Source organism: Paracoccus sp. S-4012 (assembly GCF_009674885.1).
In the GTDB taxonomy this organism is placed as follows: Bacteria; Pseudomonadota; Alphaproteobacteria; order Rhodobacterales; family Rhodobacteraceae; genus Paracoccus.
The window spans coordinates 112202-168211 of sequence record NZ_WKKA01000008.1; the positions used below are offsets into that span (position 1 = coordinate 112202).

Below are 56010 nucleotides of genomic sequence, written 5' to 3' on the forward strand. Positions count from 1 at the left end.
CGCGTCGCCCGCAGCCGAAGACCACGAGGACGTGGCCGAGCAGACCGACGACCACCTCGAGGCCCTCGACGCGCCGGAGCTGGAATCCGTGACCGAGGCCCCCGGCCAGTCGCTTGCCGATGTCCGCTGGAACCCCAACGATGACGAGCAGCCCGACTACCGCCACCTGCCGAAGCTGCCGCAGGGGACCGAGTTCGACCTGACCGCCGAGGATCTCGAGGCGTTGATCCGGGCCAATGCCTTCCAGGTGCTGCCCGGCCGGGTGCTCTTCGCGCTGCGCGGCGCGCGGCTTTCGGGGGCCGAGAAGCGCGAGGACGTGGCCGCGATCACCCTCGTGGACCAGCGGCCCGACCACCACGACTTCCGCTGCGTGATCGGCGTCCTGGACCGTGGCAGCGGCCGCCTCTGGGCGTTCCGCGCCTCGACCGTGCCGGAGGCGAAGGCGCTCGTGAACGGCGTCGCCAAGGCGCGGAGCGGCCAGTTCGAGGGCAACGTGCTGCCGACGGGGTGCTACACCTACACGGTGGGCACCCACCGCGCCGGGACCTCGGGGGAGATCCGCGGCGTGCTGCGGCTCTCGAAGTCCCGCGACGGGGCGTCGCGCGTGATCGCGCTGAGGACGCTGGACGACGTGGTCTATGACCGGCGCGACTTCTGGCACGACTGCGCGCCCGCCGACAATATCCATCCCGGCCGGCGGCGGCAGGGGTTTTCGTCCCTCGGCTGCATGACGCTGCCGGGCGACTACGACCGCGGGCGGCGGCTGCATACCGGCCTCTGGGCCGACCTGCGCGAGGCCCTCGGCATGGGGCGGACCTTTGCCGCCTCGGACGATGGCCAGCAGTTCAGCGCCATGCTGCTGACCGGTCTCGATGCGGCGCTTGCCTCGCGGCAGCGGACCTCGGGCGAGGCCGCGTCGCTGCAACGGCTGCGCTTCGGCTCGCAGGGGGACGCCGTGGACCGGCTGCAGCGGCAACTTGGCCTCGCCCCGGACGCCAGCCAGCTTGTCGGGCCGGTCACACGCGCGGCGCTCATCCAGCATCAGCAACGCAAGCTCGGCTGGGCCGACGGCATCCTCTCGCCCGAGGCCGAGGCCGAGCTGGGACTGACAGTGTTCAACTGACGGGGACCATCATGCAGAAGATCGACCGCGCGACGCTTGAATCGATGCTGATGGACCCGGAGGTGCCCGACAGCGCCATCCGCCCCTTCCTGCGCCTCGACCCGCTCGACAGCCAGTCCTTCCGCCCGAGCGTCATCGCCAACCCGGCGCTCGTGGCGTTCGACGAGACCGAGTCGGCGATGGCCCTCGCCTCGCTGAACGGCGTCGCCCGCTGGCGGCGGCAGCGGCGCTATGCGGCCAAGATCCGCGGCTGGACGGGCCTGAAGGTCGTGGCCGAGGGCGACTCGTGGTTCCAGTATCCGTTCCTGATCGACGACGTGATCGACCACCTGTTCGACGCATGGGCGATCTACTGCGTCGGCGCCGCCGGCGACCTCTTGCAGGACATGGTCCGGCAGGACGAGGTGACGGCCGCGGTGCTGTCCGAGAAGCCCGACCTGCTGCTGCTCAGCGGCGGCGGCAACGACCTGCTGGGCGGCGGCCAGCTCGCGCGCTACCTCAAGCCGCCGCGCCCCGGCATGGCGCCCGAGGATCACATCTCGGACGAGTTCGACCAACTCCTCGCCCGCATCCTCGCGATCTACGCCGATCTGGTCGAAAGGGCGCTGACGGCGGGGGCGAAGCGCGTGGTCTGCCACGGCTACGACTACGCCATCCCGAACGGCGGCCCGTGGCTCGGCCGGCCGATGCTGAAGCTCGGCATCAGCGACCGCCGGCTGCAGCGCGACATCATCCGGGTGCTGATCGACAGGCTGCATGACGGGCTAGAGTCGATGGCCGGCAACTTCGGCGGCCGGGTCGCAGCCGCCGACTGCCGCGGCCGCACGCCCGACGACGCGTGGTATGACGAGCTGCACCCGACCAGCAGCGGCTTCGTCCCGGCGGCGCGGATGATCCGCGAAACGGCCGAGGGCGGCAGCCTCGAGGCGATTGCCATGGAAATGCCCGCGCCGCCCGAGTCGCGCCCGCTGCCGGTCGCCGACGAGGAGGCCGTCCTTGGTGTGATGGCGATGGACGAGGAGACGCTGCTCGCCGAGATGGGCCGTCGTCAGGCGCTTCTGGAACTGACCCCGGACATCGCGGAGAGCATGACCCTCGCCATGCCGCCCGAAGGGACGGAGTCGGTGCAGGGCGCCTTCCTCGACCTCGGCCGCCGCGTGGCCGAGCGGCTCAACCGCGAACTCTACCATCTCCTCTGCGGCGACGATGACACGGCGAAAGTCGAGCGCGAGAAGCTGAGGCAGACCCTGAAGCTCTCCGACGCCGCCCTGATCGGCGGCATCGCGACGACCCTCATGGCGATCGGCACGCCGCCCTTCCTCGCGCCGCTGGCCGCGACGGTGATCGTCCGCTCGGGGATCAAGCCGGCATGGGAGGAGACCTGCCGCTTCTGGGGCGAACGCTTCGGCCCCCTGGACCCCGCGCCACTGCCGGCAACGCCGCCCGGCGGAACGGCACAGCCCGGGGCCTGAGTTCAGGGCGCGACAAGTGCTGCTGACGAAAAGCGAACCCGCTCGAACGCGGAGATGAGAGCGATCACATCGATCTGCCACTCGCCGGGCAGCGAGATGTCGGAGGTCCGCAGCACAAAGGCGTCGCCTTCCGGCTGCATCCTGCGCTTGATCGCCTCAAGCCCGAGCGCCGGCGACGAAACTGCAAGCTCGACCTCCTGCGGAGCGATCGGACTGCCGGCGGCGTTTGCGAACCGCGCCGCAATGTCGTGGCCGCCGGCGGCTCGTGCCGTCATCTGAGCTTGGAGATGGTATCCCTGCGCTTCGGCCTCCCACTTCATGGCGACGCTGCTCTGCTGATGGCCGCCGTGAAGCGCGTGCGGGCTGGTGTCGTGCTGGGCGGCAAGCGCGCGCGGCGGCGGCAGATGGCCCAGCACGGCAACGCTCGCGACCACGAACAGCGCCGCGACGATTTCCAGCCCGATGCTGATCCGCAGGCGGCGCACCGCTGCAAACCCGCCCAGGCTCAGGCGGGGCGTGAGGCGGCTGCGGTTCCAGTTTGCGAGAACCAGCATCAGGACGACGCCCGCCATCTTCAAGGCGAGCACCGTTCCGTAAGGGGTAGCGAAGCCTGCAAGTCCTCTGACCTGAATGAGCGTGAGCACGCCTCCGGCGAGCAACAGCGGGGCGACGGCCGGAACCGCCATTCGGGAAAAGGCCCGCAGCATTGATGCCGCCTCGGGCGCGGGCAAGCGGGCCACACAACTGCGCAGGGGCAGGAGCGCGCCCGCCCACAGGCCGGCCAGCAAGGCGTGGACGCTGAGGACTGGGGCCGCGAGCCACTGCGGGTCGGCCGTTGCCGCATGTCCAGAGAAGCCAAGCGTTGCCGTCGCGCCAGCGGCAGCGAGCGCGGCCATCCCCGGTGCGCGGGTGAGCAGGATTGCGGCGGCGCCGAGCAGGAGGGCGCTCGCCAGGCCACCTTTTGCGATCGGGCTGCCGCTGCCGGCCGCGAGCAGATCGCCAATTGGCGCCGCCCCGAGGGGCATTCCGAGGAGCAAAGCCCCCTGCATCGGAACCAGGCTCAACGCGAGCAGCGCCGCGCCCAGGAGGAGCAGTCTGTTCCTGCGCACCATGCCTGTCGCCCTCTGGCGAAAGGCGGCGAGGAACGCGGCGCCCCCGGCTCCCAGAAGCAGAAGCGATAGGTAGATGCCCCGGTGAATGGCTGAAACCACGGTCCAGTCGGAACGCGGGGGGTCCGGGGCGGCGACGGCGGCCGGGGTGTCGCCGACGGCGAACCTGAACGCGCCTCCAATCGGGTGCGAGTCGGTCGAGACCACGCGCCAGGACAGCAGGTAATTTCCGTCCGGCAGCGGCGGGAGCGCGAGGACCACCGACGCATCCCGCGCAACCGGGTCCGCGACCACCGTGGCCCCAGCGGCGTCGAGCAGGCGGACCGCAACCGGCGACACCGGCTCGCTGAACCGCAGGAGCACCTCTGCGGGTGTTTCGTCCAGTACGGCGTCGGCCGCGGGCGTGGTGTCGAGGAGCATCGCGTGGGCGGTGGCAGCCTGCGCGGCTGCGAGCCACACCACAATGACAAGGAGGAGTCGGGACATCGCGCACCGGGGCGCGCTGAAAGCGCGCCCCGCTCCCGGGATCAGTTGGTCAGCATGACGGCGGGGGCGGGCTCGGACAATTCGTCCGCGTTCTGCCCCTCCGCGGGGATCTCGATCCAGCGATGCACCTTTTCCTCACATTCCTGCACGACGGGGAAGTAGAGCGTGGCGCCGGGCGTGTCGGGCAGGCGCGTCCGAAAGACGAACTCGTCATAGTACTCCTCCGGCAGCTTCCCTCCCAACCAGTGGATCTCGCTGATCCGCTCGGTAATCTCGCGGTCGCCATCGACGAGGGGCGGGTCGAGCGGCGCATGCACGATCTCGATCTCCCACCCATGCTTCGGCATCGGCTGGGCGGCCGTGATGCCGTCGGGGATCTGCACCCGAATCGTCGTCGTCGGCGATCCGCTGCAACCATGGCCGACCCGCAGGACCGCCTTGTAGCGTTCGCCGGGTGCGGCTTCGCTGTCCTCGAGAGTGATGTGCGCCGCGGCGGGCGCAACGAAAGCGGCCAGAGTGACGGCCGAAAGAAGGGCTCGGAAAATCATCTGCATACCTCTGCTGTCACGGGCCAGTCATCCGGCGCCTGCGAAGGACGATCATGGGAGTGGTGTTCTCAGCCGAGACGCGGAGGGGCGCGGGCCTGCTGCGGCAGTCGCGCAGGGGTCACTCCCGGCGGCGGCGGCGGCCGAACCTCGGCCTCCAGGGAGCGCCTGACGGGCAGGGGCAGTGCGGCCGCGGGCGGGAGCAGAAAGAGCTTGCTGAGGGTGCAGAGCGGGCAGTGCGGATGGACCTCGTGCTGCCGTGACTGCTGCGGTTCCGAAACGACTTGATGCCCGGCGACATGGGAGTGCTCAGAACTCATCGCCGCTTGGCTGCGATGATCCAGAGGCATGGGAGTGAGAGCCAGCAGCAGGAGCGCGCCGGCAGTCAGCACGCCAAAGACGTGGCGCCACGATGCCTCGCATGTTCTCCGGCCCCTCATCAGAAAAGACCGTAGCGCGGCTGGAGATCACGGTCGAGCCGGGGCCGTGGTGGCGCGGGCCGCCACGGCACTGCCCTACATGCCCTCGGCGCCCTCCGGCGCATCGCTGCCGTCTTCCGGGGTGACGTCGAGAACGGAGGCGTGCTTCGTGATCTCGACGGCGTCCTTGCAGTTCTCCATGCAAGGCTCCCCGGCGAATATCGGGTACTCGGTCTCTGCCCGGTCGTCCTCCACGAACCCGCCGGCATTGGGCAGTTCCACCTCGCCGAAGTTCGTGTGGGACAGGGTGAAGTCGTCCTCGACGAGATAGTTGGAATAGAGAATGTAGGCGGTGATCGCGTAGGTTTCGTCGGCGGTCAGCGACTGAGCGTTCCCGAACGGCATCGAGCGATGGACGTAGTCCCAGACGGTCGAGAGATAGGGCCAGTAGCTGCCGATCGTCTTCTCGGGATCGTCGTGATCGAGCGTGCCTTCGCCGCCGGCCAGGGCGGGCCAGTTGTCGAGGCCCTCGGCGAAATCTCCGTGGCAGGAGGCGCAGTAGTCGGTGAACAGCGCCTCGCCGGAAGCCACGTCGCCGGAGCCTTCGGGCAGGCCGAGGCCGTCGGGGCTGATGTCCTTGTCCCAGGCCGCGATCTCCTCGGGGAGTGCGGTCCGGCCGATGCCCAGCGGCGCGGAGGCCTTTGCTTCGGCCGAAGGAGCGGCCGGGACCGGGCTGCCGTCCGACTGTGCCGCGGCGGGCGAGGCCGCCAGAAGGACCAGCAGCGAAACGGCGTTACGAAACTTCGACATTTTCACCGCTGCCATCCTTCTTGATCCACCAGGTCTGGATTCCGTTGTTGTGATAGACCGAGTTTTCGCCGCGAATCTCGCGCAGCGCGTCCTTGGTAGGCTGGACGTAGCCGGTCTCATCCATCGCGCGGGACTGCAGCAGCATCTCCTCGCCATCCCATGCGTGGTCGAGATAGAAGCGCGTCATCGCCATCGGCGTGCCCGGCTGGGCGAGCCGCGCGGGGCGCCAGTTCTTGCCGCCGTCGAGCGACACGTCAACGCGGGTGATCGCGCCGCGGCCCGACCAGGCGAGGCCGGTGATGACCAGCGGGCCGGGGCCGTGCTTGATCGTCACCTGCGGGCTCGGCGCGGTGATGACCGACTTGGCGTCCATCACCCAGGTCCATTTGCGCGAGGTGCCGTCGGCCAGCGTGTCGGTGTATTTGGAGGTCTCCTCGCGGCTCTCGACCGGGCCGGCGGTGACCTCGATGCGGCGGAGCCACTTGATCCAGAGGTTGCCTTCCCAGCCTGGCACCACCAGGCGGGCAGGATAGCCGTGTTCCTTCCGCAGCGCCTCGCCATTGGCCTTGAACGCGACCATGACGTCGTCCAGCGCCTTCTCGATCGGGATCGAGCGCCCGTTGGACGACGCGTCGGCGCCCTCGACGAAGATCCACTTGCCCTCCGGCCTGACCCCGGCTTCGGCCAGCAGCGTCTTCAGCGGCACGCCGACATATTCCATGTTGTGGATCATGCCATGGGTGAACTGCGACCCGTTCAGTTGCGCGCCCGCCCACTCCATCCCGCTGTTCGCCGCGCATTCGCAGAAATAGACCGCCTGCGTCCTCGGAAAGCGCTCGAGATCCTCGTAGGTGAAGATCAGTTCGCGATCCACGAGTCCGTGGAGCATCAGCCGATAGTCGGGCTTTGCGATCTCGATCGCGCCCGAATGGTGACGCTCGAAGGCGCAGCCGGCGGGCGTGATCGTGCCGTCGAGCTGGTGGATCGGCGTGAAGTTGATCGAGCTGATGGTGTCGGCGGTCAGCCAGGGCACGTTGCGCCGGATGACGTCGCTTTCGAAGTGGATGGGCAGGCCATAGGGGGTCTCGTCGACGCCGTCGCCCAGAAAGCGCGCCCAGTCCTGCACCTCGGTGATCAGCGGATCGGGTGCCGGCTGAGCGCGCGCCATGGCGGCGGCGGCGGGCAGCGCGACCCCGGCGGCGAGCCCCGCCTGCATGAAGGCGCGGCGGCTGGGGCGCCGTGGTTGTCCGGTCATGTGCTCGACCTCCTTCAAAGTCCCTTGATGGTGATGGGAGACGCTTCCGCGCGCGCCGTGACGGTGCCGGCGTTGCGAATGTGGTTCTCGACCACGTCCCAGATCTGCGGTCCCTCGGTGCCCTCGTTGACCAAGGCCCAGCCGCCGACGACATAGGTGCGCGAGGGGTCGATCGGGCTGCCGTCGCCGATCAGCCGCAACTCGCTGATCCGGCTGCCCATCGCCGCGGTCGGTTCGATCGTGTAGGCGAGGCCGCCGACGCGGACCATGTCGCCCCCCTGCTGGTAATAGGGATCGGCGTTGAAGATGTTGTCGGCCACGTCCTCCATGACCGTCTTCAGCGTCTCGCCGGTCATCTCAGTGCGGTAGCACTGGCCATAGGTCATCGAAGTGACCGAGTGGATGTCCTCGCGGGTGATCGGCCCCGGCAGGACCGAGGCGCCCCAGCGGACGCCGGGCGAGAGCGCGATCTCGGCATCGCGCTCGGACAGGATCGCATCGCAGATCAGGTCGTCCCAGGAGCCGTTGAAGTTGCCGCGGCGGTAGAGGAGCTCCTCGGTCTCGCCGATCACCTCCTCCAGCTCGGCGGCGAAGGGCGCGCGCACCTCGTCGATCAGCGAGGCCATGTCGGCGTCCGGCTGGATCACGTCGGAAAAGACCGGGATCAGCTTGTGGCGGAAGCCCATCATCCGGCCGTCGTGCACGTCCAGGTCGACCCGGCTGACGAACTTTCCGTGCGAGCCGGAGGCGACGATGATCGTCTCGCCCACAAGGACCGGCTCGGGGATCGCGTCATGGGTGTGGCCCGACAGGATCACGTCGATGCCCCGGACCCGCCCGGCCATCTTGTGATCGACGTCGAAGCCGTTATGCGACAGGCAGACCACCAGATCGACACTCTGGCCGCGCAGGTCGTCCACGACCGCCTGCATGCGCTCCTCGCGGATGCCGAAGCTGTATTCGGGGAACATCCAGTGGGGTTGGCGATGGGCAGGTAGGGGAAGGCCTGTCCGATGACCCCGATGGAGAGGCCGCCCTTGTCGAAAATCCGGTAGGGCTCGAAAGCGGGCTCGTCCCATTCGACGTCGAAGATGTTGGCCCCGAGGAACGGGAACTGGCACATCTCGATCAGCTCCTGCACCCGCTCGGTGCCGAAGGTGAACTCCCAATGGCTGGTCATCGCATCGACGCCCAGCAGGTTCTGGACCCGCACCATGTCCTCGCCACGGGTTTGGAGGCTGGTATAGCTGCCATGCCAGGTGTCGCCGCCGTCGAGCAGCAGGGCATCGGGCCGCGCCGCCCGGATCGAGCGGACGACCGTCGCAATCCGGTCGAAGCCGCCCATCCGGCCATAGGTCCGGGCAAGGGCCTCGAAGTCCGGATAGGTCAGCGCGTAGGCCTCGGGGCTGCCGGGGGCGATGCCGAACATCTTCTGGAAGGCTTCGCCGACGACATGGGGAACCCGCCCTGCGGCCTCGCCGACGCCGATATTGGTGTCCGGCTCGCGGAAGAAGACAGGCTTCAGATGCGCATGCGCGTCGGTGATGTGGATCAGGGTCAGGTTGCCGAAGTCGTCGAACTGCAACAGCTGGTCCTGGGTCAGCGCTTGTTGCGCCATCGCCCTGGACCAGCCGGTCATCCCGAGGCCGGTCATGATCGCCGAGGTCGCAAGACTCGCCTGTAGGAATTCCCTGCGCGACACCATGTAAACACCTGTCAATATTCAGGTATTGCCATCTTATAGGCGGAAGCCGCCGCGTTCTCGCGGCGGCTCGGGGTCAGTGGCGGACGGCGGGGGTCTCGACCGGCAGGCCCTCGCCGCGCGACGCGAGGTAGAGCTCGAGGTCGCGGAACTCCTGGCTGCCTTGCTCGAAGGGCACAGCGCGGGTGTCGCGGACGCAGCCGTAGAAGCGCTCATGGATCGAGACCGACCCGGCCCCGTTGAGGCGGTAGAGCGGGAAGCCGTTGATCTGCCCCTGGCTCAGGTGGTCGGAACGGATGTTGTTGCCGAAATTGTCCTCGTGGCAATTCGCGCCTCGCCGGGCAGTTCTCCCTGGTGCCCACTCTACGGGCTGCGAACTCAAAGACAAGCATAATATTACGATCTTCGAATGCGTCTCGCGCGAAGCTCCAGCTTACAGCGGCACGGGGCAGGAGCGGTGATCGCTGGAATCGTCCCGAAAGTCCGCCTCGCGCCGCGGCCGGCCCCGGCGCGGGATCGCCGCATTCCCGGCGGGGCCGCGGCTACTCGATGGCGGTATCGACGATGCGCGTGAGCATCTCGTTCACGGGCGCCATCGCCTCGCCGGGATGGACGCGGTGGCCGACGACGATCGTTCCGGGCGCCTCGGCCGCCTCGTAGACGAAGATGCCGTAGGGGCAGAACTGGAGGGCGGAGAGATCGACCTCCATCGCCGCGCGCGAGACCGCGGCCGAGCAGAAGCTGAAGACGCTGGCATGGGTGAACAGGTCTTTTTCGCCACCCACGTCAGCCTTGGTCCGCGCCAGCATGTCACCCACATGGCTGGTGAAGTCGATCACGAGGCCCTCGTTGGTGATGGCCTGCTCGACGGCGAAGGCGACATCGTCAAAGCTGCCCTCGACGGTATGGGCGTAGGCCGCTTCCGGGGCGTCGGCGTTCTGGGCCAGCGCGGGTCCCTGCGCGAGCGCGCAGGTCGCAAGCGTGGTGAGGGCGGCGCGGAAGGTCATCCTGTTCATCATACGCTCCATGTTTGTGCGTGATGGTCAATCGGTGGCGGAAACCGGCGCGGCGGTTTCGGCGGCCGCAGGGTCCGCGGACCAGCCCGCCCGGCCCAGCATCCCGTCGAGAAGCACCCAGAAGAACTCGTCCCCCGCGTAACCCTCAAGCCGGGCCACCTCGGTCCCGTCGCGGGTGAGGACGAAGGTCGGGGTGAAGGCCGGGCGCCGTCCGGTGAGGGTCACGTCGGCAGGCAGCGGCGCGGTGATGTCGAGCCGCCGCAGCGGCGCAGCCTCGCCCTGGGCCGTCTTGGGATAGATCGGCGCGATCTCCTCGTTCCACTGCTTGCAGTAGATGCAGCCCTCGCGCTCGAACATCAGCAGTTGCAGCGGATCGGCGGCCGCGATGCCTGCCGACAGCACGAGCATGGACAGGATTGCCGGAAGGCGGGTGAAAAGGGACATGCGGGGCATATTCGTATATTAGGTTCTTGCCAATCGTGCGCGGAAGAAGCCAGACTTGCAAGCGTCATGGACGGGGCGGGGACCGGAATGCCGGCGGGGGCCGCGGGCCGGGATGGGGTGAGACGTGCCGGAGATCTCATACGGTGGTGCGATCCTCGCGGGGCTTCTGTCCTTCCTGTCGCCCTGCATCCTGCCCATGGTGCCATTCTACCTGTGCTACCTGGCCGGCTTGTCGATGGCCGAGCTACGCGGCAGCGGCGAGATCGAGGCGGGTGCGCAGCGCCGGCTGGTCATCGGTTCGGTGGCCTTCGCCCTCGGCGTGACGACGATCTTCGTGCTGCTCGGCCTCGGCGCGACGGCGCTCGGGGTCGCCTTCTCTCAATGGCGCACCGAACTGTCCTGGGTGGCGGCGGCGATCCTTGCCGCCTTCGGCTTCCATTTCCTCGGCGTCATCCGCATCCCGTTCCTCTACCGCGAGGCCCGGATCGAGGCCTCGGGCAACCCGGCTTCGGTCGCGGGCGCCTATCTGATGGGCCTCGCCTTCGGCTTCGGCTGGTCGCCCTGCGCGGGGCCGGCGCTCGCCGCGATCCTGTTCGTCGCCTCCGGTCAGGACGAGCTCTGGCAGGGGGCGAGCCTGCTGCTGGTCTACGGTCTCGGCATGACCTTTCCCTTCGTGCTGGCCGCCTTCTTCGCCCGGCCCTTCCTCGCCTGGGTCTCGCGTCACCGGCGGATCTTCGCATCGGTCGAGAAGGTGATGGGCGCGATGCTGATCCTGTTCGCGGTGCTGATCGCGACCGACAGCGTCTACCGCATTGCGAGTTTCATGGTCGAGAACATGGACTGGAGCGCGACGACGCTATGAGAAACCCGCGCCTCAAGAAAGGATTGTCCGCATGATCGTCACCCGCCGCTTCGTCCTCGGCCGCAGCGCCGCGCTGCTCGCCGCCGCGGCCCTGCCGCTCATTCCCCGGCGGGCACGGTCGGTCACGACCATGACCCAGGGCGAGCTGCAGATCGACAGCATATCCGACGGCCATCTCGAGTTTCCGCCGGATTTCGCCTTCGCCGCCATCCCCGAGGCCGAGCGCGCCGACCTGCTCGCCCGGTTCGGGATCGACCCGCAGGCAACGGTGCTCAGCCCGCTGAACGTCACGCTGCTGCGGCAGGGCGACCGGGTGGTGCTGTTCGACGCCGGCTCCGGCCCCGACTTCATGCCCACCGCCGGCCGGCTGCCCGATGCCCTCGCGGCAGTCGGCGTCGCGCCGGAAGAGGTGACGGATGTGCTCTTCACCCATGGCCACCCTGACCATCTCTGGGGACTTCTGGACGACTTCGACGAGCCGCTCTTTCCCGAGGCGGCGCTGAAGATGGGCGCGGTCGAGTTCGACTACTGGACCGATCCGCGGACCCTCGACACCATCGGCGAGGAGCGTCAGTCCTTCGCCGTGGGCGCCATGCGACGGCTGAGCGCGGTCGCCGACGGGATCGAGCGGTTCGAGGACGGCGCCGAGGTGATGCCCGGCATCACGGCGGTGATGACGCCGGGCCACACGCCCGGACACATGTCCTTCGCGGTCGGGACCCCCGAGCAGGGCGTCTTCGTCATCGGCGATTTCGTCACCACCCAGGTCGGCTTCGCCCGTCCCGACCTCGGGACCAGCACCGATCACGACCCGCAACTGGCCAGCGAGACGCGCGCCGCGATGCTGGCGCGGCTCGCCGACGAGGGCTGGCCGGTCATCGGCTACCATCTGCCGGATGGCGGCATCGGCCGCGTCATCCGCGACGGCGACGCGTTTCAATTCGAAGGGGAGCAATGAGGATGCGCTTCAAGGCAGCGTCAGCGGGCCTCGCGGCGGCGCTCGCGGCCACGGCCGCGCAGGCGGACGACACGCCCGACAAGTATCCGGGATCGGTCCTCTACAGCGCGCCGGTCGAGGTCGCGCCGGGCATCTACAGCGCCATGGGTGCGACGCAGCCGCCGACCTACGAGAACGCGGGCCACAACAACAACCTCTCCTTCATCGTGACCACGGACGGGGTCGCGGTGGTCAATGCCGGGGCCTCGTGGAAGCTGGCCGAGGCGCTGCACGAGGAGATCCGCAAACTCACCGACCAACCGGTCAGGCTCGTCATCGACGAAAACGGGCAGGGGCATGCGATGCTCGGCAACGGCTACTGGGCCGCGCAGGGCGTCCCGATCCTCGCCCATGAGGACGCCGCGGCCGAGTTCGAGAACGTCGACGGCCCGCGCGGCCTCGAGGCGCTGAAGGGCTACGCGCGCGAGAACGCCGAAGGCACGACGATCGTGCTGCCGACCGAGACCTTTGCCGATCGCAAGGAAATCCAGATGGGCGACACCCGGATCGAGGTGCTCCATCTCGGTCCGGCGCATTCGCCCGGCGACACCCAGGTCTGGCTGCCCGACAGCAAGGTGCTGATCGCGGGCGACATCGCCTTCTCGGAGCGGATGCCGCCGATCTTCCAGGGCACCTGCACCCTCCTGCTGGATCGAGACCTTCGAGACGCAGCTCGAACCGCTCGGGGCCGAGATCATCGTGCCGGGCCACGGCTCGCCCACGGACCTTGCGACGGTGCGCCACGGGACCGTCGATTACCTGAAGGACCTGCGCGAGAAGATCAGCCAGCACCTCGACGAAGGCGGCGATCTGGCGAGCGCCTACTATGTCGACCAGTCCGAATGGGCCTACATGGACACCTTCGAGGAACTGGCGACGAGAAACGCCGGGGTGGTCTTCTCGGAGATGGAGTTTGAGTAGGCCTCAGGCGGTGGCACGGCGGACACCCTCGCGCGGCTGGTCCACCAGGTAATCCGTCGCCATGCCGCCGAGCCACATCGAGAACAGCGCCACCCAGGCGGTCAGCGCGAAGATCGAGCTGCCGGAGACGCCGTTGCCGATCGAGCAGCCCCCCGCAAGCATGCCGCCGAAGCCCATCATCACCGCGCCGAGGATCGCCCGGCGGGTCTGACCGGGGCTCTCGAAGGTCTGGAACCGCAGCGTGCCGCCGATCCATGCCGCCGCGAAAGCGCCGATGAACACGCCCGGCACCAGGCCGATGTCGAAGCTCCAGCCCTGGAACGGGGCCAGCATCGCCATCAGGGTGTTGGCGGACGGCCCTGTAAAGGTCACCGAGGTCACCGACACCGGATCGAAGGCGACCTGCGAGAGGCTGTAGGTGAGGAAATACCCGATAGCCACGGTCACACCGACACCGGCGCCGAAGATCAGGATGCTCGGCCCGACCGCGTTTTTCCAAGCGAGGTATAGCGCCAGAACGGCGCAGACGCAGCCGAGCGCAAGCCCGGTCCACTCCGGCAGCCCCAGCCCGGCGATGAGCTCGACGTTGCGGCCGTCGGGCGTCGTCCAGATCATGGCCAGCCGGTTCCGCAACTCGGCCAGCATGCCGTAAAGCGCCATCTGTGCGGTGACGGCGAAGACCAGCCCGGAGAGGATCGAGCGCAGGTTCCCCGTCGCGGCGAGAACCAGCAGCCGCCCCGGACAGCCGCGCGCAAGGATCATGCCGGCGCCGAAGATCAGCCCGCCGATGATCGCGCCGCTGATGCTGCCGGTGACAGCGATCATCCGGGCCGTCTGCGGCTCGAACCAGCCGCTCAGGCGCGCGAACTGGACCCAGACGACAGCGGACGAGAAGGTGAGCAGCCAGACGGCCATCCGCGGGCCGAAATTTCCCCGCGCGAACTCGACGGTCGCGGCGCGCAGGCAGAAGGCCGAGCGCTGGGCCGCCGCGCCGAACAGGATGCCGACGATCAGTCCCGCGAGGGCCGCGGCGGGCAGGTCGCCAAGCGTTTCGGCGATTGCGGCAAGGTCCATGCCGAAGCTCCTCGTCACCCGGCCTGTCCTAGCAGCCGCGGCGTCACCGCGCCACCGGCCGGCGCCTGCGTCCGCCGTGTCATCGGGTCTCACCTGGAGCGGCCGGCGGCAACGGACTGTTTCAGCGCAACGCCGCTTGCGGCTGGAGCAACGCCGCCACACGATTCAGCGTCACCCCCGACAGGTCGGGGACGACCAGCTCGGCCGCCGACAGATCCTCGGCGCCCATGTAGCGCCCCGGCGCGACGATGCAGGCGATCCCCGCTCCCTGGGCGGAGCGCAGGCCGTTGAGCGAATCCTCGACTGCAACTGCCCGCCCCGGACCGATGCCCAGCCGGTCGAGCGCCAGCCGGTAGACATCCGGCGCAGGCTTCTTCGCCGCGACCTCGTCGCCTGCGGCGATCACGTCGAAAAACCGCGAGGCCGGACGGTCGAAAAGCGCCAGGCTCAGCGCCTCGATGTTCGGGCGCGAGGTGGTGGTCGCGACGGCGAGCTTCAGGCCGGCCCGTCGCGCAGCCTCGATCAGCTCCGCCACGCCGGGGCGCGGCGCGATCGCGCCATGCGCCATCAGATCGGTATAGCGAAGCGTCTTGTCGGCGTGCAGCGCGGCGATGTCGAAGGACGCGGGATCGCCGCCCTCGTCGAGGATGAAGCGGGCCAGCCGTTCCTTTCCGCCCGTGGTCCGGAGCAACGCGCAGTAGCGGGCTGCGTCCCAGGACCAGCCGAGGCCGGCCGCTGCGAAGCAGTCGTTGAAGGCGCGGCGGTGCAGCTCCTCGGTCTCGGCCAGCGTCCCGTCGACGTCGAAGATCAGCGCCTCAAGCATCGTCCATCTCGACCGCCGCCCCCGCCGCCGCGCGGATGGCGCGGATGTTCTCGCCATAGACCTCCGGGCACCCGACTGAGCCGCCGCGGAACACCGCCGAGCCCGCGACCAGCACGTCGGCGCCCGCCGCCACGACCAGCGGGGCGGTGCCCGGATCGACGCCGCCGTCGATCTCGATATGCACCGGCCGGTCGCCGATCATCTCCCGCAGGCGGCGGATTTTCCCGGTCATGTCGATGAACCGCTGGCCGCCGAAGCCGGGGTTCACGGTCATCACGCAGACGAGGTCGGCGAGGTCGAGCACATGCTCCACCGCCTCGGCGGGCGTGCCGGGATTCAGCGCCACGCCCGCCTTGCAGCCCGTCGCCCGGATCGCCTGCAGCGTCCGGTGGATATGCGGCCCGGCCTCGACATGGGCGGTGATGAGATCGGCGCCGGCCTCGGCATAGGCCTCGATGAAGGGGTCCACCGGCGCAATCATCAGGTGCACGTCCATGAGGGTAGTGACGTGCTTGCGGAAGGCGGCAACGGCGGGCGGGCCGAAGGTCAGGTTCGGCACGAAATGGCCGTCCATCACGTCGACATGCACCCAGTCGGCGCCCTGCGCCTCAATGGCGCGGATCTCGCGGCCGAAGTCGGCGAAATCGGCGGAGAGGATCGAGGGCGCGATGCGGATGCGGCGGTCGAAGATCATGCTTGGCTCCCTCACGCGGCGGCGGTGCGCTGCGGACCGCGCTCGACATCGAGCCCGCCGCGGAAGACGCGGCTGGCGCGGATGTCGGCTTCCGTGATTGTGGACAGCGTCGCCGCGTCGATCGGCCCCTTCGCCTCGTTGAAAAGCCGGTTCGCCTGCCGCAACCGCGCCCGATCGAGCGCATTCCTGACCGAGCGGGCATTGGCGAAATGCGGCTGGGCGCGGCGGGTGGTAATGTATTCGGCCATCGCAGCCCGCGCCTGCGGGTCGAGGGCATAGCTCTGCTGCGCCAGCATCGTCTCGGAGATCTGCAGCAACTCGGCGTCGGAGTAGTCGGGAAACTCGATGTGATGCGCGATGCGCGAGCGGAAACCGGGGTTAGAGGCGAAGAAGCGGTCCATCCGGTCGGGATAGCCTGCGAGGATCACCACCAGATCGTCGCGGTTGTTCTCCATCACCTGCAGCAGGATCTCGATGGCTTCCTGTCCGTAGTCGCGCTCGTTCTCGGGCCGGTAGAGGTAATAGGCCTCGTCGAGGAAAAGCACGCCGCCCATCGCCTTCTTCAGCACTTCCTTCGTCTTGGGCGCGGTATGGCCGATATATTGCCCGACCAGATCGTCGCGGGTGACGGTGACCAGATGGCCCTTGCGGACATAGCCGAGGCGGTGGAGCAGGTCGGCCATCTTCAGCGCCACGGTCGTCTTGCCGGTGCCGGGATTGCCGGTGAAGGACATGTGCAGCGTCGGCGTGCCGGTGGCGAGGCCCATCTGCTGACGGGCCTTGTCCACCAGCAGGAGCGCCGCGGTCTCGCGGATGCGGCTCTTGACCGGAGCGAGGCCGATCAGCGCCTCGTCCAGCTCGCGCAGCACGTCGCGGACCCCGCTTTCCTCGAACGAGGCGGTCAGATCGACATGGGTGACGGGCGCGGGACCAGTGTCTTTGCTCATTTCGGACCTCGTGGGGTCGGGGAAAAACCTCCGGGCGGCGGGGGATGGCCGCCCGGAGTCCGGGAACGTCTCAGGCGTAGCGCGCACCTTCGGGCTCGCGCGCGGCGTAGCTCTCGATCGTGTAGCGGACCACGCGGCCCGCGCCCTCCTGGCGGACGAGGCGGAAGCCCGGCTCCTGCGCGGGGCGGTTCACGATGAAGCCCATCCGCATCGACTCCCATCCGGGCGAGGCGTCGAAGGCGATGACGCGGATGTATTTGCCGCCGTGTTCCTTGCGGCATTCGTTGACCTCGAAGACCACCGCCGCGGCGTCGCGATTGTCGAACATCGGATGGCCCCACATCTCCCAGTAGGTGTTCCGGGGATGCGGGTCGTCGGTGTATTCGACCGAGACGGCCCAGCCGTTGTCGATGGCGTATTGGGCCTGGACGCGGATGTCGTCGTCGGTCAGGTCGGGAAGGAAGCTGAATTGTCCCTGACGCAGTTTCATGGCTGATCTCCTGTGCGGGTGGTGCGTGCGAGCACGCACCCTACGGGGCGGGTCGGGTGCGTGCTCCGCACGCGCCGCTGCGGGTCACATCGACACTTCGGGCGTCGGGGCGAAGTCGGGCGAGTCGGTCGAGGCGTAGTCGAAAGTCACGTCCTTCCAGACATCCAGCGCCTGCTTCAGCGGCGTGCAGGTCCGGGCCGCGTCGCGCAGGATGTCCTCGCCCTCGTTCCAGATGTCGCGTCCGGCGTTGCGGGCGAAGACCATCGCCTCGAGCGCCACGCGGTTCGCGATCGCGCCCGCCTGGATGCCCTGCGGTGCCGCCGCCGAACTGCAGCACCACGTCCTCGCCCAGATAGGTCAGAAGCTGATGCATCTGCCCGGCATGGATGCCGCCCGAGGCGACCGGCATCATCTTGTTCAGCGAGGCCCATTCCTGGTCGAAGAAGATTCCGTTCTCCAGGGCCATCGGGTTCCGTTCTTCGCGGAAGATGTCGTAGTAGCCCTTGGTCGCCGCGGGGTCGCCCTCGAGCTTGCCGACGACGGTGCCGGCATGCAGGTGATCGACCCCCGCCAGCCGCATCCATTTGGCGATGACCCGGAAGCTGACGCCGTGGCTGCGCTGCCGGGTGTAGGTCGAATGGCCCGCGCGGTGCAGGTGCAGGATCATGTCGTTCGCCCGCGCCCATTTCGCCATCGACTGGATCGCGGTGTAGCCGATCACCAGGTCGATCATGACGATGACCGAGCCGAGCTCCCTGGCGAAATTCGCCCGCTCGTACATCTCCTCCATCGTCCCGGCGGTGACGTTGAGATAGGTGCCCTTCACCTCCCCGGTCGCCGCCGAGGCGCGGTTCACGGCCTCCATGCAGTAGAGGAAACGGTCGCGCCAGTGCATGAAGGGCTGGCTGTTGATGTTCTCGTCGTCCTTGGTGAAGTCGAGGCCGCCCTTCAGGGCCTCGTAGACCACCCGGCCGTAGTTGCGCCCCGAGAGGCCGAGCTTCGGCTTCACGGTCGCGCCCAGCAGCGGGCGGCCGTAGCAGTTGAGCCGCTCGCGCTCGACCACGATGCCGGTCGCGGGGCCCTGGAAGGTCTTCACATAGGCGACCGGCAGGCGCATGTCCTCGAGCCTGAGCGCCTTCAGCGGCTTGAAGCCGAAGACGTTGCCGATGATCGAGGCGGTCAGGTTCGCGATCGAGCCGCCCTCGAACAGGTCGAGGTCATAGGCGATGTAGGCGAAGTATTCGCCGGGGCTGTTCGGCACCGGGTCCACCCAATAGGCCTTGGCGCGATACTTGTCGCAGGCGGTCAGGCGATCGGTCCAGACCACCGTCCAGGTCGCGGTCGAGCTTTCGCCCGCCACCGCCGCCGCCGCCTCGACCGCGTCCACCCCGTCCTGCGGCGTGATGCGGAACAGCGCGATCACGTCGGTGTCTTTCGGCTCGTAGTCGGGTTCCCAGTAACCCATCTGGGCGTATTTCAGCACCCCCGCGGCGTAACGCTTCTTCGCATCGCCAATGGTCTTGCTCATCGTCTCGGACATGTCGTTCATGTCGTTTCCTCCTCTCAGGCGGCCTTGGCCGGGGTTGCGGCGGCGTCGAGCGCCCCCGAGGCGTAGCGGGTGGCCATCTCGTCCATCGCGATGACCCGGATCGAGCTTGCGTGGCCGGCGGTGCCGAAGGCTTCGAACCGGTCGCGGCACATGTCGCGCATGGCGTCCATGGCCGGCTTGAGGAACTTGCGCGGGTCGAACTCGCGCGGGCTTTCCTGCGCCACGCGGCGGAACTGGCCGGCCATCGCCATGCGGCAGTCGGTGTCGATGTTGACCTTGCGCACGCCGTGACGGATGCTGCGCACGATCTCCTCTACCGGGACGCCGAAGGTCTGCGGCATCTCGCCGCCGTGCCGGTTGATGATGTCCTGAAGCTCCTGCGGGACCGAGGACGAGCCGTGCATCACCAGATGCGTGTCGGGCAGCCTGCGATGGATCGCCTCGATCACGCCGATGGCGAGGATGTCACCATCCGGCTTGCGCGAGAACTTGTAGGCCCCGTGCGAGGTGCCGCAGGCGATGGCGAGCGCGTCGACGCCGGTGCGGCGGACGAAATCCACGGCCTGGTCGGGGTCGGTCAGCAGCATGGACGGGTCCAGCCGACCGGTCGCGCCATGCCCGTCCTCGGCCTCGCTCTCGCCCTCGAGCGCGCCGAGGACGTCCAGCTCCCCCTCGACGCTTGAGCCGACCCAGTGCGCCATGCCCGCCACCCGCGCGGTGATCGCGACGGTGTAGTCGTAGTCGGCAGGCGTCCTGCCGTCGGCCTCGAGGCTGCCGTCCATCATCACGCTGGTGAAGCCGTGGCGGATCGCGCTCAGGCAGGTGGCCTCGTCATTGCCGTGGTCCTGGTGCATGCAAATCGGGATGCGCGGATACATCGCCGCGAGCGCCTCGATCATCTTCGCCAGCATGATGTCGCCCGCATAGCTGCGCGCGCCGCGGCTGGCCTGCATGATGACCGGCGCGTCGGTGGCCTGCGCGGCCTCCATGATCGCGAGGCCCTGCTCCATGTTGTTGATGTTGAAGGCCGGGACGCCGTAGCCGTGCTCGGCGGCGTGGTCCAGAAGCTGTCGCAGCGTGATCAGCGCCATTCTCTCACTCCTCGATCAGGTTGCGGGCGCAGGCGGCAACGGCCTCGGCCGTGATGCCGAAATGACGGTAGAGGTCCGGGGCAGGGGCCGAGGCGCCGAAGCCGGTCATGCCGATGAAGCCGTCGGTGGTGCGCAGCACCGGCCCGTCCCAGCCCTGCCGGATGGCGGCCTCGATGCCGACGCGGGGGGCAACGCCCAGGACTTGCGCCCGGTACTCGTCGGGCTGGCCGGCGAACAGCTCGAAGCTCGGCGCGCTGACCACGGCGGCGGCGATGCCGTCGGCGGCGAGCAGGTCCGCGGCGGCCAGCGCGATCTCGACCTCCGAGCCGGTGGCGATCAGGGTCACGTCGCGCGGGCCGGGGTCACGCAGGAGATAGCCCCCGCGCGCCGACAGGTTCCCGGCCGCAGCCTCGCGGATGCAGGGCAGGTTCTGGCGCGACAGGGCCAGCAGCACCGGGCCAGCGGTCGCAGCCATCGCGATCTCCCAGGCCTCGGCCGTCTCCACCGCGTCGGCGGGGCGGATCACGGTCAGGTTGGGGATCGCGCGCAGGCTCGCCAGATGCTCGACCGGCTGGTGCGTGGGCCCGTCCTCGCCGAGGCCGATGCTGTCATGCGTCATCACATGGGTGACGGGCACCCCCATTAGCGCCGAGAGCCGGATCGCAGGCCGCGAATAGTCGGCGAAGGCGAGGAAGGTGCCGCCATAGGCCCGAAAGCCGCCATGCAGCGCGATGCCGTTCATCGCCGCGGCCATGCCGTGCTCGCGGATGCCGTAATGGATGTAGCGGCCGCCATAGTCGCTGCGCGTCACCGGACGCATGTCCTTCGTCCGCGTCAGGTTCGAACCGGTCAGGTCCGCCGAGCCGCCGATCGTGTCGGGCAGGACCGCATTGACCACGGCGAGCGCCATCTCCGAGGCCTTCCGGGTGGCGACGCGGGGCCGCTCGGCGATCAGCTTCGCCTTGTGCTCGGCCATCGCGGCCCTCAGCGCGTCGAGCCCGCCGCGCGCCTGCGCGCTGTCCAACTCCGCGACGAGAGGGGAGGCATCGTGGCGCCGCTGCCAGTCGGCCCGCGCCGCAGCGCCGCGTGCCGCTATGGCGCGCCAGTGGGCGTAAGCGGCAGGCTCGATCACGAAGGGCTCATGCGGCCACTCCAGGTGCAGCCGCGCGGCCGCGATCTCGTCAGCGCCAAGCGGGGCACCGTGACAGTCGGCCCCGCCCTGCTTGTTCGGCGCCCCCCAGCCGATCACCGAGCGGCAGGCCACCAGCGACGGGCGCGGGTCCTTGCGCGCAGCCTCGATGGCGGCCGCGATCTCCTCCGGCTCATGCGCGTCGCAGCTGACGGTGTGCCAACCCGCGGCGGCAAAGCGCGCCATCTGGTCGGTCACGAAACGGTCGAACAGCACCGCCGCCACATCCGCCATGCCCATCGGCATCCCCGGATGGCCGCTGTTCGCCGCCTGCACCGCATCCATCGCCAGCGCGCGGATGGCGTTGGCCATCGTCCGCCCGGCCATGTCGCATGTCTTGACGCTCGTCTGCACGTTCATGGGATCACGCCTTCCTCGAGGTATCGACCAGCCGCAGGATCAGCGGGGTCAGGATCAGCTGCATGGCAAGGTCGAGCTTGCCGCCGGGAATGACGATGGAGTTCGCGCGGGTCATCCAGGAGCCCTGGATCATCGTCGTCAGATAGGGAAAATCGATCCCGCGCGGGTTGCGGAAGCGGATCACCACGAGGCTCTCGTCCGCCGTCGGGATCCAGCGGGTGATGAAGGGGTTGGAGGTGTCCACCACCGGCACCCGCTGGAAGTTGATGTCGGTCTGGGTGAACTGCGGCGTGATGCAGTGCACATAGGCATGCATCCGGCGCAGGATCACGTCGGTGACGGCCTCGGTCGAGTAGCCGCGATGCGCCCGGTCGCGGTGGATCTTCTGGATCCATTCCAGGTTGATGACTGGCACCACCCCGATCTTCAGGTCCGCGAGCGCCGCGAGGTTCACCTCGTCATTCGCCACCGCCCCGTGCAGTCCCTCGTAGAACATCAGGTCCGAGCCGCCCTCGAAGGCCCGCCAGGGCGTGAACTCGCCCGCCTGCACGCCCCAACGCTCGGCCTCCCCGGCGTCGTGGACGTAGTTGCGGGTCTCGCCGGTCCCGGTCTCGCCATAGCTGCGGAACACCTCCTCCAGCTTCGGCAGCTCATTGGCGTCGAAGCTGAAATGGCTGAAGCTGTGGTCGCCGGCGGCGGTGCGCCGCTCCAGCTCGGCCCGCATCTCGGCGCGGTTGTAGCGGTGGAAGGCGTCGCCCTCGATCGAGACGGCGGTGATCCCCTCGCGGCGGAAGATCTGCTCGAAGGTGTGCTTGACCGTCGAGGTTCCTGCGCCCGAGGAGCCCGTGACCGAGATGATGGGGTGCTTGCGGGACATTCGTCAGCTCCGGAACAGGCCGCGGCGGGCGACGAGCGCGGAGGTCTCGGCGGCGTCGAGGTCGTGATAGGTGGCGACGCGCGCCACCTTCTCGCGCGAGCCGAAGACCAGCGGCGTGCGGGCGTGCAGGCAATCGGGCACAAGGTCGAGGATGCGCTCGCAGCCGTCGGTGGCGCTGCCCCCCGCGGCCTCGACCCGCCAGGCGATCGGCGCGCATTCATAGACCAGCCGCGGCCGTAGGTCGGCCGGTCGTCGCCGGGGTAGAGGAAGATCCCGCCGCGCACGAGGATGCGGTGCGCCTCCGCCACCAGCGAGGCGATCCAGCGCATGTTGAAGTCGCGCCCGCGCGGCCCCTCGGCCCCGGCCACCATGTCGTCCACATAGGCGCGGATCGGCTGCGGCCAGTGGCGGTAGTTCGAGGCGTTGATCGCGTATTCGGGCGAATCGGCCGGGATCGGACCGCCGCCCGGCAGCGGCACGAAGCACCCCGCGGCGGGGTCGAGCAGCAGCCGCCGCACTCCGGTCGAGGTCGCCACCGCCATCAGGCATTGCGGCCCATAGATGCCATAACCGGCCGCCAGCAATTCGCGGCCGGGCCGCAGCACGCTCGCCTCCGCCGTCGCGGCCGCCGGGTAGAGCCCGACGATCGAGCCGATCGAGACATTGGTCTCGATGTTGGACGAGCCGTCCAGCGGGTCGATGACGAGGGCGAGGCTGCCTTCCGGGTTCAGCGTCGCGACCGCGCTGCGCTCCTCGCTGGCGTAGAACCGCACCGGCGAGGCTGCCAGCGCCGTGGCGAAGGCCTCGTCGGCGATCAGGTCGAGCGCCTTCTGCCCGTCGCCGCCGCAGTTGATACCGACTTCCCCCGCCAGTTCCCCGTCGAGGCCGCCGCGGGCGATGCGCCGAGCGATCCCCGCGGCGACCGCGGCCAGCCGGGCCAGTGTCTGGGCGATCTCCTCCGGCAGACCGGAGAAGGCCTGCGCGCCCCGGGGCGTGTGGTCGTTCATCTGATGGTGGCTCCTCTCCTGAGGACAAGGCTTGCGCGGAACGGATGTTCAGGGGAATTTGATTATCAGGAACCGTCTTTCAGGATTCTTGAATGCTTTGTGCCGATGCCCTGACCCTCAAGCAGCTTCGCGCCCTGCTGGCGGTGGCTGAAACCCGGTCCTTGACAGGGGCAGCGGCCCGCCTCGGGCTGACCGTGCCCGCGGTCCATGCCCAACTCGCCGGCCTCGAATCGGCGCTCGCGGGTGCGGCATTCGACCGCAGCGACCGCTTCGCGCCCACCGACGAAGGTCGCGCGCTGATCACCGCGGCGCGCACGGCGGAGGCGGCACTTGCCCGTGCCGCGGCCGAGGTCGCGGCCCTGCGCCGGGGGGACGCCGGCCGGGTGGCTCTCGGCGTGGTCTCGACGGCCAAGTATTTCGCTCCGGGCCTCGTTCGCGCCCTGACCGACGCCGTGCCGGGAGCCGAGATCACGCTGCGGGTCGGCAACCGGGCGGAGACCATCGCGGACCTGGCCGCGAACGCCGTCGATCTCGCCATCATGGGCCGGCCCCCGCGCGAGCCGCAGGTGGACGCGACCCCGCTCGGGCCGCATCCGCATGGCATCCTGTTGCCGCCGGATCACCGGCTGGCGGGCCGCGCCGCGGTGACGGCGGCCGACCTCGCCGGCGAAACCTTCATCGCCCGCGAGCCCGGCTCGGGCACCCGCATCCTGATGACCCGCTGGCTCGACCGGATCGGCGAGGGGCGCGAGTTCCGCACGCTGGAGATGGACAGCAACGAGACGATCAAGCAGGCGGTCATCGCCGGCCTCGGCATCGCCTTCCTGTCGCTGCACACGGCGGCCGAGGAGCTGCGGGGCGGCCGCCTCGCGCTGCTCGGCGCGCCCGGCCTGCCGATCCAGCGGACCTGGTATCTGGTTCACCGCCAGGACGAGCCGCTGAGCCCGCTCGCAACGCGCATCGCCGCACAGATCGCGGCACGGGCGCCGGTTCTCCTGCCGGCGCTGACCGGAACGCCCTGAGCCGATCGGCCGCGCGCCGGGGCGGGTCAGGACGAAGATACAGGCATCACCGCGCCTCGAAGGCGCCGCATGCCATGCGCGCGCCGCCCTGGCGCCCGGCGACGCCGCTGTAGTCGTCGGCCTCGGCATGCATGATGATCGAGGCGCCATCGGCGTCGCTCAGCATTGCCGGAGCCAGATGCGGGGCGAAGTACTCGACCGTCAGCGCGCCGCTCTCGGGGAGGTGCAGGTTCGGCAGATCGCCCGGATGGGCGGCGTCGCCCGAGACGACCGCGGCATGGTCGTGGCCGACGGACGCGTCCGCGGCTGCCGGCTGGGCATGGCTGCCCGCGGCCTGCGCGTGCCCCGCGCCGCCCATATGCGGCCCGGCGGCTGCGAAGCCCTCGCCCGAGCAGTCGCCGATCTCGTGGACGTGGATCGCCTTCACCCCCGGCTCGAAGCCGCTGACGGTGATCTTCAGATGCACGCCGCCCGAGGGCATCGGCGCGGCCTCCACCCGGCCGACCTCGCCCCCGTCGGCGTTCTTCAGCACGGCGTCCCAGGCCTCCGCGCCATGGCCGTTGGCGGCGCCGCCGGCGAGGGCGAGCAGCAGGGCGGCGGTCGAGCAACGGAACTGCAGCTTGGTCATGGTCGTCTCCTTTTCACTCTGCGGGGGCGATGGCGGGCGAGGGTTCCGGTGCGCGGGCCGGCAGCCGGTGGCGCACGGCGAGGTACAGCGGTGGCACCAGCAGCAGGTTCAGGATCAGCGAGCTCATCATCCCGCCGAACAGGACCAGCGCCACGGCGCGCTGATACTCCTTGCCCACGGGGTCACCGATCAGCAGCGGAATGACCGCGAGCGCGGTGGTGAGCGCCGTCATCATGATCGGCAGCAGCCGCTCCTGCGCGCCCTTCACGGCGATCTCGCGCGGGGCGAGGTCGGTCTCGCGCTCCAGCGTCTCGTAGCGCGACAGCAGCAGGATGCCGTTTCGCGCCGCCACTCCGGCAAGGGCGATCAGCCCGACGGTCGAGGCGACGTTGAGGCTGCTGCCGCCGAGATGCAGCATCAGCGCCCCGCCGAGCAGCGCAAAGGGCACGTTCAGCGCGACCAGCGCGGCGAAGGCCGGGGTGTGGAATGCGAGGCCGAGGAGCAGCAGGATCAGCAGGATGCTGAGGCTGCCCGACCACATGAGGTTGGCCGAGGCGCGCTGCTGGCCGACCCAGTCGCCATCGAAGGCAATGCGGTAGCCGGGCGGCAGCGCCACCTGCGCGGCGATGGCCTCCTGCGCCGCCGCCATGACACGGCCGAGGTCGCCCGTGGTGTTCCACTGCACGACCGCGCGGCGCTGCCCGTCTTCATGCGAGATCTGGTAGCGATCCTCGGTCGGGGCGATGCTGGCCACGGCCGAGACCGGCACCGTCGCCCTCGAGGCGCTGCGCAGCGGCATCGTGACAATCGACTCGATGTTGGCGCGCGTGGCCGCGTCGCTGCGGACCACGAGGTCGAAGCTGCGATCGCCCTCGACCACCTTCGAGACCGGAACGCCGTTCAGCGCCTGCCCGACCTGGCGCACGATCTCGCCGGGGGCGAGCCCGTAGAGGGCGGCGGCGGCGCGATCGACGCGGATGTCGTAGCCGGGGATCATCAGCAGCGGCTCGGCCTGCAGATCGACGATGCCGTCGATGTCCGACACCGCCGCGAGAATGTCGGCCTGCAGATGCTCCAGCGTCGCGAGATCGGCGCCGAACACCTTCACCACCACCTGCGCGCGGACCCCCGACAGAATCTCCTGCATGCGGTGGGTGATGAACTGCGAGACGTTGACCGCGACGCCCGGGACCACCGACAACGCCTCGCGCATCTGCGCCATCGCGCCCGCCGCGTCCCGCAACTCGGGGTCGAGGGTCACGTCGAACTCGGCGAAGTTGACCGGCTGGACGTCCTCGTCAAGGCGCGAGCGTCCGGCGCGCTGGCTGACGCTGATGACGCCGGGCACCGCCGACACGATCCGCTCGATCTGGGTGCCGAGGCGCATGTTCTCGCCGAGCGAGCTGCCGGGCATCATCGTCGTGGCGGGCTGGGCGATGGCACCGCAGGGCAGGGCGGCCAGCGCCAGCGCGACGATGCGCGCCACCCGCCGCCGGACTGAAGCCGCTTCCGTCATCTCAATCGTCCGGCCGGATCTCGAAGCGGGCCTCGTTCGGCTCTCCGTCCGGCGCGATGGTCTGGAAGATGAGCCGGTCGCCTTCCGCCGGCTGGATGCGCTCGTCCTTCACCTCGAGCATGTGGTCCCCGGCAGGCACGAGGTCGAGATCGAGGCGCTGATCGTCGTGCTGGACCGCCACCGTCGCCGCCATGCCGTCGGTCGGCACCGGCGCGCCGTCGATGTCGGTCAGCCAGACCGTCATGGCCCCGTCCACCGGCGCGAGTTCGACATGATAGTCGCCGGCAGAGCCGAAGAGGCCGCCGTTCGGACCCAGCGTCCACGCGGCATGAACCTCGTCGCCATGGGCGAAAGCGGCGCCGGGAAGCGCGAGGGCGAGGGCGGCTGCGAAGACGGCGGCGGCGCCGCGACGGGGATTGCGAAGGCAGGACATGCGGAAAACCTCATTCGAAGGGCCGGAAGATGTGGCCGCCGGGATGCGCGATGCCGATCCCGGCGGCCCCTGTGTCAGACCGAGGTGCTGCGCGAGGACTTCAGCCCCTCCCAGCTCTCGGGCACGACGACGTGGTCGTGATGGCCCGCAGGGCTGGGCAGCCGGGCCACGATCTCGTCGCTGTCGGCATCGATCACGACCAGGCCCGACTGTCCCGACTGGTTGCCGGAATAGACCGTGGTGATGTACTGGCCGTCCACGGTGCAGTCGCAGGTATGCGGGTCAGGCCCGGTGTCCCACTGCGCGACCACCTGCCAGGTCTTGGGGTCGACCTTGCAGATGAAGCCGTTGTTCGGCTTGCGCGCCCAGATGGTGAAGAAGGCCCATCGGCTGTCGGGCACGTTGCCCATGTGCAGCGGCAGATACTTTTCGCCGAAGCCCTCGACAAAGGTCTCCTTCTTCCAGTTCAGCGGATTCGGATCCTCCGACCGGTAGACCGCGACGTTGTTCTGCAGCACGTTGTTGCAGGCGAGGAAGAACTGGCCCGAGGTGATGAAGCCTGCCTCGTGCAGCGGCGTCAGCACCGCGGGGATCGAGAAGGTCCAGCTCGACCCCTGCTGGCGCACCATCTGGAAGTGGTCGGGCGCGCCTTCGCGGTGGACAGCAGCGCCACCGGCTCCCAGGTCTCGGTGTTGACGATGGCGCAGCAGCCGTGGCGGCGGATCAGGATCGCGCCGAGCGGCAGCGTCGGGTGCCAGGTGAAGGCGTCCACGAACACCGCCGTCGGGTCGGCCGGCATCAGCTCCTCGCCCAGCATCGCCTCGTGGCTGGTCTTCATGCCCTTGCGGCCCTCATAGTCGAAGCGGCCGGTCGAGGCGTCGGGGAAGACGTGCGAGATGGTCAGCTCGCGCGCGTTCGGGTCGTAGTCGGCGCGGAACGCCTTCACGATCTTGGCGTCGTCGTCGATCGAGGTGATCAGCACCATGTCCTTCTGGCCATCGGCGAAGGCCACGTATTTCTCGGCGTTGGGGCCGACCCCGATCGAGACGTGAACGCCGAGCGCCATGCCGGTCGAGGCCGAGATGTCCTGGACCATGCTGATCGAGTTCTGGGTGCCCGACCCGTCATAGCGCATCTTGTACATCTTGAAGTCGCCGCGGTCGCGCCATTCGGGCGAGTTCTCGTTCACATAGGGCGCGCCGGGCGGCTGCATCGTCTGGTAGAAGTCGAAGGACGTGTAGGGATCGGCCGAGGGCAGCGCCGCGATGTGGTGCGGGATCGGCATGTCGACGCCGGCGCGGCCGAAATTGCGAGCGTCTCGGGCACGCTCAGGTCCAGGGCCGAAACCGTGCCGCTGTACTTGCCGGGCATCAGCAGCACGTTGCCCTTGAATTTCTTGAACAGCTCGTGGGTGCCCTCGCCGGTGGCGTCGTGGACCGCCGAGAGCGCCTTTCCGGCCAGCCCGCCGCCGCCGAGCATCAGCCCCGCGCCTGCGGCCATGGACCCACGAAGATATTTCCTTCTGCTGATCATCGTTTCAGTTCCCCTGGTTGGCTTGGATGGCCGCGTTCGGATCGGTGCCGCCGGTGATCGGCGCCACATCGGCCGCCGGCGCGCCGATATTGACGGTCGGCTCGTCGGAGGGCGGCGTTTCGCCCGCCGCCGCGGGGGTGACGTTCGGGTCAGCGGTCGCACCCGGCGACCCGGCGGGGGACTCGGACGAGACCTCGGCCCGGGGCGCGTCGCCCATGAGGTCGCCTTCGGTCCACTCGCGCGGGCCCACGTAGGTGGCCACGACCCGGCCGCCGTCGTCGATCACGTAGGAGGTGGGCAGGCCGCGGAATCCGAGGCGGTTCGACAGCCCCTCGGGGATGAACACGTTGTTCGGCGCGACATACATCGGGGTGTCGAGCTGCTCCTCGACCTTGATGATGTTCACCGTGCGGACCGTCTCGGGGATCTGCGCGTCGCTGCCGCCCAGCAGCCCGGTGCCGACGACATCAGAGTTGGCGAAGACCAGGTTGATGTCCTTGCCGTCGGCGAAGTCCTCGATCTTGCTCAGCTCGGCGACCGAGACCGGGGCGGCGCTGATGAAGAAGGTCAGGAGCGTGCGCTTGCCGGCGGCGACGTCGCCCAGGGTCACCTCCTTGCCGTCGAGGTCATAAAGCCGGACATCCATGGGAAACTCGTCCCCCGGCTGGAGGCCCGCCGGGAACACCTCGCCGCCGACCTGGTCGGCGGTCGGGAACGACCCGTCATCGACCTGCGCAACGGCCGGTAAGGCCGCGCCCAGGCCCATGACGAGCGCGACGCCCCGTGCCAGGCGCGGCAGATGCACCCTCGCGCGGGCCTCGGTCGGCACCTGCCCGGGGTGGTCATCATCGTGAATCATGTCCTCTCCCTTCATCAACACAGAGGCCGCAGAACGCAGCCCGAATCGCTCGCCTGCCGCCGACTTCCCTCGAGGTTCCGGGCGCGCATGGCGCGGCCGCGGGCGTGCCCGCCCGACCGGCGGATGCGGCGCCCGCAACGATCTCAGCTTGTCGTGACCGGCTCCCTGCACCGGCTCTCGCGGGTCGGCAGGCCTTGTCCTCCCGGCCTGCCCGCGACTCCATGCTGGGACAATCTACCGCAGCGCGCAACATAAATATTATGCTAAGCAGATATTTGCGTGTTGCCATGCGGACGCGGCGTCCGCCTGTGCACCGAGCGATACGAATATACAGTTTTTAGGATGCCTTAGCGGCGGCGTCATGTTACGATGACCGACCTCAAGCCCGGGGATTGCAGATGGATCAGTTGGCTACGCTCACTCTCATGGACCTCGTCCGGGGCGCCGGAAAGACCCGGGAGGCGCAGGCGCCCGGCCTCGCGCGGGAGGTGGCCGTCGCGGAGGCGGCGGCGATCTTCAAGGCGCTCGGGCATGAGGGGCGGCTGCGCATCCTGTGCCATCTCGCCGGCGGCGAGTGCAGCGTCTCGCAGCTTGAAAACCTGATCGATGCGCGCCAATCTGTCGTGAGCCAGCATCTCGCCCGCCTGCGGGCAGACCAGCTGGTGCAGTTCCGGAGAGACGGGCAGACGATCTACTACTCGATCCGCGATGCGCGGGTGGCGGATCTTCTGCAGGCTTTCGTGATCGGCAAGGGGGCGGCGGCGGGGCGCTGATCACTCCCGAGGGAGGCGCGACAGGCGAAGATGGACGTTGCGCTGCAGCTTGTCCTGGTCGGTCTCCTGTGTGGGGTCCTGCTCGGCGGAGCGTCCCGCGTCACCGATTTCTGCACCCTCGGCGCGCTCGAGACCGCGATGCTCGGGCGCGACTTCCGGCGGTTGCACATCTGGGCGGTCGCGCTCGGGACCGCCATCCTCGCGACGCAGATCGGGGTCGGCATGGGCCTCGTGAACCGCGGCGGGACGGTCTATCACGCGGTCATCTGGAACCCTGTCGCGAGCATCTCCGGCGGGCTGGTATTCGGATACGGCATGGCGCTGGCGGGGAATTGCGGCTTCGGCGCGGCGCTGCGGGCGGGCGCCGGCGACATCCGCTCGATCATCCTGCTGGGGGTGATCGGCGTCTCCGCCTATGCCACGCTCTCGGGGCCGCTCGCGCCGATCCGCGCGGGGCTGTTTCCGCAATGGGAGCAGACCAGCCCGAACGGCATGGACGTCACCTTCAATGCCCTGACGGGGCTGCCGCCCGCGCTGCTCGGCCTCGCTCTCGGGGCCGGGCTGATCTGGCAGGGCATGCGGCACCCGCGGCTCTCGGGCTCCCTCGCCGCGGCGGGCGGCGCCATGGGGGTCGGGCTCGCGGTGGCGCTGAGCCTGATCGGCACCTCGGTCCTCCAGGACTGGAGCGTGTCGGCGATCTATGTCGAGGGACCCTCTTTCACCGCCCCCGTCGGCCGTTCGATCCTCTACGTGATGACGGCGACAGGCACGGTTCCCGGCTATTCGGTGGGAATGGTCTTTGGCACCATGCTCGGGGCGTTTCTGGTCTGCTGGCTGCGTGGCGAGTTCCACTGGGAGGCCTGCGACGACGCGCGGGAGCTTGGACGGATGCTCTGCGGCGCGGTTCTCATGGGCGTCGGCGGCGCCGTCGCGATCGGCTGCACCATCGGTCAGGGTCTGACCGCCACCGCGACCCTGGCCTGGTCGGGACCGGTGACGCTCGTGGCCATCTGTGCCGGCGCATATGTCGGGCTCCAGCGGCTGGTCGCACAGCCTGACGGCTGAAGCGCCCGGTGACAATTTGATGTTGGCCTCGGCAGAGCCTCGACGGTGCTTTCAAATCGCGCGCGGCCGCAGGCGCAGGCATCGGTGCCCGGTAGTGCGAAGCTTGGCCGAAGGCGCGCCCGTGTCGCGCCGAGTACGAGGCACAGGATAGCATCGACCGCACGCAGATGCTGGCCGCGCTCGGCCACGACCTGCGCTCCCCGCCGACGGCGCTCGGGGTGCGGACCGAGATGGTCGATGACGACGAGACCCGCAAGCGGCTGCTGACATCGCTGGCCGATGCAGGAGATGGTCGAGCAGACGCTGATCTAGCGCCGCGTTCCGTCACTCGGCTGCCTGCGCCATTGGGTTGTTCGGATGCTGCGTCCAGTCGCGGAAGCCGCCCGCGACGGCCCCGGTCCGAGGGTCCACCTCGCCCGGCGCCAGTTCCCGCATGGTGATGCAGTTCTCGACCGGGCAGACGTCCACGCAGAGGTTGCAGGCCACGCATTCCTCGTCCTTCACGGTGAAGATGCGGCCCGGCGACATGGCGATGGCCTGGTGGCTGGTGTCCTCGCAGGCGGCATAGCAGCGGCCGCAATGGATGCAGAGGTCCTGGTCGATCTGCGCCTTGGTGAAGTAATCGAGGTTCAGATACTGCCAGTCGGTGACGTTCGGCACCGCGCGGCCGATCAGGTCCGGCAGCGCCATCTCCTTCTCGCCGAGATACTGGCGCAGGCCGGTGATCATCTCCTGCACGACCTTGAAGCCGTAGGTCATCGCCGCCGTGCAGACCTGCACATTGCCGGCGCCGAGCGCCATGAACTCGGCCGCGTCGCGCCATGTCGTGACGCCCCCAATGCCGCTGATCGGCAACCCGCGCGTGGCCGGGTTGCGGGCGATCTCGGCCACCATGTTCAACGCGATCGGCTTCACCGCCGGGCCGCAATAGCCGCCATGCGTGCCCTTGCCGTCGATCGTCGGCTCCGGCGCGAAGCGGTCGAGATCGACCGAGGTGATCGAGTTCACCGTGTTGATGAGGCTGACCGCATCCGCGCCGCCGCGCTTCGCCGCCTCGGCGGGCTTGCGGATATCGCCCACGTTCGGCGTCAGCTTGACGATGCAGGGCATCCGCGAATGGGTCTTCACCCATCGCGTCACCATCTCGATATATTCCGGCACCTGGCCTACGGCCGAGCCCATGCCGCGCTCGGCCATGCCGTGCGGGCAGCCGAAGTTCAGCTCCACCCCGTCAGCGCCGGTATCCTCGATCCGGTGCAGGATCGCCTTCCAGCTCTCCTCGTCGCAGGGCACCATCAGGCTGATGACGATGGCGCGGTCGGGATAGTCGCGCTTGACCGCCTTGATCTCGTCGAGGTTCACCTGCAGGGGCCGGTCGGTGATCAGCTCGATGTTGTTGATGCCCAGCACCCGCCGGTCGGCGCCGTGGATGACGCCGTAGCGCGGGCCGTTCACGTTCACGACCGGCGGCCCCTCGGCTCCCAGCGTCTTCCAGACGACCCCGCCCCAGCCCGCCTCGAAAGCGCGGCGGACGTTGTATTCCTTGTCGGTCGGCGGCGCCGAGGCGAGCCAGAACGGGTTCGGGGACTTGATGCCGATGAAGCTGGAGGCGAGGCTGGTCATGGCGGTTCCTGTCGGTGACGGGTCAGCTTGGTTTGCGGAAATGCAGCTCGATCGGGGCGACATGCCCCTGCATGGCGGCGGCGGCGATGTTGGCGAGCTTCTGGCTGGCGCCCGCGCCCATGACGAGACCGATGCCGGGGGGCGGCGGCACGCCCGCGGCCTGCGCCTCGGCCGCCTTCTCGCGCATCATGGCGAAGAAGGCCTTGGCCTCCTCGGCGCGAGGGATCTCGGCCGTCAGTTCCAGCCCGGCCCCCTCGGCTGCGCGGCGGTACGCCTCGGCGGTGTCGAGAAAGTCGGTCCCGGGCCCGTCCGCCCAGGGCAGCGGATAGACCGCCGCTGCATCGTCGAGGCGCATCGGGTCGTAGACCGCAAAGACCCCGCCGGGCCGCAGCACCCGGGCGACTTCGGCCATCAGCCGCGGCTTGTCGGCGATGTTGATGCCGACATGGATCATCATCGCGGCGTCGAAGCTGGCATCCGGGAAGGGCAGGGCGAGCGCGCTGCCCTGACGGAACTGGACCCGAAGCGCAGGCAGGCGGCTCGTGAGATCGGTGGCGGCGGCCACGAAGCGCTCGGTCAGGTCGATGCCGGTGACCTCGAGCCGGCGCCGCGCCGCCCGCCGCGCCGGGCCGCCCACGCCCGAGCCGATGTCGAGGAGCCGCGCGCCCTGGGCGAGGTCCATCCGGTCCAGCAGCCGCTCGGTCGCGGCCGAGCCGCCGATGTGGAACTCGTCGATCCGCTCGAGGATCTCCGGGCGGAGCGTCCCGTCCGGCCCGGCGGCCGCCCCGAGGATCACCGACAGAAGGTCGGGGCCACCGTAATGCGCCGCCACCCCTTTCTCGATTTCAGACATTACAACCTCCCCGTGCCGCAAGGCGGCCAGGCAAGGCGTCTCCGCCGGGCCGCGGAGGCGGCGCCGGCCGGTCGAACGGTCGCGCCGTCGCGGTGCAGCATAGCACGGGCCGGGAGCGGCGCGGGAGAAATCATGCAGGGGCAGGCGACGCGACCCGCTCGTGGGATGCGCCCGGACGCGGTCCTCGCGCGCGGTGTTCACCCCGCCGCCCCGACGGCCATGACCACGCGCGGCGCATCCACGGGCGCGTCGCCGGTCAGCAACTCGTGGATGTCCTCGGCCGCATCCCGGCCCTGCGCCACCGCCGTCACCGTCAGCTCATCCCCGCCCGTGGCGCAGTCGCCCCCCGCCCAAACGTTGGGCACCGAGGTGCGGCCTGCGCCGCGGACCGCGATCCGGCCGCCCTCGATCTCCAGCCCCTCGGGCATGGCGCCGAGCCGCTGGCCGATGGCGACCAGCACCTGATCCGCGGCAATGCGGGTCGTCTCGCCGGTGTTCATCATGACGCTGTCGGGCAGGTCGCGGGTCCAGGTGAACTCGACCGCGCCATCCGCGCCGACCGCCTTCGGGGCGGCGTTCGTGACGATCCGCACGCCCGAGGTTGCGGCGTGGTCCTGCTCGTGCCGCGAGGCGCCCATGCGCTCGGGGCCGCGGCGATAGGCGATGGTCACGCTCTGCGCGCCCAGGCCCTTCGCCTGCACCGCGGCGTCCACCGCCGTCATGCCGCCGCCGATCACCACCACGTCGCGGCCGACCGGCAGCGTCGAGAGGTCGGGTGTCTGGCGCAGCTCTGCGATGAAATCCACGGCATCGCGGACATGGGGCGCGTCGAAGCCAAGCTGGTTCACGCCCGCCAGCCCCATGCCGAGGAACACCGCGTCGAACTCGCCGCGCAGCGCCTCGAGCGTCACGTCGCGGCCGAGCGCCTGCCCCTGCCGCAGCTCGATCCCGCCGATGCCGAGCAGCCATTCAACCTCGGCGGCGGCGAAGCCGTCCACCGCCTTGTAGCTGGCGATGCCGTATTCGTTGAGGCCGCCGGGCTTCGCATGCGCGTCGAAGACCACCACGTCGTGCCCCTTGGCCGCCAGCCGATGCGCGCAGGAGAGGCCCGCCGGCCCCGCGCCGACGACGGCGATGCGCAGCCCCGTCGCCGGGCCGCGGCGGAAGGGGTGGATACCCGAGGCGATGATGTCGTCGGTCGCGTAGCGTTGCAGCGCGCCGATCTCGACCGGCTCGCCTTCGGCCTCGAGGCGCACGCAGGCTCCCTCGCAGAGGTTCTCGACCGGGCAGACGCGGGCGCACATGCCGCCGAAGATGTTGCTGTGGAAGATCGTCATGCCCGCGGCGTCGGGCGTGCCCGACTGGATCTGGCGGATGAAGAGGGGGATGTCGATGCTGGTCGGGCAGGCCGTGATGCAGGGCGCGTCGTAGCAGAAATAGCAGCGGTCGGCCGCGACCTTCGCCTCATGCGCGTCGAGCGGCGGCGCGACATCCGCGAAGTTGGCGGCATAGGCCTCGGGCGGCAGACGCCCCGGCACCACGCCGGGCGTCAGGGTCGTGTTGGTCATGCAGCCCTCCCGGTGGCTCGCGCGGTCCCCGGCGCGTGGCGGCCAGTTTTTGACCTTCTGGTCAACATGCTGCGGCAGGGGGTGGCGTCCGGTCAAGCGGGATGTTGGCTCCGGTCGCGACAGAGGTCGGCGTCCGCCGGGGGCAGGGCGGACGCTGACCGATCCGCGGGGCGGATCGGTCGTCCCGTGGCTGACGCTGCACGCAAACGGGCACACATTTGCGGACGCGGGGCGGCTGCTGCCACGCGCCCTCAGAGGAACAACTTCAGCTGCCCCTCGTCCTGCGGCTCCTCCGCCCCGTGCTCCAGCCCGGAGAGCGTCATCCCCAGCAGCCGCACGCCCCGCGGATCGGGCAGCACCGAGTCGAGGAGGCCGCGCGCCACCCCCAGCATCTCCGCCTCGCCCGCCACCCAGTTGGGCAAAGTGTGGGCGCGGGTCACGATGCGGAAGTCGGTGTATTTGGCCTTCAGCGTCACCGTCCGCCCGCGGATGCCGTTCGCGGCGACGTGGCGCCAGACCTTGGCGGCGAGCGGCGCGAGGGCCTCCGCCGCCGCCGCCGGGTCGTGGATGTCCTCGAAGAAGGTCGTCTCGGCGCCCACGGACTTGCGGATGCGGTCGGGGCGGACCTCGCGGTGGTCGATCCCGCGCGAGATGCGCCAGTAATGCGCGCCCGCCTTGCCGAAGTGGCGGGTCAGGAAGCCCTCATCCTGCGCCCGCAGGTCGGCGCCGGTGCGCAGGCCCAGCCGCCCCATCTTCGCGGCGGTGGCCGGGCCGACGCCGTGGAAGCGGCCGACCGGCAGGTCGAGGACGAAACCCGGCCCGGCCTCGGGCGGGATCACGAACAGACCGTCGGGCTTCCGCTGGTCCGAGGCGAGCTTCGCCAGAAACTTGTTGTAGCTGACCCCGGCCGAGGCGGTGAGGCCGGTCACGTCGCGGATGCGGGCGCGGATTTCGCGCGCGATCCGCGTGGCGGTGCCGCCCGCCAGGTAGTCGGTGACGTCGAGATAGGCCTCGTCGAGCGACAGCGGCTCCACCACAGGCGTGTAGCTGAGGAAGATCGCCCGGATCTGGCGGCTGACCTCCTTGTAGGTCTCGAACCGGGGCTTCACGAAGATCAGGTCGGGGCAGAGCCGCGCGGCGCGGACCGAGGGCATGGCCGAGCGCACGCCGAAGACCCTGGCCTCGTAGCTCGCCGCCGCCACCACGCCGCGCAGCGAGGAGCCGCCGACCGCCACGGGCAACCCGCGCAGCTTCGGGTCGTCGCGTTGCTCGACGCTGGCGAAGAAGGCGTCCATGTCCACATGGATGATGCGCCGCACCCGCTGACCGGCGACGGGGGCCTCCGCCCCGGACATCAGCCGCGGGGTTCGGCCGTCACCACGGCGTCACCCGCCTTCATGCCGGGTCCGATGCGGTCGAAACGCATCTGCGCGATGCCGCGGCCGCCCGACTGGGTGTAAAGCGTGCCCGCCTCGCGCCCGTCGGCCATGAGGATCGGCGTGCCCAGCGGCGCCTCGCCTTCGACGCGGACCTGCATCAGCCCCTTCCGAAGCTCGGTCTTGTGGCGCATCCGCGCCGTGACCTCCTGCCCGACATAGCAGCCCTTGCGGAAATCGACCCCGTGCAGGCGCTCGAGCCCCGCCTCGAGGATGAAACTCTCGTTCGGGATCAGCTCGATGCCCGTTTCCGGGATCACATGCTCGACCCGGATCGCGTCCCAGTCGGTGCCGTCGTCCTCGAGCACACCCCCGCCGTAATGCCGCCAGCCGAGCGCCGGGTGGCGGGGATCGGCCACCGCGCCGTCAGGAGCCGGGCCGGTGCCGCGGGCGACCCGCGCCTCCACCGGTGCCAGATCGACGGCGGCGCGCAGGCGATACATGCCCAGGCGCCGCGTCAAGTCTTCGGCCTGCGCCGCCGCGGCGTCGATCCAGTAGCCGCCCTCGCGCCCGAGAATGAAGAAATCCGCGAGATACTTGCCCTGCGCCGTCAGCAGCGCGGACCAGACGAGGCCGCCGCCATCGGCCCGGTGAACGTCATTCGTGACCAGCCCCTGCAGGAAGTCCGCGGCATCCGCCCCGGTCACGGCGATCAGCCGGCGATCCATCTCAACCCTCCTCGAACTGCAGCCGCACGAGCGCGGCATAGACCCCGTCGCGGGCCATGAGGGCGGCGTGGTCGCCTTCCTCCACCACCCGGCCCTGATCCAGGACCACGATCTTGTCGGCGTTGCGCACCGTGGACAAGCGGTGCGCGATCACAAGGACGGTGCGCCCTTCGGCCAGGCCGTCGAGCGCCTCGGCCACCTTGCGCTCGGAGGCGGTGTCGAGCGCGCTCGTCGCCTCGTCGAGCAGCAGGACCGGCGCCTGCCGCAGGACGGCGCGGGCGATCGCCACCCGCTGCCGCTGCCCGCCGGACAGGGACGAGCCGCGCGGCCCGGCGGGCGTGTCGAGGCCGAGCGGCAGGCTGTCCGCGAAATCCGCCACATGCGCGACCTCGACCGCGCGGCGCAGGGCGTCGGCGGGCACCTCGCGGCCCAGCGTGATGTTCTCGCGCAGGCTCTCGTCGAAGAGCGCGGGCTCCTGCGAGACGACCGAGAACTGATCGCGCAGCGTGGCGAGGTTGTATTCCTGAACCGGGACCCCGCCCAGCGTGACCCGCCCGCGCTCGGGCACGACCATGCGGGTCAGCAGGTTGAAGACGGTGGACTTGCCCGCGCCGGACGGACCCACGAGCGCCGTGGTCTGCCCCGGCTCCGCGGTGAAGCGCAGGCCGCGCAGCACCGGCTGGCCGTCGTAGCCGAGCCACACGTCCTCGAGCGCGATGCGGCTGTCGGGAGGCGGCGCGCGGCGCGCGCCGGAGCGGATCGCGGGCCTGAGGTCGAGGACGCCGTAGATGCGCTCGAGGCTCGCGGCCGCCGTCTGCCAGGTCCCGGCGAGGCCGCCGAGGCGCCGCAGCGGCTGGAAGGCGAGCGTCATGGCGGTGAAGAAGGACATGAACTCGCCCACCGTCCGCTCGCCCCGCGTCACCTGCGCGCCGCCGAGGGCGAGGACGAGGACGAAGCCCAAGCCCGTCACGACGTCGATCAGCGCCGGGATCAGCGCGCTCGTGGCGCTGACCTTGACCATGTCGCCGCGGATGCGGTCCACGATCGCGGCGAAGCGGCTGGTCTGGTAGTCCTCGAGCCGGTTCAGCTTGACCGTCTGGATGCCATGCAGCACCTCGTCGAGCCGCGTCGCCCGGTCCGACGCCCGCAGCCGCATCTGGTTCGTCTTGCGCCGGACATAGCGCTGCACCAGCACCGTGGGCAGGATCAGCAGCGGCGCGCCGACGAGCGCGGCCGCGGTCCAGACCGGATCGGTCGAGAGCGCCACCCCGAAGAGGGCGATGAGCGAGATCACGTCGCGCCCGGCACCGGTGATGAAGACCGTCCACACCCCCTGCACGGCGGCGGTGTCGCCCTGCACCCGCTCGATCAGCGCACCGGGCGGGTTGCGCTGGAAAAAGCCGCCGTCGAGCGTCACCAGATGCGCCAACAGGTCCACCTGAAGCCGGCTGGCAACCGAAAGCGAGACCGAGGTCATCAGCGAGCGGTTGAGGATCAGCGTGACCGCCCGGATCACGAACAGCCCGAAGATCGCGCCCCCGACCCACCAGATCGCCGAAGCGTCGCGGGCCACGAACACCCGGTCGAAGAGCGGCCTCAGCATCCAGCTCAGCACGGCCAGCGTCGAGCCCTCGACCACCATCAGCGCGAAGGCCGCGGCCATCTTGCGGCGATGGGGCGCGAGATAGTCGCGCCAGAGGCGTCGCGCGAGGACGCGCGAGGGCAGGGTGGTGGTGTCGGGCAACGGGGGCTCCCGGTCGGGTCTGGCGAGGGATAGCCCCCGCCCCGCCGCCGGGCAACCGGGGGTTTTCCACCCCCGGACCCCCGGAGGATATTTTGGGACAGAAGAAGCCGGGCTGCTTGACGCCGGGGCGGGCGGCGGCATCTCTAGGGGCGGCGGAGCGGAAAGCGGGCAGGATGGCGGACGATCCCTACAAGGCTCTCGGGCTGACGAAGACGGCGAGCGATGCCGAGATCAAGAAGGCCTATCGCCGGATCGCCAAGACCGATCACCCGGACCTGAACCCCGATCCGAAGGCGCAGGAGCGGTTCAAGGCCGCCTCCGCCGCCTACGACCTGCTGAAGGACCCCGAGCAGCGCCGCCGCTTCGATGCCGGCGAGATCAATGCCTCGGGGCAGGAGCAGGCGCAGCGGCGCTACTACCGCGACTTCGCGGGCGCGGCGGATAACCCCTATGCGCAGGGCTACAGCGATGCGGGCTTCGCGCAGAGCGATTTCTCGGACGTGTTCTCGGACCTCTTCGGCGCCCGCGCCCGGGCGCGCCAGGGCGGCGGGCGGGGAGGGTTCGAGGGCCGGGTCAGCATCCGCGGCGAGGACCTGCGCTTCGGCCTGACGGTGGATTTCCTGACCGCCGCGCTCGGCGGCACCACGCGGATCACCATGCCCGACGGGGCGACGCTCGACGTCGCCATCCCCGAGGGGGCGCGCGACGGCCAGACCGTGCGGCTGCGCGGCAAGGGCGGCCCCGGCATGGGCGAGGGCCAGCCCGGCGATGCCTACCTGACCCTGACGGTCGAGCCGCACCCCACCTTCACCCGCGAGGGCGACGACATCGAGGTGACGCTGCCGATCTCGCTGCCCGAGGCGGTCCTCGGCGGGAGGGTCGAGACACCGACGATCAAGGGGCCGGTGAAGCTGACCGTGCCGAAGGGCGCGTCCTCGGGCCAGCGGCTGCGGCTGCGGGGCAGGGGCGTCAAGGGCGGAGACCAGTATGCCGTCCTGAAGATCGTCATGCCGCCCGCGATCGACGACGATCTGGCCGGTTTCATGGAGGACTGGCGGACCCGCCACGACTACGACCCGCGACGGGGGACGACATGAGCGCACGCTACACGCAGGCCGAGGTCCTGGAAGCGGTGGCCGACCTGACCGAGGCGCGGCTGACAGCCTGGGTCGAGGCGCGGATCGTGCTTCCCGAGGCGGGCGAGGGCGGGCATCGCTATCGCGAGGTCGACCTCGCGCGGCTGCAGACGCTGTGCGATCTGCACGAGAGCTACGGCCTCTCGCCCGACGCCCTCGGGATGGTCATGTCGCTGATGGACCAGCTGAACGTGCTGAGGGGCGAGATGGAGGCGCTGATGGAGGCGCTTGCGGCCGAGCCCGCCGAGGTGCGGACGCGCATCCGCCGGGTGATCGCCACGCGCATAGCGCCGGAATGAGAACGGCCCGGCGGGAGCTCCCGCCGGGCCGCGATGCCATGCCGCCGCGCTCACATGCGCGAGGCGACGTTCTCCCAGTTGACCAGGTTGTCGACGAAGTTCGACAGGTATTTCGGCCGCGCATTGCGGAAGTCGATGTAGTAGCTGTGCTCCCACACGTCGCAGCCGAGCAGCGCCGTCTGGCCCTTGCAGAGCGGGTTCACGCCGTTCTCGGTCGAGGTGATCTCCAGGCCGCCGCCCGACCCCTTCACCAGCCAGACCCAGCCCGAGCCGAACTGGCCCACGCCCTTCTCGGCGAACTTCTTCTTGAAGTCGTCCACCGAGCCGAAGCTGTCCTTAAGCGCCCGCTCCAACTCGCCCGGCATGCTGCCCGGACGCGGGGTCATCATCTCCCAGAACTGGGCGTGGTTCCAGTGCTGGCTGGCGTTGTTGAAGATGCCGTTCTGGGCGACCGCGCCTTCCTTGTAGTTGCCCCTGACGATCTCCTCGAGCGACTTGCCCTCCCACTCGGTCCCGGCGATCAGCTCGTTGAGCTTGTCGACATAGGCCTTGTGGTGCTTGTCGTGGTGATACTCGAGCGTCTCCTTCGACATGCCCCCGGCTGCGAGGGCGTCGTGGGCGTAGGGAAGATCGGGAAGGGTGAAGGCCATCGGAGGCTCCTTTCAGGTCCACAGGACGGATCGCCCGCTGCCGCAGGCCGGCGGGACTGTCGCCACCGAACGCGCCGGGTTCAACCCGGTTCCGCTTTATTTTTCGGGACTTCTCAGCGCGGATCGAGCCAGGTGCCGGGTGCGGCGGCGGTTTCCAGCAGCTCGCGCAGGTAGACCTCGACCGAGCGGAAGGCGATCAGGCGGAAGCCGCCGGGGATGCGCCAGAAGGCGGCGGGCACCTGCGCAAGGCGGGTGCGGCGCAGCGCGCCGGGCGGGAACATCTCGAGGTCGGTCGGCGAGAGCTTGGCCAGCACCTGATCCGCGTCCTCGCCGGTGAGGTCGAAGACGCAGCGCATGTCGGAGACATCGGCCACGAGCGATGCCTCTCCCCGCAGCGCCTCGCGCAAGTCGGTCAGAGCGTCCGCGAGTTCGGCATGAGGCAGCATCAGCAGCAACTCGTCGGGCGACATCCAGCCCAAGGCGCGGTCGCCCTCGGCCACGATCCCGACGCGGCCGGGCAAGGGCAGGCCGCTCGCCCCGGCGATGGCATCGCCGGCCCGGTCCAGATCGGCCCTGATCGTCACCATCCCGAGGCCCTCCACGCGGGTCACGCGCGCGAGCGCCGTCATCTCAGCCATTCGCCCGCGTCCCTTCCTTGTCGTAGAACACCGGATCCACGATCCGGGCCCGTACGGAGTCGGCGCCCTTGACCGGAAACTCCAGGATTTCGCCCATCCGCTCCGGCCCGTGCGCGACCAGCCCCATCGCGATCGGGCGGCCCAGCGTCGGCGAGGCGTAGGTCGAGGTCACGCGGCCTTGCACGTTCCTCTGCCCGTTCGCGTTGACGCCCTCGGCCACCGCATAGACCCCGTCCGGCAGCATCCGGCCGTCGAGGCTCTCGAGGCCGACCAGCCGCCAGCGGTCGGGGGAAGCCATGAAGCTCCGCTCCTGCGCGCGCTTGCCGATGAAGTCGGCTTTCTTCTTGCTGATTGCCCAGTGCAGGTTCAGGTCCTGCGGGATCACCGTGCCGTCGGTCTCGTCCCCGATCATGATGAAGCCCTTCTCGGCCCGCAGGACGTGCATCGCCTCGGTGCCGTAGGGCGTCACTCCGAAGGGCTTGCCCGCGGCCATCAGCGCCTCCCACAGCGCGAGACCGCGGCCGGCGGGGGTCGCCAGCTCGAAGCTGAGCTCGCCCGAGAAGCTGATGCGGTAGAGGCGGACCGGGTGGCCGCCGAGTTCGCCGTCGGCGAAGGTCATGAAGGGCAGGGCTTCGGCCGAGACGTCCATGCCGCCGAGCGCCTCGAGCAGGTCGCGCGCCTTGGGGCCGACCACGGCGATCTGCGCGTATTGCTCGGTGAGGTTGGCGGTATAGACCTTCCAGTCGAACCACTCGCATTGCAGCCAGTCTTCCATGTGGCCGTGGATGCGCTCGGCCCCGCCGGTGGTGGTGTGGCAGAGCCATTGGTCCTCGGCCAGCCGCACCACGACGCCGTCGTCGATCAGGAAGCCGTTGTCGTTGCACATCAATCCGTAGCGGCATTTTCCTACGGGCAGGGAGGACATCATGCCGGTGTAGACCATGTCGAGGAAACGTCCCGCATCCGGCCCGGTCACAAGGATTTTCCCGAGCGTCGAGGCGTCGAGCATGCCCACGCCGCCGCGGACGGCAAGGATCTCGCGGTTGATCGCGTCGGTATGCGTCTCGCCGCCCTGCGGATAGGTATAGGGCCGCCGCCAGAGGCCGACCGGCTCCCATGCTGCGCCGCGGGCCTCGTGCCAGGCGTGCATCGGCGTGCGGCGAAGCGGCTGGAAGATCGCGCCCTTGGCCTCGGCTGCGATTGCGCCGAAGGTCAGCGGTGTGTAGGGCGGGCGGAAGGTCGTCGTCCCGGTCGCGGCCACGGGTTGAGCCAGTGCCTCAGAAAGAACCGCGAGACCGTTGACGTTGCTTGTCTTTCCCTGATCGGTCGCCATGCCGAGGGTGGTGTAGCGCTTGGCGTGCTCGACCGAGACGAAGCCCTCCTGCGCGGCGACCACCACGTCCGAGACCTTCACGTCGTTCTGGTAGTCGAGCCACATCTTGAACCGCGCCTTGCGGGTGGCCTGCGCGGGCATGAGCCAGACTTGGGCCGACGGCGCCTCCACCTCCGCGCCGGTCAGCGCCGCGACGGCCAGATCACCGTCCGCCGCGCCCACCACCGCCACGTTCGGCGCCCCGTCCGGGCCGGTCGGCGGCCGCGAGGGTTCGGGGCGGAAGAACCCGCCCGGCTCGTCCCACAGCAGCCTGCCGCCGCAGTGGCTCCACAGGTGCACCACCGGCGACCAGCCGCCCGACATGGCGACGCAGTCGCAGTCGAGCCGCCCCGTGACCTTGCCCGCGCCATCCTGCGCGCAGAGGTCCACGCCCGAGATCAGCTTGCCCCCGCGCACCCCGGCGATGCCGGTGCCCGTCAGCACCTCTACGCCCCGCGCCCGCACCGCCTGCGGCAGCCGGCCGTCTGCCACGGGCCGTGCGTCGATCACCGCCGCGACCTCCAGCCCCGCGTCGAGCGCCGCAAGCGCCGTGCGATAGGCGTCGTCATTGCTCGTCACGACCGCGATCCGCCGCCCCGGCGCCACGGCCCAGTTGACGATGTAGTCGCGCACCGCCGAGGCCAGCATCACCCCCGGCACGTCGTTGCCCGCGAAGGCGATCGGCCGCTCATGCGCGCCGGTGGCGACGATCACGCGGCCGGCGCGGATGCGCCACAGCCGCTGCCGCGGCAGGTCCGCTTTGGGGTCGTGGTCGGCGAGGCTCTCGCGGGCGAGCAGGTAGCCGTGGTCGTAGAGGCCGGTCGCCTGCGTGTTGCGCCGCAGCGTGACGTTCTCCATTCCGCGCAGCTCGTCCAGCAGCGCCCCGACCCGCGCCTCGCCGCCCGCGTGGTCCACCGGGGTGCGCCCGCCCCAATGCGGCGTCTGCTCCAGCACCAGCACCCGCCCGCCCTCACGGGCCGCATCCCGTGCGGCGGAGAGCCCGGCGATGCCGCCGCCGACCACCACCGTCTCGGCGAAGCCATAGGCCTGCTCGTAGCGGTCGGGGTCGGCCTGTTTCGGCGCCCGGCCGAGGCCGGCGGCGCGGCGGATGACCGGCTCGAAGACGTTCAGCCAGGCGGCGCGGGGATGGATGAAGGTCTTGTAGTAGAACCCGGCCGGGAAGAACCGCCACAGCGGCGCGTTGATCGCGCCCACGTCGCTGTCGAGCGAGGGCCAGGCGTTCTGGCTCTCCGTGACCATGCCGGGCATCAGCGCCGTGGTGGTGGCCCGCTGGTTCGGCTCGAACCGGCCGCCCTGACCGAGGCCCAGCAGCGCGTTCGGCTCCTCCACGCCGGAGGCGAGGATGCCGCGTGGGCGGTGATACTTGAAGCTGCGCCCGACAAGGGCCACACCGCTGCCGAGCAGCGCCGAGGCCAGCGTGTCACCCTTGAAGCCGCGCAGATGGCGGCGGTTGAAGCGGAAGCCGGTGGAATAGGCGCGGTCGATGAGGCGGCCGCCGGAGGCGAGGCGGAACGGGCCGGGCGGAGGGGCGGAGGGCCGGCTCAAATCTGCGTCCTCCAGTTCGGATGCGCGGCGCGGACGCTGTCGCCGACCTCGTCGCTCGGATGGGCAAGGCTCGCCGGATAGGTGCCGTAGACCTGCAGCGTGACGCTGTCGCGCGCCGCGAGGAACCACTTGCCGCAGCCATAAGAATGCCGCCACCGTTCGAGCACCGGCCCCTTCACGTTGTGACGCAGGAACAGGTAGCCCTCGAAGTCCTCGTCCGAGGCGCCGGGGCCGTGACGCTTCAGATGCGCCTCGCCGCCGGGGTTGAACTCGGTCTCCTCGGCGGCGATCCCGCAATGCGGGCAGGTCAGAAGCAGCATCGGCGCGCCCCCGTGCTGAAGCCGGGACGCGCCGCTGGGTCAGTTGCTGGCGGCCGGCGGGTTGGCGGTGTTCTGCTCGACGACGGGCGGAGCGCCGGGCTGCGGCGTGGCGCCGGTGGTGCCGGTCGGCTGGCCCACGGTGCCTTGGGCCACCGGGCTGTCGGGCAGGGGCGGCGGCGGCTCGACCTCCCAGGAGAAGTAGAGCACGGCGAGCAGGATGATGATGACCGCGCCGATGACGAGCGGCCAGACGCCGAGTTCGCGGCGGCGCGGGGTGTCGGGGCGGGGGGCTTGGGCCATGACGGAACCTCCGGAAGGTGGCCCCGCCCAACGTCTTGGACCGGCAAGAGTTTCACCCTCATGTCGCCTCCTTCGGCGGCAGCGCCGAGACGCAGGCCACGGCCATGTCCATCAACCGCCGCCGCGCCGCCGCTTCGCCGAAGCGCTCGCGGCCGATCCTGACGTAGTCCGGCTTCGCGCGCCCGCCATGGATCATCGGCGCAACGCCGGGCAGCGCGAGCGCCTCCGCCTCCGCCGCCCGGCCGACGCGCAGCATCGCGCCCCTGTCGCTCGCCCCGCCGACCATGTTGCCGTCGAGCATGAAGCAGAGGCCGCCGAACATCGGACGCTCGCTCACGCGCTCCATCGGCAGCCGCGCCGCGAGTTCCTCGCGGAACGCCTGCTCGATGCCCGGATCGCGCGGCATCAATGCGCCACCCCGGCCGCCACGCTCTCGTCGATGAACCGCCCTTCGCGGAACCGGCCGAGGCCGAAATCGGCGGCAAGCGGCCCCGGCTCCCCCTTCGCCACCAGTTCCGCCATGGCCCAGCCGGAGCCGGGAATCGCCTTGAAGCCGCCGGTGCCCCAGCCGCAGTTGACGAAGATGTTGCCCACCGGCGTTCCCGACATGATCGGCGAGCGGTCGCCGGTCATGTCCACGATCCCGCCCCATTGCCGCAGCATCTTCAGCCGCGAGATCATCGGGAAGGTCTCGACCAGCGCGCGCACCGTCTCCTCAATGTGGTGCCACGAGCCGCGCTGCGTGTAGTTGATCGAGCCGTCGGTGCCGCCGCCGATCACCATCTCGCCCTTGTCGGACTGGCTCATGTAGCCATGCACAGTGTTGGCCATCACCACCACGTCCATGCAGGGCTTGATCGGCTCGGAGACGAGCGCCTGCAGCGCCACGCTCTCGATCGGCAGGCGGAAGCCCGCCATGTCGGCCAGCACGGTGGAATGCCCCGCGGCGACGAGGACCAGCTTCTCGCAGCCGATATCGCCGCGGGTGGTGTTGACCTGCGTGACCTGGCCGCCGGCGCTCTCGATCCCGGTGACCTCGCATTTCTCGATGATGTGCATCCCCATCGCTGAGCAGGCCCGGGCATAGCCCCAGGCCACGGCATCGTGCCGCGCGGTGCCGCCGCGCTGCTGGTAGAGGCCGCCGAGGACCGGATAGCGCGGTCCGGCGAGGTTGATGATCGGCACGAGCTTCTTGACCCGCTCCGGCTCGATCCACTCGGTCGAGACGCCCTGCAGGTGGTTGGCATGCGCCGTGCGCTTGTAGCCGCGGACCTCGTGCTCCGTCTGGGCCAGCATGATGAGGCCGCGGGGGCTGAACATCACGTTGTAGTTCAGGTCCTGGCTCAGCGTCTCGTAGAGCGACAGCGACTTGTCGTAGATCGCGGCCGAGGGGTCCTGCAGGTAGTTGCTGCGGATGATGGTCGTGTTGCGTCCGGTATTGCCGCCGCCGAGCCAGCCCTTCTCCAGCACCGCGATATCGGTGACGCCGTGGTTGCGGCCGAGGTAATACGCGGTTGCGAGGCCGTGCCCGCCGGCGCCGACGATCACGATCTTGTAGCGGCGGCGCGGCTCGGGGCTGGCCCAGGCGCGCTGCCAGCCGCTGTGGAGGCGCATGGCCTCCCGCGCGATGGCGAAGACGGAGTAGCGCCGCGGCCTCGAGGCGCGAGGCAGGGCAGGGGGCTTGGCGGTGGTGTCTGACATCGGCTCCCTCCGGTCCGGCCCTTCCTGCCCAACAGCGAGGCCTTGGGCAAGGTCGCCTGCGGCATGGCAGCCCCGAAATGCGACCCGCTGCGACGCCACGCCGCGCAAGAAAGGGCGAGACGCGCCGCGCCGGGGTTTTGCCCCGCCGCCGCAACGGCTAGATGACGGTCGGTCCTTCGGTCGGGCCGGGAATGGAGGCGCGGATGCTCTGGATGCTGGCGGCGGCGATGGCGGCGGTGGTGGCGCTTGCGATCATGGCGCCGTTCCTGCGGGGACGCGGCACGGCCACGGCGGAGCCGGCAGCGGCCTATGACCTGCGCGTCTACCGGGCGCAGCTTGCGGAGGTGGAGCGCGACCTTGCCCGGGGCGTGATCGCCGCAGAGGACGCCGGGCGGCTCCGGGCCGAGATCGGGCGCAAGGTGCTGGACGCGGACCGCGCGCTCTCCCGCGCGGAGGGCGCGGTCGCGACGGCCGGGCGCGGGCGGGCCTATGGCGTGGGCGTGGCGGTGGTGGCCGCGGCGAGCCTTGCCTTCGCGCTCTACCTCGCGATCGGCCGGCCGGGGATGCCGGACCAGCCCATGGCCGCCCGCATCGCCGCGGCGAAGGCTGTCTACGACGCCCGCCCCAGCCAGGCCGAAGCCGAGGCGCAGGCCCCGTCCCGCCCGCCGACGGGCGTCCCCGCGCCCGAATATCTGGCGCTGGTCGAGGAACTGCGCGCGGCCGTCGCCCGCCGCCCCGACGACCCGGAGGGTCTGACCCTGCTCGCCCGCAGCGAGGCGAATCTGGGCCGCGCCGCCGAGGCCGCGGCGGCGATGCGCCGCGTGGTCGAACTGCGCGGCTCCGAGGCCACCGGCGCCGACCATGCCAGCCTCGCCGGGCTGATGGTCGAGGCCGCTGGCGGCATCGTCACGCCGGAGGCGGAGGCCGAGATCGCCCGCGCCCTCGAGCGCGACCGGTGGGAGCCGCAGGCGCGCTACCTGCGGGGCCTGCTGCTGATCCAGAACCAGCGGCCCGACCTCGCCTTCCCGGTCTGGCGCGACCTGCTGGCGGCCGATCCGAGCGCGCCCTGGGCCGCCCCGATCCGCGCGGTGATCGGCGATCTCGCCTGGTTTGCCGGGCAGCCCGACTACGTCCCGCCGGGCGCGGCGGCGCCGATGCTGCCCGGCCCGGATGCCGGCGCGGTGGAGGCCGCGGGCGAGATGACGGCCGAGCAGCGCGAGGAAATGATCGGCGGCATGGTCGTCTCGCTGCAGGAGCGGCTGGCCACCGTCGGCGGCACGCCGGAGGAGTGGGGGCGGCTCATCACCTCGCTTGCGGTGCTGGGCCAGTGGGACCGCGCCGGGGCCATTCTCGAGGAGGCGCGCCAGACCTTCCGCACCAATCCCGAGGCCGCGGCGGTGATCGAGGCCGCCGCCATACAGGCCGGAATGCGGTGATCTGCGCGGATGCCGTGGCCTTCGCCGAGGCCCTGCCGCCAGCGGGCGGGCTGATCGGCCTCGACCTCGGGACGAAGACCATCGGCGTCGCCGTCAGCGACGGGCTGCGCCGGGTGGCCTCGCCGCTGAAGACCTTGAAGCGCGTGAAATTCACCGCCGATGCCGCGGCCGTGCTGGCGCTGATCGAGGAGCGCGGGCTCGCCGGCATCGTCCTCGGCCTGCCGCTGAACATGGACGGCTCCGAGGGGCCGCGCGCCCAGTCCACCCGCGCCTTCGCCCGCAACCTCGAGCGCCTGACCGCGCTGCCCATCGCGTTCTGGGACGAGCGCCTCTCTACCGTCGCGGCCGAGCGCGCGATGCTCGAGGCCGACCTCAGCCGCGCCCGCCGCGCCGTCGCCATTGACGCGGTGGCAGCGGGCTACATCCTGCAGGGGATGCTCGACCGGCTGGGGAACCTGCGATGACCGGGGAGTTGTGGGAGCGCGACGAGCCCGAGAGCCCCTGCGTCAAGATCTGCGTCATGCACCCGGCCGAGGGCCTCTGCATCGGTTGCCTGCGGACCATGGACGAGATCGCCCGCTGGGGTGCGATGACGACGGAGGAACGGCGGGCCGTCACCGGATCGCTGCCGGGGCGAGCGGGGCGGATCACCCGGCGGCGAGGCGGCAGGGCAGGGCGCGTCGGAGCGGATTGAGATGTAGGGTGCGTGGCGGTGCGTGCGGAGCACGCAACCTACGTGCCGACATCCGGCCGCCGCCCGGAACAGACGCCCGATCCGGCGTCGCGAGAGGGTCCGAGCCGGGCAGGATGGGGCAAGGCGCACGCATGGAGCGGAACCCCGATGCTCGACCTGCCCACCCCGTCCGGCGTCGTGCGGTTTCCCGCCGCCCCTTGCCTCCCGCCCTGCCTTCGTCCAGCCTCCCGCCGCAACCCGCCCCGGAGCCTCCCGTGAGTCCGCACAGCCTCGGCATCGCCGCGATGATCGGCGCCTGCGTCATCTGGGGCTCCTCGCCGCTCTATTTCTCGATGCTCGTCCATGTCCCGACCGGCGAGGTCATGGCGCATCGGGTCATCTGGTCGCTGGTCCTGTTCCTCGGCGTCCTCGCCGTTCAGGGCCGGCTGCGGGCGTTGCCGGCGGCCTTCGCGCGCCCCGGCTCGCGGCTGCGGCTCACCGCGGCGGCCTTTGCGGTCGGGTCCAACTGGCTGCTGTTCCTCATCGCCATTGCCACCGGGCAGGTGATCCAGTCGAGCCTCGGCTACTACATCTTCCCGCTCATCGCGGTGCTGATCGGCACGCTGTTCTTCGGCGAGCGGCTGCGCGCGCTGCAGGTCGCCGCCGTCGCGCTCGCCGCGCTCGCAGTGCTGATCCTGACGCTCGGCCTCGGCGTCACGCCCTGGTTCAGCCTCGCCATCGCCGGGACCTTCGCGGTCTACAGCGCGCTGAAGAAGGGCCTCGACCTGCCGCCGATGGTCTCGGTCACGGCCGAGTTCGCGGTCCTCGCGCCCTTCGCGATCCTCTGGCTCGTCGCGGTGCCCTCGGCGACGCCGGCCTTCGGCAGCGACGCGGCGACGACGGCGCTGCTGCTGGGCAGCAGCCTCGTCACCGCGGTGCCGATGATGCTCTTCACCTCGGCCGCGCGGCGGGTGGACCTCGCGACGGTGGGGGTGCTGCAATACCTCAACCCGACGCTCCAGTTCCTCGGCGCCACGCTGATCCTGCGCGAGCCCTTCACCGGCTGGCATGTGCTGGCCTTCTCGCTGATCTGGACGGCGGTCGCGCTCTATTGCGCTGCAACGCTCGTCCGCCGGCGCGCCTTGCCGGGGGCGCGCGCGCGGCTATAAGGGGCGGCAACGACAGGGACAGCGCGGCAGCGGCAATGGCCAATCAGAACGACAGCTTCATCGACGAGGTCAGCGAGGAGCTGCGCCGCGATCGGCTTCATGCCGCGTTCCGCCGGTACGGCTGGATCGTCCTGCTCATCATCCTGGCGATCGTCGCCGGGGTGGCCTTCACCTCGTGGAGCAACGCCCGCACCGAGGCCCGCGCGCAGGCCTTCGGCGATGCCGTGCTGGCGGCGCAGGCCGCGCCCGATCCGGCGGCGGCGCTGGCCGAGGTTCCCGCCGACACGCCCGAGCGCCGGGCGATGACGCTGATGCTCGCCGCCGACGCGCGCCTCGCCGCGGGCGACCGCGCGGGCGCCGCCGCGGATTTCGAGGCGATCGCCGCCGACGCCGCCACGCCCGCTTTGCCGCGCGACCTCGCCCGGCTCAAGGCGGTGCTGGCGCGGGGCAGCGACATGGACCCGGCGGCGCGCGATCAGGTGCTGGCCGAGCTGTCCGCCCCCGGCGCGCCCTTCCGCCTCCTCGCGCTCGAGCAGAAGGCGGTGGCGCTGATCGAGGCCGGGCGGCGCGACGACGCCGTGACCCTGATCCGCCAGATCCAGCAGGAGCAGGGGCTGACCCGGAACCTCAGCGAGCGGCTCTCGCAGCTGCTGGTCACGCTAGGCGTCGAGCCGCTGCCGGGCGCGGGCGCCACGCAGCCGGCGGCCGAGGCTGTCCCCGCGCCTGCACCGGCCGATTGAGAAGGATCGCCAGATGACCCTGCAGGCCGTCAGCCTCAGCCGCCCCCGCCGCCTGCCCCTGCTGGGGGCCGCGGCGCTTCTGGCGCTGCTGGGCGCCTGCGACCGCGAGGTGATCCTGCAGGGCGAGCGGCTGGATCCGCGTGCGGTGATCTCGCCCGACGCGAATGTCGAGGGCGAGGCCACGCCCACCACGGCGGCGCTGAGCCTGCCGGCCGTGCAGGGCAACGCCGATTGGACCCATCGCGCCGGCTCGCCCGCGCATGTCAGCGGGAACCAGGCGCTCGCCGGCGGCACCTCGCGCATCTGGTCGGCCGCCATTGGCGAGCCGATCGGGCTGCGCCACCGCATCACCGCCGATCCGATCGTCGCGGGCGGCCTCGTCTTCACCCTCGACAGCCGCGCCCGCGTGACCGCCACCACAACGGGAGGCGCGACGGTCTGGTCCACGGACGTCACCCCGCCGATGGAGCGCGACGACAGCGTCTCGGGCGGCGGCCTCGCCTTCGACGGCGGGCGCATCTTCGTCACCACCGAGCACGGGCAACTGGTGGCGCTCGACCCGCGCTCGGGCGGCGTCCTCTGGCGGCAGCGGTTCGATGCGCCGGTCTCGGGCGCGCCGACGGTCTCGGGCGGGCGCGTCTATGTCACCGCGCGCGACGCGACCGGCTGGGCGGTGGACGCGGCCGACGGCAAGCTGCTGTGGAACGTTCAGGGCACGCGCGACATCGCCGGATGGATGGGCGTCTCGGCCCCGGCCGTCGCGGGCGATCTCGTGGTGTTCCCCTTCGCCTCGGGCCAGCTTCTCGGCGCCGATGCGGGCAGCGGCCAGCTCCGCTGGTCGGCCAATGTCGCCGGCAGCCGTCCGGGCCGCGCCATCGCCGTGATCCGCGACATGACCGGCGATCCGGTCATCACCGGCGACCGGGTGATCGCCGGGACATCCTCGGGCACCATCGCCGCCTTCGACCGCGCGACCGGCGTGCAGCTGTGGCGGTCCCGCGACGGCGCCATGAACCCGCCGCTGGTCGTCGGCAATTCCATCTTCGCGGTCAGCGACGAGGGCAGCCTGATCCGCCTCGACGCCGCCAATGGCGCCAAGGTCTGGGAGGTGGCGCTGCCGCAGTTCACCGAGACCCGCCCGCGCCGCCAGGACCGCGTCGTCGCGCATTACGGGCCGGTGCTGGCGGGCTCGCGGCTCTACGTCGCCTCCTCGGACGGGCTGCTGCGGGTGTTCGACCCAGGCAGCGGCGGGCTGATCGGGCAGGGGGACATCCCCGGCGGCGCGGGCACCGCGCCCGTCGTCGCCGGCCAGACCCTCTACGTCACCGGCCGCGACGGCCAACTGCACGCCTTCCGGTGAGCTTCACCCTCGCCATCGTCGGCCGCCCGAACGTGGGCAAGTCCACGCTGTTCAACCGTCTGGTGGGCCGCCGGCTGGCGCTCGTGGACGACCAGCCGGGCGTCACGCGTGATCTGCGCGAGGGGCAGGCCCGGCTGGGCGATCTGCGCTTCATCGTGCTGGATTCTGCGGGCCTCGAGATGGCCGAGGACGACAGCCTGCAGGGCCGGATGCGGCGGCTGACCGAGCGGGCGGTGGACGAGGCGGATGTGTGCCTGTTCCTGCTCGACGGCAGGGCAGGGGTCACGGCGGCGGACGAGTATTTCGCGGACCTGCTTCGCAAACGGGCCCGGCACGTCCTCCTCGCCGTGAACAAGGCCGAGGGCAGGGCGGGCGAGGCCGGCGCGATGGAGGCCTATTCGCTGGGTCTGGGCGAGCCGCTGCGCCTCTCGGCCGAGCATGGCGAGGGGATGGACGACCTCTACCGGGCGCTGAAGCCGCTGGCCGACGAGTTCGAGGCCACCCGCCCCGACACCACGCCGATCACGGACGTGGACCTGCCCGAGGGACATGAGGGCGAGGGGGCCGAGGACTGGCGCCCCTCCGCCGACCGCCCCCTCCAGATTGCCGTGATCGGCCGCCCGAATGCCGGGAAATCCACGCTCATCAACCGCATCATCGGTGAGGAGCGCCTGCTGACCGGCCCCGAGGCGGGGATCACGCGGGACGCAATCAGCGTCAGCGCCGAGTTCATGGGCACCCCGGTCCGCATCTTCGACACCGCGGGGATGCGCCGGAAGGCGAAGGTCACGGACAAGGTCGAGAAGCTCTCGGTCGCGGACGGGCTGCGCGCGGTGCGCTTTGCCGAGGTGGTGGTGGTGCTCCTCGACGTGGCGATCCCGTTCGAGCAGCAGGACCTGCGGATCGCGGATTATGCCGAGACCGAGGGCCGCGCGGTGGTGATCGCCGCAAACAAGTGGGACCTTGAGGACGACAAGCCGCAGAAGCTGAACGAACTGCGCGAGGCCTTCGAGCGGCTGCTGCCGCAGTTGAAGGGCGCGCCGCTGGTCACGGTCAGCGCCACCACCGGGAAGGGGCTCGACCGGCTGCACACGGCGATCCTCAAGGCGCATGAGGTCTGGAACCGGCGCATCGGCACCGCGAAGCTGAACCAGTGGCTTTCCGCCATGACCGAGGCGCATCCGCCGCCCGCGCCGGGCGGCCGCCGCATCCGGCTGCGCTACATGACGCAGGTGAAGACCCGGCCGCCCGGCTTCGTCGTGATGGCCACCCATACCGACAAGATCCCCGAGGCCTACGGGCGCTATCTCGTGAACGGGTTGCGCGCCGATTTCGACATGCCGGGCACGCCGATCCGGCTGACCTTCCGGGATCAGGGGACGAAGAATCCCTACCGCGACAAGCCCCGGCGCGAGCGCTCGCCCGGCGCGCTTGCCAAGCACCGCGACCGGCAGCGGCCCAAAGGCGCCTGACGGCCGCCCCCCCCCCGCGGGAATAATGTTTGCCTTCGGGAACTTGTCCTTGGAAGCGATGGTTGATCGTGCCAGAGGGAGCGCCCGGAACCCGTGCCCTGCGTGAGTGGTTCCGACAGGCCCGTTCGGCAAGGAGACCCCGATGACCCATGATCCCAACAACCCCAACCGGATCGACAGCACGACGACGACCACGACGACGACCGGCCCCGCGGGGACGCGCGAGGATCGCCGCGTCGTCAGCGAGACCTATGTCGAGCCGGTCGAGACGCGCTCGTCCCCGCTGCCGCTCATCATCGGCATCCTACTGGCGCTCGCGCTCGCCTATTTCGTGCTCTCGCGCTTCATGGGCGGCGACGACGTGAACGTGGGCACCACGAACCCGGCCGACACCACCGTAACGACGACGGCGCCTGCGGCCGATGCCACGGTCACCTCGACCGAAACCGCCACCGACACGACCACCGACACGACGGCCGTGACGACGCCGCCGGAGACGGGTGCCTCGGCGACCACGGGCAGCACCACGGACACCGATGCGGCGGCGGTCGAGACGACCGGGACGACGGCCGTGACGCCCGATGTTCCCGAGACCGATGCGGCGGACAGCGCGGCGCCCGCGGATGGCACGGCGGCCCCGGCGGCGGACGACACCACGACGACCACGACCACGGTTCCGATCGAACCCGCGACCGGCAGCACGGCGCCCGCCTCGAACTGACCGGGACACACGCTCCCAAGCCGCCGCGCGCCCCGCGGCGGCTTTTTCGTTGCGGCGCGGCATCATCCCGGCGCGGCGGCGCAAGGGGCGGCGCAGGCCGCGCGCACGCGCTTGTGAACCCCCCCCGCCGCCGCTAGGAAGACGCGAACGGGACGCATGGGGAGGCCGCGCATGAAGGTCGGCGCAATCAGGGAGACCGGGGAGGGGGAGGCGCGAGTTGCCGTCACGCCGTCCTCGGCCGCGCATCTGCAGAAGCTCGGCCACGAGGTCGCGGTCGAATCGGGCGCGGGTGAGCGGGCAGGGTTCTCGGACGCCGACTACCGCGCCGCCGGGGTCGACATCCCGCCCGACGCGGCGTCGCTGACCGCCGAGGCCGATGTGGTGGTCAAGGTCCGCGCGCCGTCGGAGGCCGAGGTCGGCCTCCTGCGCGAAGGCCAGACGCTGATCTCCTTCATCGCCCCGGCCAGCAGCCCCGCGCTGATGGAGGCGCTGAGGGCGCAGGGCGTCACCACCATCGCCATGGACATGGTTCCCCGCATCAGCCGGGCGCAGAAGATGGACGCGCTGTCGTCGATGGCCAACATCGCCGGCTACCGCGCAGTGATCGAGGCGGCGGCGAACTTCGGGCGCTTCTTCACCGGCCAGGTGACGGCCGCGGGCAAGGTGCCCCCGGCGCGGGTGCTGGTCGTCGGCGCGGGGGTCGCCGGGCTTGCCGCGATCGGGACCGCCACGAGCCTCGGCGCGCAGGTCTATGCCTTCGACGTCCGCCCCGAGGTGGCCGAGCAGATCGAGTCGATGGGGGCCGAGTTCGTCTATCTCGACTTCGCCGACTCCCAGGACGGGGCCGAGACCGGCGGCTACGCCAAGCCCTCGAGCCCGGAGTTCCTCGCCAAGCAGCTCGAGAAGTTCCGCGAGCTGGCGCCGCAGATGGACATCGTCATCACCACGGCGCTGATCCCGAACCGCCCGGCGCCGAAGCTCTGGACCGAGGACATGGTGCGCGCCATGAAGCCCGGCAGCGTGGTCGTGGACCTCGCGGCCGAGCGGGGCGGCAACTGCGACCTGACGGTGCCGGACCAGAAGATCGTGACGGAAAACGGCGTCACCATCGTCGGCTACACCGATTTCCCCAGCCGCATGGGCGCACAGGCATCGGAACTCTACGCCAACAACATCCGCCACTTCCTGCATGACCTGACGCCGAACAAGGACGGCGTGATCCACCACGACATGGAGGACGACGTCATCCGCGGCGCGACCGTCACCCATGCGGGCGCGGTCACATGGCCGCCGCCGCCGCCCAAGGTGCAGGCGATCGCCGCGGCGAAGCCGAAGCCCAAGGTGCCGGACCTGACCCCGGAGGAGCGGCGCGCCAACGAGGTCGCGGCCTTCCGCGCCCAGACCCGCAGCCAGTATACGCTGCTGACCGTCGGCGCAGTGCTGATGCTGCTGATCGGCCTCTTCGCGCCGGCGA

Annotated in this window: 51 protein-coding genes and 7 pseudogenes (2 of these 58 only partly in view); 20 read left to right on the forward strand and 38 right to left on the reverse strand. The window is 70.3% G+C overall.

Going from position 1 to position 56010, the window contains the following annotated elements:
• On the forward strand, nucleotides 1-1123 hold the 3' portion of the coding sequence (locus GI374_RS12190; RefSeq protein WP_154337352.1) for a hypothetical protein. It extends 830 nt beyond the left edge of the window; the window shows 1123 of its 1953 coding nt (coding positions 831-1953); the start codon falls outside the window, past its left edge; it ends in the stop codon at nucleotides 1121-1123.
• Nucleotides 1124-1134: 11 nt separating this feature from the next.
• Nucleotides 1135-2595 (forward strand): hypothetical protein, encoded by a 1461-nt coding sequence (locus GI374_RS12195; protein WP_154337353.1) that lies wholly within the window; start codon nucleotides 1135-1137, stop codon nucleotides 2593-2595.
• 2 nt (nucleotides 2596-2597) lie between these two features.
• Here the strand turns inward: GI374_RS12195 and GI374_RS12200 are convergent, their stop codons facing one another.
• The 9 genes and pseudogenes from GI374_RS12200 to GI374_RS12240 form a co-directional block, all read right to left on the reverse strand.
• Nucleotides 2598-4190 carry a copper resistance protein CopC gene (locus tag GI374_RS12200; protein ID WP_154337354.1) on the reverse strand — a complete coding sequence of 531 codons (1593 nt, stop codon included), beginning with the start codon at nucleotides 4188-4190 and terminating at the stop codon, nucleotides 2598-2600.
• A gap of 41 nt (nucleotides 4191-4231) precedes the next feature.
• On the reverse strand, nucleotides 4232-4738 hold the full coding sequence (locus tag GI374_RS12205) for a YcnI family protein (RefSeq protein ID WP_154337355.1): 507 nt from the start codon (nucleotides 4736-4738) through the stop codon (nucleotides 4232-4234).
• Nucleotides 4739-4806: 68 nt separating this feature from the next.
• Nucleotides 4807-5175 carry a DUF2946 family protein gene (locus tag GI374_RS19835; protein WP_154337356.1) on the reverse strand — a complete coding sequence of 123 codons (369 nt, stop codon included), beginning with the start codon at nucleotides 5173-5175 and terminating at the stop codon, nucleotides 4807-4809.
• 87 nt (nucleotides 5176-5262) lie between these two features.
• A pseudogene (locus GI374_RS12215) lies at nucleotides 5263-5964 on the reverse strand (c-type cytochrome); the annotation flags it as partial.
• Nucleotides 5948-7219, reverse strand: coding sequence for a sulfite dehydrogenase (gene soxC / locus GI374_RS12220; RefSeq protein WP_154337357.1), 1272 nt, complete (start codon nucleotides 7217-7219; stop codon nucleotides 5948-5950). The pseudogene GI374_RS12215 and the gene soxC, both read right to left, overlap by 17 nt.
• A 14-nt stretch (nucleotides 7220-7233) precedes the next feature.
• Nucleotides 7234-8924, reverse strand: a pseudogene (gene soxB, locus GI374_RS12225) (thiosulfohydrolase SoxB).
• Between the two features lie 73 nt (nucleotides 8925-8997).
• A pseudogene (locus tag GI374_RS12230) lies at nucleotides 8998-9252 on the reverse strand (sulfur oxidation c-type cytochrome SoxA); the annotation flags it as partial.
• A gap of 211 nt (nucleotides 9253-9463) precedes the next feature.
• Complete coding sequence (locus GI374_RS12235; protein ID WP_229583163.1) at nucleotides 9464-9937, reverse strand: DUF302 domain-containing protein; 474 nt, start codon at nucleotides 9935-9937, stop codon at nucleotides 9464-9466.
• Between the two features lie 27 nt (nucleotides 9938-9964).
• Nucleotides 9965-10381: a hypothetical protein gene (locus GI374_RS12240; protein ID WP_195759911.1), complete on the reverse strand. Its 417-nt coding sequence runs from the start codon at nucleotides 10379-10381 to the stop codon at nucleotides 9965-9967.
• Nucleotides 10382-10505: 124 nt separating this feature from the next.
• On the opposite strand from GI374_RS12240, the gene GI374_RS12245 reads away from it, so the two are divergent.
• The 3 genes and pseudogenes from GI374_RS12245 to GI374_RS12255 all read left to right on the forward strand — a co-directional run bounded on the left by GI374_RS12245 (nucleotide 10506) and on the right by GI374_RS12255 (nucleotide 13161).
• On the forward strand, nucleotides 10506-11243 hold the full coding sequence (locus GI374_RS12245) for a cytochrome c biogenesis CcdA family protein (RefSeq protein ID WP_370515320.1): 738 nt from the start codon (nucleotides 10506-10508) through the stop codon (nucleotides 11241-11243).
• A 31-nt stretch (nucleotides 11244-11274) separates the two neighbouring features.
• Nucleotides 11275-12201, forward strand: coding sequence for an MBL fold metallo-hydrolase (locus GI374_RS12250; protein WP_154337359.1), 927 nt, complete (start codon nucleotides 11275-11277; stop codon nucleotides 12199-12201).
• A 2-nt stretch (nucleotides 12202-12203) separates the two neighbouring features.
• Nucleotides 12204-13161, forward strand: a pseudogene (locus tag GI374_RS12255) (MBL fold metallo-hydrolase).
• A 3-nt stretch (nucleotides 13162-13164) separates the two neighbouring features.
• Here the strand turns inward: GI374_RS12255 and GI374_RS12260 are convergent.
• From GI374_RS12260 to GI374_RS12305, 10 genes and pseudogenes are all read right to left on the reverse strand, one after another.
• Entirely contained in the window at nucleotides 13165-14235 is a 1071-nt protein-coding gene (locus tag GI374_RS12260; RefSeq protein ID WP_154337360.1) for a YeeE/YedE family protein, read from the reverse strand.
• 121 nt (nucleotides 14236-14356) lie between these two features.
• On the reverse strand, nucleotides 14357-15058 hold the full coding sequence (locus GI374_RS12265; RefSeq protein WP_154337361.1) for an HAD-IA family hydrolase: 702 nt from the start codon (nucleotides 15056-15058) through the stop codon (nucleotides 14357-14359).
• Nucleotides 15051-15752, reverse strand: coding sequence for a ribulose-phosphate 3-epimerase (rpe, locus tag GI374_RS12270; protein WP_154337362.1), 702 nt, complete (start codon nucleotides 15750-15752; stop codon nucleotides 15051-15053). Before rpe ends, GI374_RS12265 begins: the two co-directional genes overlap by 8 nt.
• An 11-nt stretch (nucleotides 15753-15763) precedes the next feature.
• Complete coding sequence (gene cbbX / locus GI374_RS12275; protein ID WP_154337363.1) at nucleotides 15764-16699, reverse strand: CbbX protein; 936 nt, start codon at nucleotides 16697-16699, stop codon at nucleotides 15764-15766.
• 70 nt (nucleotides 16700-16769) lie between these two features.
• Complete coding sequence (locus tag GI374_RS12280) at nucleotides 16770-17189, reverse strand: ribulose bisphosphate carboxylase small subunit (RefSeq protein WP_154337364.1); 420 nt, start codon at nucleotides 17187-17189, stop codon at nucleotides 16770-16772.
• A gap of 84 nt (nucleotides 17190-17273) precedes the next feature.
• Nucleotides 17274-18717 (reverse strand): annotated as a pseudogene (locus GI374_RS12285) (form I ribulose bisphosphate carboxylase large subunit).
• Nucleotides 18718-18752: 35 nt separating this feature from the next.
• Nucleotides 18753-19829 carry a class II fructose-bisphosphate aldolase gene (fba, locus tag GI374_RS12290; RefSeq protein WP_154337365.1) on the reverse strand — a complete coding sequence of 359 codons (1077 nt, stop codon included), beginning with the start codon at nucleotides 19827-19829 and terminating at the stop codon, nucleotides 18753-18755.
• Nucleotides 19830-19833: 4 nt separating this feature from the next.
• The gene (locus tag GI374_RS12295; protein WP_154337366.1) at nucleotides 19834-21378 is read right to left on the reverse strand and encodes a transketolase C-terminal domain-containing protein; all 1545 of its coding nucleotides are present in this window, start codon (nucleotides 21376-21378) and stop codon (nucleotides 19834-19836) included.
• A gap of 4 nt (nucleotides 21379-21382) precedes the next feature.
• Nucleotides 21383-22255 carry a phosphoribulokinase gene (locus GI374_RS12300; RefSeq protein WP_154337367.1) on the reverse strand — a complete coding sequence of 291 codons (873 nt, stop codon included), beginning with the start codon at nucleotides 22253-22255 and terminating at the stop codon, nucleotides 21383-21385.
• A 3-nt stretch (nucleotides 22256-22258) separates the two neighbouring features.
• Nucleotides 22259-23262, reverse strand: a pseudogene (locus GI374_RS12305) (class 1 fructose-bisphosphatase).
• Nucleotides 23263-23354: 92 nt separating this feature from the next.
• Here GI374_RS12305 and GI374_RS12310 point away from each other — a divergent pair.
• Nucleotides 23355-24284, forward strand: a complete 930-nt coding sequence (locus tag GI374_RS12310) for a LysR family transcriptional regulator (RefSeq protein ID WP_154337368.1) — start codon at nucleotides 23355-23357, stop codon at nucleotides 24282-24284.
• Between the two features lie 46 nt (nucleotides 24285-24330).
• On the opposite strand, the gene GI374_RS12315 is transcribed toward GI374_RS12310, so the two are convergent.
• The 6 genes from GI374_RS12315 to GI374_RS18900 form a co-directional block, all read right to left on the reverse strand.
• A complete protein-coding gene (locus GI374_RS12315; protein WP_154337369.1) occupies nucleotides 24331-24912 on the reverse strand; it encodes a superoxide dismutase family protein in 582 nt (193 codons plus the stop codon).
• A gap of 13 nt (nucleotides 24913-24925) precedes the next feature.
• Entirely contained in the window at nucleotides 24926-26398 is a 1473-nt protein-coding gene (locus GI374_RS12320; protein WP_195759912.1) for an efflux RND transporter permease subunit, read from the reverse strand.
• A gap of 31 nt (nucleotides 26399-26429) precedes the next feature.
• Nucleotides 26430-26861: a hypothetical protein gene (locus GI374_RS12325; RefSeq protein WP_154337371.1), complete on the reverse strand. Its 432-nt coding sequence runs from the start codon at nucleotides 26859-26861 to the stop codon at nucleotides 26430-26432.
• A gap of 74 nt (nucleotides 26862-26935) precedes the next feature.
• Nucleotides 26936-27490, reverse strand: a complete 555-nt coding sequence (locus GI374_RS19240) for a YncE family protein (protein WP_229583165.1) — start codon at nucleotides 27488-27490, stop codon at nucleotides 26936-26938.
• Nucleotides 27439-28146, reverse strand: a complete 708-nt coding sequence (locus GI374_RS19245; protein ID WP_229583167.1) for a hypothetical protein — start codon at nucleotides 28144-28146, stop codon at nucleotides 27439-27441. Before GI374_RS19245 ends, GI374_RS19240 begins: the two co-directional genes overlap by 52 nt.
• A 252-nt stretch (nucleotides 28147-28398) precedes the next feature.
• The gene (locus GI374_RS18900; RefSeq protein ID WP_195759913.1) at nucleotides 28399-29253 is read right to left on the reverse strand and encodes a hypothetical protein; all 855 of its coding nucleotides are present in this window, start codon (nucleotides 29251-29253) and stop codon (nucleotides 28399-28401) included.
• A 398-nt stretch (nucleotides 29254-29651) separates the two neighbouring features.
• On the opposite strand from GI374_RS18900, the gene GI374_RS12340 reads away from it, so the two are divergent.
• The 3 genes and pseudogenes from GI374_RS12340 to GI374_RS19250 form a co-directional block, all read left to right on the forward strand.
• On the forward strand, nucleotides 29652-30026 hold the full coding sequence (locus tag GI374_RS12340) for an ArsR/SmtB family transcription factor (RefSeq protein ID WP_370515321.1): 375 nt from the start codon (nucleotides 29652-29654) through the stop codon (nucleotides 30024-30026).
• Between the two features lie 30 nt (nucleotides 30027-30056).
• Nucleotides 30057-31091: a YeeE/YedE family protein gene (locus GI374_RS12345; RefSeq protein WP_154337372.1), complete on the forward strand. Its 1035-nt coding sequence runs from the start codon at nucleotides 30057-30059 to the stop codon at nucleotides 31089-31091.
• A 155-nt stretch (nucleotides 31092-31246) separates the two neighbouring features.
• Nucleotides 31247-31397 (forward strand): annotated as a pseudogene (locus tag GI374_RS19250) (two-component sensor histidine kinase); the annotation flags it as partial.
• 18 nt (nucleotides 31398-31415) lie between these two features.
• Here the strand turns inward: GI374_RS19250 and preA are convergent.
• The 6 genes from preA to GI374_RS12375 all read right to left on the reverse strand — a co-directional run bounded on the left by preA (nucleotide 31416) and on the right by GI374_RS12375 (nucleotide 38902).
• The gene (preA, locus tag GI374_RS12350) at nucleotides 31416-32714 is read right to left on the reverse strand and encodes an NAD-dependent dihydropyrimidine dehydrogenase subunit PreA (protein WP_154337373.1); all 1299 of its coding nucleotides are present in this window, start codon (nucleotides 32712-32714) and stop codon (nucleotides 31416-31418) included.
• Nucleotides 32715-32736: 22 nt separating this feature from the next.
• Nucleotides 32737-33567, reverse strand: a complete 831-nt coding sequence (locus GI374_RS12355; RefSeq protein WP_154337374.1) for a class I SAM-dependent methyltransferase — start codon at nucleotides 33565-33567, stop codon at nucleotides 32737-32739.
• A 197-nt stretch (nucleotides 33568-33764) separates the two neighbouring features.
• Complete coding sequence (locus GI374_RS12360) at nucleotides 33765-35135, reverse strand: NAD(P)-dependent oxidoreductase (RefSeq protein ID WP_154337375.1); 1371 nt, start codon at nucleotides 35133-35135, stop codon at nucleotides 33765-33767.
• A gap of 251 nt (nucleotides 35136-35386) precedes the next feature.
• A complete protein-coding gene (dinB, locus tag GI374_RS12365; RefSeq protein WP_154337376.1) occupies nucleotides 35387-36490 on the reverse strand; it encodes a DNA polymerase IV in 1104 nt (367 codons plus the stop codon).
• Nucleotides 36490-37239: a folate-binding protein YgfZ gene (locus tag GI374_RS12370; protein ID WP_154337377.1), complete on the reverse strand. Its 750-nt coding sequence runs from the start codon at nucleotides 37237-37239 to the stop codon at nucleotides 36490-36492. The genes dinB and GI374_RS12370 overlap by 1 nt, the downstream gene beginning before the upstream one ends.
• 1 nt (nucleotide 37240) lies before the next feature.
• A complete protein-coding gene (locus tag GI374_RS12375) occupies nucleotides 37241-38902 on the reverse strand; it encodes an ABC transporter ATP-binding protein (RefSeq protein ID WP_229583190.1) in 1662 nt (553 codons plus the stop codon).
• 254 nt (nucleotides 38903-39156) lie between these two features.
• Between GI374_RS12375 and GI374_RS12380 the strand changes: the two genes are divergently transcribed.
• Nucleotides 39157-40080, forward strand: coding sequence for a DnaJ C-terminal domain-containing protein (locus tag GI374_RS12380; protein ID WP_154337379.1), 924 nt, complete (start codon nucleotides 39157-39159; stop codon nucleotides 40078-40080).
• Entirely contained in the window at nucleotides 40077-40418 is a 342-nt protein-coding gene (locus GI374_RS12385) for a MerR family transcriptional regulator (protein ID WP_154337380.1), read from the forward strand. Before GI374_RS12380 ends, GI374_RS12385 begins: the two co-directional genes overlap by 4 nt.
• 50 nt (nucleotides 40419-40468) lie before the next feature.
• Here the strand turns inward: GI374_RS12385 and GI374_RS12390 are convergent, their stop codons facing one another.
• The 7 genes from GI374_RS12390 to GI374_RS12420 all read right to left on the reverse strand — a co-directional run bounded on the left by GI374_RS12390 (nucleotide 40469) and on the right by GI374_RS12420 (nucleotide 46965).
• Entirely contained in the window at nucleotides 40469-41068 is a 600-nt protein-coding gene (locus GI374_RS12390; protein ID WP_154337381.1) for a superoxide dismutase, read from the reverse strand.
• A 113-nt stretch (nucleotides 41069-41181) separates the two neighbouring features.
• Nucleotides 41182-41706: a sarcosine oxidase subunit gamma gene (locus GI374_RS12395; RefSeq protein ID WP_154337382.1), complete on the reverse strand. Its 525-nt coding sequence runs from the start codon at nucleotides 41704-41706 to the stop codon at nucleotides 41182-41184.
• The gene (locus tag GI374_RS12400) at nucleotides 41699-44644 is read right to left on the reverse strand and encodes a sarcosine oxidase subunit alpha family protein (RefSeq protein ID WP_154337383.1); all 2946 of its coding nucleotides are present in this window, start codon (nucleotides 44642-44644) and stop codon (nucleotides 41699-41701) included. The genes GI374_RS12395 and GI374_RS12400 overlap by 8 nt, the downstream gene beginning before the upstream one ends.
• Entirely contained in the window at nucleotides 44641-44964 is a 324-nt protein-coding gene (locus GI374_RS12405; protein WP_154337384.1) for a sarcosine oxidase subunit delta, read from the reverse strand. The genes GI374_RS12400 and GI374_RS12405 overlap by 4 nt, the downstream gene beginning before the upstream one ends.
• 39 nt (nucleotides 44965-45003) lie before the next feature.
• Nucleotides 45004-45264 (reverse strand): hypothetical protein, encoded by a 261-nt coding sequence (locus GI374_RS12410; RefSeq protein ID WP_154337385.1) that lies wholly within the window; start codon nucleotides 45262-45264, stop codon nucleotides 45004-45006.
• A gap of 58 nt (nucleotides 45265-45322) precedes the next feature.
• A complete protein-coding gene (locus tag GI374_RS12415; protein WP_154337386.1) occupies nucleotides 45323-45670 on the reverse strand; it encodes a TfoX/Sxy family protein in 348 nt (115 codons plus the stop codon).
• Nucleotides 45670-46965 (reverse strand): sarcosine oxidase subunit beta family protein, encoded by a 1296-nt coding sequence (locus GI374_RS12420; RefSeq protein ID WP_154337387.1) that lies wholly within the window; start codon nucleotides 46963-46965, stop codon nucleotides 45670-45672. Before GI374_RS12420 ends, GI374_RS12415 begins: the two co-directional genes overlap by 1 nt.
• Before the next feature lie 161 nt (nucleotides 46966-47126).
• Between GI374_RS12420 and ccmI the strand changes: the two genes are divergently transcribed.
• The 9 genes from ccmI to GI374_RS12465 all read left to right on the forward strand — a co-directional run.
• Nucleotides 47127-48401, forward strand: coding sequence for a c-type cytochrome biogenesis protein CcmI (ccmI, locus tag GI374_RS12425; protein ID WP_229583169.1), 1275 nt, complete (start codon nucleotides 47127-47129; stop codon nucleotides 48399-48401).
• Complete coding sequence (gene ruvX, locus GI374_RS12430) at nucleotides 48398-48865, forward strand: Holliday junction resolvase RuvX (RefSeq protein ID WP_370515323.1); 468 nt, start codon at nucleotides 48398-48400, stop codon at nucleotides 48863-48865. Before ccmI ends, ruvX begins: the two co-directional genes overlap by 4 nt.
• Nucleotides 48862-49095, forward strand: a complete 234-nt coding sequence (locus GI374_RS12435) for a DUF1289 domain-containing protein (RefSeq protein ID WP_154337388.1) — start codon at nucleotides 48862-48864, stop codon at nucleotides 49093-49095. Before ruvX ends, GI374_RS12435 begins: the two co-directional genes overlap by 4 nt.
• Before the next feature lie 254 nt (nucleotides 49096-49349).
• Entirely contained in the window at nucleotides 49350-50243 is an 894-nt protein-coding gene (rarD, locus tag GI374_RS12440; protein WP_370515324.1) for an EamA family transporter RarD, read from the forward strand.
• Between the two features lie 35 nt (nucleotides 50244-50278).
• Entirely contained in the window at nucleotides 50279-50983 is a 705-nt protein-coding gene (locus tag GI374_RS12445; protein ID WP_154337389.1) for a hypothetical protein, read from the forward strand.
• Nucleotides 50984-50996: 13 nt separating this feature from the next.
• On the forward strand, nucleotides 50997-52343 hold the full coding sequence (locus GI374_RS12450) for a PQQ-binding-like beta-propeller repeat protein (RefSeq protein ID WP_154337390.1): 1347 nt from the start codon (nucleotides 50997-50999) through the stop codon (nucleotides 52341-52343).
• The gene (der, locus tag GI374_RS12455) at nucleotides 52340-53815 is read left to right on the forward strand and encodes a ribosome biogenesis GTPase Der (protein WP_370515325.1); all 1476 of its coding nucleotides are present in this window, start codon (nucleotides 52340-52342) and stop codon (nucleotides 53813-53815) included. The genes GI374_RS12450 and der overlap by 4 nt, the downstream gene beginning before the upstream one ends.
• 142 nt (nucleotides 53816-53957) lie before the next feature.
• Nucleotides 53958-54536, forward strand: coding sequence for a hypothetical protein (locus tag GI374_RS12460; protein WP_154337391.1), 579 nt, complete (start codon nucleotides 53958-53960; stop codon nucleotides 54534-54536).
• A gap of 171 nt (nucleotides 54537-54707) precedes the next feature.
• Nucleotides 54708-56010 carry the 5' portion of a Re/Si-specific NAD(P)(+) transhydrogenase subunit alpha gene (locus GI374_RS12465; protein WP_154337392.1) on the forward strand. 269 nt of this gene lie beyond the right edge of the window, so 1303 of the gene's 1572 nt are visible here — the first part of the coding sequence; it begins with the start codon at nucleotides 54708-54710; the stop codon falls past the right edge of the window.

Coding starts and splice junctions, on each gene's coding strand:
- GI374_RS12195 (WP_154337353.1), top strand. CDS start 1,135: ATGCAGAAGATCGACCGCGCGACGCTTGAATCGATGCTGATGGACCCG.
- GI374_RS12200 (WP_154337354.1), bottom strand. CDS start 4,190: ATGTCCCGACTCCTCCTTGTCATTGTGGTGTGGCTCGCAGCCGCGCAG.
- GI374_RS12205 (WP_154337355.1), bottom strand. CDS start 4,738: ATGATTTTCCGAGCCCTTCTTTCGGCCGTCACTCTGGCCGCTTTCGTT.
- GI374_RS19835 (WP_154337356.1), bottom strand. CDS start 5,175: ATGAGGGGCCGGAGAACATGCGAGGCATCGTGGCGCCACGTCTTTGGC.
- soxC (WP_154337357.1), bottom strand. CDS start 7,219: ATGACCGGACAACCACGGCGCCCCAGCCGCCGCGCCTTCATGCAGGCG.
- GI374_RS12235 (WP_229583163.1), bottom strand. CDS start 9,937: ATGAACAGGATGACCTTCCGCGCCGCCCTCACCACGCTTGCGACCTGC.
- GI374_RS12240 (WP_195759911.1), bottom strand. CDS start 10,381: ATGTCCCTTTTCACCCGCCTTCCGGCAATCCTGTCCATGCTCGTGCTG.
- GI374_RS12250 (WP_154337359.1), top strand. CDS start 11,275: ATGATCGTCACCCGCCGCTTCGTCCTCGGCCGCAGCGCCGCGCTGCTC.
- GI374_RS12260 (WP_154337360.1), bottom strand. CDS start 14,235: ATGGACCTTGCCGCAATCGCCGAAACGCTTGGCGACCTGCCCGCCGCG.
- GI374_RS12265 (WP_154337361.1), bottom strand. CDS start 15,058: ATGCTTGAGGCGCTGATCTTCGACGTCGACGGGACGCTGGCCGAGACC.
- rpe (WP_154337362.1), bottom strand. CDS start 15,752: ATGATCTTCGACCGCCGCATCCGCATCGCGCCCTCGATCCTCTCCGCC.
- cbbX (WP_154337363.1), bottom strand. CDS start 16,699: ATGAGCAAAGACACTGGTCCCGCGCCCGTCACCCATGTCGATCTGACC.
- GI374_RS12280 (WP_154337364.1), bottom strand. CDS start 17,189: ATGAAACTGCGTCAGGGACAATTCAGCTTCCTTCCCGACCTGACCGAC.
- fba (WP_154337365.1), bottom strand. CDS start 19,829: ATGGCGCTGATCACGCTGCGACAGCTTCTGGACCACGCCGCCGAGCAC.
- GI374_RS12295 (WP_154337366.1), bottom strand. CDS start 21,378: ATGAACGTGCAGACGAGCGTCAAGACATGCGACATGGCCGGGCGGACG.
- GI374_RS12300 (WP_154337367.1), bottom strand. CDS start 22,255: ATGTCCCGCAAGCACCCCATCATCTCGGTCACGGGCTCCTCGGGCGCA.
- GI374_RS12310 (WP_154337368.1), top strand. CDS start 23,355: ATGCTTTGTGCCGATGCCCTGACCCTCAAGCAGCTTCGCGCCCTGCTG.
- GI374_RS12315 (WP_154337369.1), bottom strand. CDS start 24,912: ATGACCAAGCTGCAGTTCCGTTGCTCGACCGCCGCCCTGCTGCTCGCC.
- GI374_RS12325 (WP_154337371.1), bottom strand. CDS start 26,861: ATGTCCTGCCTTCGCAATCCCCGTCGCGGCGCCGCCGCCGTCTTCGCA.
- GI374_RS19240 (WP_229583165.1), bottom strand. CDS start 27,490: ATGGTGCGCCAGCAGGGGTCGAGCTGGACCTTCTCGATCCCCGCGGTG.
- GI374_RS19245 (WP_229583167.1), bottom strand. CDS start 28,146: ATGCCGATCCCGCACCACATCGCGGCGCTGCCCTCGGCCGATCCCTAC.
- GI374_RS18900 (WP_195759913.1), bottom strand. CDS start 29,253: ATGATTCACGATGATGACCACCCCGGGCAGGTGCCGACCGAGGCCCGC.
- GI374_RS12340 (WP_370515321.1), top strand. CDS start 29,652: ATGGATCAGTTGGCTACGCTCACTCTCATGGACCTCGTCCGGGGCGCC.
- GI374_RS12345 (WP_154337372.1), top strand. CDS start 30,057: ATGGACGTTGCGCTGCAGCTTGTCCTGGTCGGTCTCCTGTGTGGGGTC.
- preA (WP_154337373.1), bottom strand. CDS start 32,714: ATGACCAGCCTCGCCTCCAGCTTCATCGGCATCAAGTCCCCGAACCCG.
- GI374_RS12355 (WP_154337374.1), bottom strand. CDS start 33,567: ATGTCTGAAATCGAGAAAGGGGTGGCGGCGCATTACGGTGGCCCCGAC.
- GI374_RS12360 (WP_154337375.1), bottom strand. CDS start 35,135: ATGACCAACACGACCCTGACGCCCGGCGTGGTGCCGGGGCGTCTGCCG.
- dinB (WP_154337376.1), bottom strand. CDS start 36,490: ATGTCCGGGGCGGAGGCCCCCGTCGCCGGTCAGCGGGTGCGGCGCATC.
- GI374_RS12370 (WP_154337377.1), bottom strand. CDS start 37,239: ATGGATCGCCGGCTGATCGCCGTGACCGGGGCGGATGCCGCGGACTTC.
- GI374_RS12375 (WP_229583190.1), bottom strand. CDS start 38,902: ATGGCCGCGGCCTTCGCGCTGATGGTGGTCGAGGGCTCGACGCTGGCC.
- GI374_RS12380 (WP_154337379.1), top strand. CDS start 39,157: ATGGCGGACGATCCCTACAAGGCTCTCGGGCTGACGAAGACGGCGAGC.
- GI374_RS12385 (WP_154337380.1), top strand. CDS start 40,077: ATGAGCGCACGCTACACGCAGGCCGAGGTCCTGGAAGCGGTGGCCGAC.
- GI374_RS12390 (WP_154337381.1), bottom strand. CDS start 41,068: ATGGCCTTCACCCTTCCCGATCTTCCCTACGCCCACGACGCCCTCGCA.
- GI374_RS12395 (WP_154337382.1), bottom strand. CDS start 41,706: ATGGCTGAGATGACGGCGCTCGCGCGCGTGACCCGCGTGGAGGGCCTC.
- GI374_RS12405 (WP_154337384.1), bottom strand. CDS start 44,964: ATGCTGCTTCTGACCTGCCCGCATTGCGGGATCGCCGCCGAGGAGACC.
- GI374_RS12410 (WP_154337385.1), bottom strand. CDS start 45,264: ATGGCCCAAGCCCCCCGCCCCGACACCCCGCGCCGCCGCGAACTCGGC.
- GI374_RS12415 (WP_154337386.1), bottom strand. CDS start 45,670: ATGCCGCGCGATCCGGGCATCGAGCAGGCGTTCCGCGAGGAACTCGCG.
- GI374_RS12420 (WP_154337387.1), bottom strand. CDS start 46,965: ATGTCAGACACCACCGCCAAGCCCCCTGCCCTGCCTCGCGCCTCGAGG.
- ccmI (WP_229583169.1), top strand. CDS start 47,127: ATGACGGTCGGTCCTTCGGTCGGGCCGGGAATGGAGGCGCGGATGCTC.
- GI374_RS12435 (WP_154337388.1), top strand. CDS start 48,862: ATGACCGGGGAGTTGTGGGAGCGCGACGAGCCCGAGAGCCCCTGCGTC.
- GI374_RS12445 (WP_154337389.1), top strand. CDS start 50,279: ATGGCCAATCAGAACGACAGCTTCATCGACGAGGTCAGCGAGGAGCTG.
- GI374_RS12450 (WP_154337390.1), top strand. CDS start 50,997: ATGACCCTGCAGGCCGTCAGCCTCAGCCGCCCCCGCCGCCTGCCCCTG.
- GI374_RS12460 (WP_154337391.1), top strand. CDS start 53,958: ATGACCCATGATCCCAACAACCCCAACCGGATCGACAGCACGACGACG.